A 56918-nucleotide genomic window follows, 5' to 3' on the forward strand; every position below is an offset into this window, starting at 1 on the left:
CGGTGAGCACGTCGTGGGCGCGGCTGACGAAACCGCCCTGCCCGAGCAGCAGGACCGGCGACTTGGCGCCTTCCAGCAGCGCCTTGGCTTCGGCGATGGACTGCGCATCGGCCCTCTGGTGCACCAGCCGGTAGCGGTCAGGCGCAAGCGCGGGTTTCTTCTCGAACTTGGCCTGCATCACGCCGAGCGGCAATTCGATGTACGTCGGTCCCGGCACGCCGCTGAGCGCCTGGCGGAAGGCCTCGTGGAAGATCTCGTCGGTTTGCTGCGGATATTCGATCACGCCGGTGTACTTCACCGTGTTCTCGAACAGCGGCGGCTGGCTCATGTACTGCATCTTGCCGCGCCGCACTTTCTGTTCGTAGAAGCGCTGGCGGTTGGCCATGATGAACACGGCCGGCACATTTTCCTTCATCATGAAGTTGGCGCCCGCCATAACATTGGCAACGCCCGGTCCCTTGTTCATGCACAGCACCGCCGGCTTGCCGGTCATGCGGAAATAGCCGTCCGCTGTCAGTGCGGCAGCCTGTTCATGGTGCGGCGAAACGATACGCATTCCGCGCCGTTCCGCTTCGATGAACATGCCAAAGAAGCTGGGATCCGGAATCCCGAAGAGCGTATCCACACCTTCCGCCTGCAGCAGGTCGAGAATATGGTCGTACATGGTCTGGGTCATCGGGACAGGCCTCTCACTAGCAACGTCGTTTCAAGGGCGGCGGCGGACTCACGGTCTCGCAAGCACCCCAAGGCGCACCGGACTGCCCCGATGTGCCTCAAAGCCTCGTAGCCCCGCCAGCCCGACTTGGCCTCCCCCGTTTCGACAACGCCCGGGTTTCAACGCCTCGGCGTTATCCTGCAGCCGAATCCGTGGAGTGGCTAACCTTCGAGCAGGGCCATGTCCTCGGCGGAGAGCACAAGGCGAGTGGCCTGCATGATTTCATCCAGTTGTGTCGGCGTGGTAGCGCTGGCGATCGGAGCGGTGACGGAGGGTCGCGCCATTGCCCAGGCAAGGGCGACCTGCGCCGGGCGGGCGCCGTGCCGTTCGGCAACCGCGTCCAGCCGTTCCAGCAGCGCCAGGCCCTCTTCATTGAGATATTGCGTGACCACCCGTCCGCGAGCCTTGCCCTCGGCATCCGCGGGCTTTCGGTACTTGCCGGTCAGGAATCCGCCTGCCAGCGCGTAGTACGTCACCACGCCGAGGTCGTACCGTATCGCAAGATCCTCGACGGCGCCTTCATAGTGTCCACGCTCTGCCAGGTTGTGGTGCGGCTGAATCACTTCGTATCGGGCACGCCCGTCACCGCCGGCCGATAGCGCGGCCGCGAGCTGATCGGCGGGATAGTTCGAGCAGCCGGCATGGCCGATCCTGCCCGCGTCGATCAGCCCCTGAAAGGCCTCGAGCGTCTCCTCTATGGGCGTTTTCGTATCGGGGGCGTGGGAGAGGTAGACGTCGATGCGATCGGTCTGCAGCCGCCGCAAGGACGCCTCGCAGGCGCGCGGCAGGTAGTCGCGCCCCAGTCCTTCCAGCCCCTCGCCCATCGGCAATCCGCCCTTGGTGATCAGGACGACGCGATCGCGCACGCCGCGATCCTTCATCCATTCGCCGATCATCGTCTCGGATTCGCCGCCGACCAGCCCCGGCGCATAGCGGTTGTAGACATCCGCGGTGTCGATGGCATTGAAGCCGGCGTCCAGAAACGCGTCCAGGATTGCAAACGAGGTCTCCCTGTCCGCCGTCCAGCCGAACACGTTTCCGCCAAGGACCAGCGGCGCAATCTCTATACCGGTGCTGCCCAAGTTGCGCATGCGCATGATGCTTCCTTCTCCCTTGTCCGTGTTTCGCGGTTGACCGCGTACGTGCAATCAAACAGGCTCGCATGCAAAGGAGAAATCAGGAGAGGACATGGAAGGATTTCCCGTGGTCACGAGGGACGCGTGCGACGAAACGCAGCGGCGCTTATGGGATGAACTGACCCTAGGCCCCCGCGGTTTCTACACCGGCGGTGCGGAAGCTCGTCGCCTGCCCGATCTCTACAATGCCTGGATGCAGTTTCCGGAATTCGGCGAGCAGATGCTGCGCCTCGGCGATGCGTTACGCTCCAACCACGAGTTGAGTGGCCGCCTGCGCGAAATCGTCGTGTTGACGACGTCCGCGCTGTTGGGCGCCCAGGTCGAGTTCGATTTCCACATCCCCTTCGCGCAAAACGAAGGTCTGACCGAGGCGGTGATCGACGCGCTACATTGCGGAGTAACGCCACCTTTCGACAATGTGGCCGATCGCGCCGTCTACCAGGCAAACGTCCAGCTCGTTCGCGAAGGGGCGATGACCGCGGATGTCCGAGATGCCGTACTGGATGCGATCGGCCACCGCGGGCTCATGCAACTCATCGCCGCCGTCATGCTGTACACGGTGACGGCCTGGACCACGAACATCGCACGCGTTCAGCTAGCCGACGACTTCTCCGCTGATCCGCAACGGTTGAAAGACTTCTTTGCAGGGAAACCCGAGACCTGATCGTGTCAACGGCTTCGGAGTTCACCCCTGGTCGATGGCCCGTACTCTATAGCTTCTACGCTTGCGGCGGGCAGATCGACAGACCTTTCGCCGGAAAGCGCAAGCTCCAGTGGAGCATGAAGCCCCTGCGCCATAGCGCAAGTGTAGCCGCCATCAACGCAAGGCCGCAGCCACTTTCAGTCAGTGCGATCGGCCACGCTATCCCGCTCGCGTTGGGCAAACCATGCAATGGCATCGCGAACAGTCTCTTCCAAGGGCCGGGGGTTCCAGCCAAGTTCGCGCTGGGCCTTGCCGTGGTCGAGTTCCCGGAACACGTCGGACAGATACATTGCGTCGGTGCTAACGAGAAAGTCTTTCCGGCCAAGCAATTTCATCGCTCGCTCGGCGACCCAGGCAATGCCGTATGCCAGCTTGTAGGGAACGAAGCGCGGCGGCTTGTTGCCGCACAACCTGGTCGCCATGGCATAGAGATCGCGGTTACGAACGTATTCGTTGGCAATGATGTAGCGCTCGCCGATCCGGCCGTGCTTTTCGGCCAGCAGGGCCGCCTGCGCCGCATCCCGGATATCGACCGTGGGTTGGCCGACATCGACACCGATCGGCATTGCGCCGCGCGCGACTTCCCACAAGGCGTGATTGTGCGGGGTAGGCTGAAAGTCTTCGGGGCCGTAGGTGTTGGCGATGCACAGGGCCACGCCGGGAAGCCCCTTGTCCCGGCAGTAGGCAAGGAGGCGGTTTTCGGCCTCGAGCCGGGCACGGATGTAAGGGGGCGCACGATCGAGCCAGTTGAACGGCATGTCTTCGGTGACGGGGCCGTCCGGGTTGATGGCCAGTGTCCCCATCGTGCTGGTGAAGACGAAACGCCGGATGCCGCATGCCAGCGCTGCGTCCATCGCGTTCACGAGGCCCTCCACGTTGTTGCGGAAGATCGGCGTCTGGTCTGTCAGCCAGAAACGCGGATCGACGACGCTGTAGAAAACCGTGCCGCAGCCATCCATCGCCGCGCGCAGCGAATCCGGATCGAGCACGTCGCCGTAGACGATCTCCACCGGCAGGTCTTTTATCGCTGCCTGGTTGCTGCTCCTGCGAAGCAGCACGCGCACCTTTCGGCCCTGTGCCGCCAGCTGGCGAACGATATGGCTGCCGACGAAACCGCTGCCGCCGGTGACCAAGGTGGTCTGGGTGTCCGTTTCCATTCTGGTGCCCCTGCCGTACGGCCGCCTCACCCACGAGGCGCCGCATACATCTGTCGCTTCATCGGTAGTGGGGGAAAACGGCTTCGCCAAGCGCCGGTGGGGCAGTAGCGCCCGACCGATTTCTCCACCTCTCTCATGCTGGAACGCACCCATGCCGGTCGCGTTGAAAACCGAAACAGGAGAGAAAATCGTGCTTTTGGAAAAGATCAAGACGCCCGGACTTTCGCAGCTTTCGTATCTCATCGGATCGGGCGGCAGGGCTGCAGTCATCGACCCGCGGCGCGATTGCGAGATCTACCTTGAAAAGGCGCGTGCAGCAGGGCTGGAAATCACGCATATCTTCGAAACGCACCGCAACGAGGATCTGGTGTCTGGTGCGGCAACGCTCTCGCGTGAAACCGGCGCCCGGGTCCTGCATGGCCCCAATTCTGCGGGCGATGTCGTCTATGCCGAGACCACACACGAAGGCGATTGCTTCGCAATCGGCCAGCTGGAGATCCGGGTGATCGAAACGCCCGGCCATACCGACGACCATCTGGCCTTTGCCTTGTTCGACAGTGCCTTTCCGCAGACCGCCGTTGGCGTCTTTACCGGCGATGCCCTGTTCGTGGGCGATGTCGGTCGCACCGACTTCTATCCCGATCGCAAGGAGGAAGTCGCCGGTCTGCTTTACGACTCCCTGCAAAAGATCCTCGCCCTCGGAGACCAGGCGATCGTCTATCCTGCCCACGGAGCGGGGTCTGTCTGCGGGGCCGGCATGGCCGAACGCGAGTTTTCGACATTGGGCCACGAGCGTCTCAACAATCCGCGGCTCAAGGTCACGGATCGCGATGCGTTCATTCGCGCAAAGCTGGAGGAGAACCACTACCAGCCGCCCTATTTCCGGCTCATGGAACGGGTCAACCTCGAAGGCGGGGCGCCGGCGCCGCGGGTGGGCATGCCACGGATGCTTTCGCTCGGCGATGTGAAGGACGCAAATGCAGACCACATCATCGATGTCCGCGAACCCATGGCCTTCGCCACCGGCCACCTGCCCGGCGCGATCAGTCTGCCGGTCGGCATGATTTCGGCCTTTGCCGGGTGGTTCATCGAAGAGGGTGACAGCCTGGTACTTGTCGGCTCTGACCACGAACAACTGGCGAGCGCAATGGAGCATCTCGTTCGCATCGCGCTCGACAATGTCGTGGGCGGCTACGTCGGCGTCGTACCCGCCGCCGCGCAGGGCGAGACGATGGAAAGCATTCCCATGGTTGGCACCGACACCGTCGAACAGAGAGTGTCGGGTAAGGCCAATGCCTGGACCCTGCTCGACGTGCGAGCCGCGGACGAGCGCGGCGAGGCAGCCATCGCAGGCTCCCGGCACATCTACGTGGGCGAGCTCAACAAGCGCTGGCGGGACCTGGACAAGGACGAAAGCTATACACTGATGTGTGCCAGCGGCATGCGAGCCACGGTCGCCGCCGGATGGCTGGCGAGCAAGGGCTTCGAGCATCTCGACATCTATCTCGGTTCGATGGGGGCATGGCAGGCGGCAGGGCACTGACGAAGGGTGCAATTTTTTCGAAAACGCGTGCTCGCTGCCGGGCGCCACCGGGAACATTACGGATGGCAGAGCCCCCGGCTGCCGGTGCACGGCATGCCCCACCACAAGCCGACGCGGCCTTCCCCGGCGTCGCGCCCCGGACCTTGTCCGGCAGATCGGTCGAAATGGGTCGCAATTTCGCACCGCATGGGTGAAACATGCGTGAAGCCGATTGGAGGGCGCACACGTGCACAAGTTCGTTTCGGACCAAGGTCTATGCGAACTGCTGCTGGAAAACGTTCCAGCAGCCATCGCCGTGTTCGACACCGACATGCGCTATGTCGCCTGCAGCCGGCAGTGGCTGTCGAACCGCGGCATCGAAGACCGCGACGTCATCGGACAATCGCACTACGAACTATTTCCCGGCATCGATGAACGCTGGCGCGCCATCCATCGCCGCGCCCTGTCCGGCGAGAGCGTTTCCAACGATGCGGAACCCATTCGTCGCGCGAACGGGACATTAGAGTGGGTCGAATGGGAAGCGAAACCTTGGCGAGACAACGACGGTAGTATCAAGGGCCTCCTCCTGGTCGAGCAGGTGCTGACCGACACCGTGGAAAACAAGCGGCGCATTCGATCACTTCGTTCAAAGCTCGACCTGCTGATCGACAGCGCCAGCCACCATGCGATCTGCATGCTCGATCCGGAAGGACGCGTCGTCATCTGGAACGCGGGCGCGGAGCGGCTCTACGGATGGAGCGAAAGCGAGGTCATCGGACAGCCTTACGACATGATGTTCGATACGGCGGACCGCGAAGCGGGGCTGCCCGGCCTTCAGATCGAGGAAGCCCGGCGAAGAGGCACGTTCTCTCGCCGGGCATGGCGCCTGCGCAAGGATGGCACGCGGTTTCTCGCCGATGGAATCGTCAACCGGATTACCGACGACAGCGGAAACATCATGGGATTCGGTCAGGTCGTGCGCGACATCACCGAGGAGACGGAGCATGCCCGTGCGCTCGCCACGAACGAGGCGCAGCTTCGTGCCATCCTCGAAACCGTACCGGACGCGATGATCACAATCGACGAAATGGGCATGATCCTGTCGTTCAGCGCAACCGCGGAGAGCCTGTTCGGCTACTCTTCGCAGGAGGTTATCGGCCGCAACGTGTCCATGCTCATGCCCGATGCGGACGCGGCTCGCCACAATGGCTATCTGGCCAGATACATGAGCACCGGCGAACGCCACGTCATCGGTAACTCGCGGCGCGTGCTGGGTCGTCGCAAGGACGGTACGATTTTCCCCCACGAACTCTATGTCGGGGAAGCCGACGGCGGAGGCCACCGCATCTTCACCGGGTTCCTGCGCGATCTCACCACGCGCGAAGAAGCCGAGGCCAAGTTGCGCGAATTGCAGACGGAGCTCATCGTCATGTCGCGCATCTCGGCGGTAGGGACGATGGCGACCGCGCTGGCCCACGAATTGAACCAGCCCCTGACGGCCATCACCAATTACACCCAGTCTGCCGCAGCCCTGATGCCTGCTGCCGAACAGGCCCCTCTCGACCTAGTACGCGAAGCCTTGGAAGAAACGGGTCGCGAGGCCATGCGAGCAGGTGCAATTGTCCGGCGGTTGCGGGATTTCGTCGCAAGCGGCGAACTTGACCGGATCAGCTTTTCCCCGCGTGAATTGGCAATGCAGACCGCGGATCTGGCGCTTGTCGGGGAAGCGACGCGGAACATCCATTGCACCATCTCGATTCCGCCAAACCTGTCCCCGGTGCTGGTCGACCGGGTCCAGGTGCAACAAGTCCTGCTCAACCTCATCCGCAATGCCATCGAGGCGCTGAAGGAAAACGGCACGATCGCTATCAGCGCCAACCAGGAAAGCAGCATGATGCGTTTCAGCATCATGGACAGCGGGCCGGGCGTCGCGCCGGGCAAGGAAGAAGACGTCTTCGAGCCCTTCGTCAGCAGCAAGGCCAGCGGCATGGGCATGGGGCTCCCGATCTGCCGCACCATAATCGAGGCGCACGGGGGGAAACTCTGGTGCGAGGCCCAGCCCGGGCAGGGCGGCATGTTCCATTTCACTGTCCCCGTGGCGGAAATCGACGATGACTGAATACCATGTCGATTTCCGCTCGTTGCGGTCGGTCAAGTACCCTTCCCTCTCCGTGCCCTATCTGATGGACAGGCACCGAATGCGCCCCGAAAAGAAGGAACCCCGCAAACCATGAGTCACACAGCATCTGCCATGGGACGTCGCTGGTCCTTCTCCGTCGGAACCGTGAAAGGAACCGCCGTCCGGATCCACGCGACCTTCTTCCTGCTTTTGCTGTGGGTCGGCGTAAGCGGCTGGCTGAGCGGCGGCCCATCGGCCGCGCTGCATATCGTCGTGCTCATCTGCCTGGTGTTCTTCTGCGTCGTCCTCCATGAATTCGGGCATATCTTCGCGGCTCGAAAGTTCGGCGTAAACACACCCGAGGTCGTGTTGCTGCCGATCGGCGGCGTTTCGCGCCTCGAACGTATCCCCGATGAACCGCGCGCCGAATTCGTCATTGCCATTGCCGGTCCGCTTGTGACGCTGGCAATCGCAATCGGCCTGCTGCTGGTACTGGGCAGGATGCCCTCGCCCAACGAAATCGAGCAAGGCGCCGGGGTGCAGGGGCTCGTGGCCCAACTCGCCTATATCAATCTGGTCCTGTTCCTCTTCAACCTGATCCCGGCATTCCCGATGGATGGGGGCCGCGTGCTTCGCGCCGGCCTCGCCAGCTGGCTGGGTCATTCGCAAGGCACCCGCGTCGCGGCCGGCATAGGGCAGGTCTGCGCGGTGCTGCTCGGGGTGGCGGGCCTCTTCTCGAACAACATAATCCTCGTGCTGATCGCAGTGTTCATCTATTTCGCCGCAGGCTCCGAAAACGGCATCGTGGCCCTGCGCGACATCACGGCGGGCAAGACCGCCCGGGAATCGATGATAGACAATTTCGTCCGTCTCCATTCCACCGATCCGGTCGCCACGGCGGCGAGCGCCCTCGTCCACGCCGATCAGCGCGAGTTTCCGGTCGTCGACGATCAGGGACGCATGTCCGGTTTCCTGACCCGAGACGGCATCATCCGTGCCCTGGCCGGACCGGGCCCGGACACGCCCATCGCGCGTGTCATGGAGGATATCCAGGAAGTGTCGCAATGGACGCGCATGGACGACATCATTCCGCTTCTGGCCAGCGGTACCAAGGCAGTCGGTGTCGCGGGCGATGACGGACGCTGCCTCGGGTACATCACCTGGGAAAACCTGATGGAAGAACTGCTCATTGCCCGGGCGTTGAAGCATCGCACCCCGGCTGGCTTCCCGGCCAGGGCCCAACCGGGGCACTGACCCCACAGGCCTGCCACCCTGCGCATTCGAATGTGCAAACGCGAGACTGAAAGGACGAGCCCATGACCAAGCCCCCCTCCTCCGTCCAGTGGTTCGAAGAGATCGGCATTGCCGATGTGCCCACCGTCGGCGGCAAGAACGCTTCGCTCGGCGAAATGGTGCGCGAACTTGGAAAGAACGGCGTGCGGGTTCCCAGCGGATTCGCCACCACGTCCGCCGCCTACCGCCACTTCATCGACGCCAGCGGCATCGAAAGCGACATCCGCGCCGAGATCCGAGCCTACAACGAACGCAAATCCACCCTGCACGAGGCTGGCACCGCGGTACGCGAGCACATTCTCTCCAGCCCGCTGCCCGATGCACTCGCCGACGAGATACGCGCAGCCTATGACGAACTGGCGCGCCGGCTCGATGTGGCCAACCCAGCCGTCGCCGTGCGCAGCAGTGCCACCGCCGAGGATCTGCCCGACGCCAGCTTCGCCGGCCAGCAGGAGACGTTCCTCAACGTGCGCGGCCACCGCGCCCTGCTCGATGCCTGCCGGCGCTGCTATGCCTCGCTGTTCACCGACCGCGCGATTTCCTATCGCGAAGCCAAGGACTTCGATCACTTCTCGGTCGCGCTCTCGATCGGCATCCAGCAGATGGTGCGCTCCGACCTGGCGGGATCGGGCGTGATCTTCACGCTCGACACCGAGACCGGCTTCCCCGATGTGGCGGTGATCAGTGCCGCCTGGGGCCTGGGCGAAACGGTCGTCCAGGGCATGGTCGATCCGGACAAGTACGTCGTGTTCAAGCCGCTGCTTGACACCGCCGGCGTCAAGCCGATCATCGAAAAGAGCCTGGGCGCCAAGGCCACCAAGATGATCTATGCCCAGGGCGGCAGCAAGCGCACCCGGCTGGTGGAAACGACACCCGCGGAACAGCGCGAATATGTGCTCGATGACGAGGACATCGTCGAACTCGGCCAGTGGGCCGCCACGGTCGAGAAGCACTATGGCCGGCCGATGGACATGGAATGGGCCAAGGATGGCGAAACCGGCCTGCTCTACCTCGTGCAGGCCCGCCCGGAAACGGTTCAATCTGGCGCCAGCCGCACCGCGTTTCGCAGCTACCGGCTCAAGGAAAAGGGCACGCCCATCGCCACCGGTGCCGCCGTGGGCAGCGCGATTGCGGCGGGCAAGGCCTGCGTCATCCGCGATGTCGCCGATATCGAGCGCTTTCCCGACGGTGCGATCCTCGTCACCGGCAATACCGATCCCGACTGGGTGCCGGTGATGAAGCGCGCGTCGGGCATCGTTACCGACCATGGCGGCAACACCAGCCACGCTGCCATCGTCAGCCGTGAACTGGGCGTCCCCGCCGTCGTCGGAACCGGCACCGGCACCCGCGACCTTCGCGACGGGCAGGAGATCACCCTGTCCTGCGCGGGCGGCGAGACCGGGACGATCTACGACGGAATGCTCGCCTTCGACAGCGAGGAGATCGACGTCGGCGCGCTGCCTGACACGCGCACCAAGGTGATGGTGAACATCGCCGATCCCGGCGCGGCGTTCCAGTGGTGGCGCCTGCCAGCCAAGGGGGTTGGCCTTGCCCGCATGGAATTCATCATCAACAACCTGATCAAGGTCCATCCGATGGCGCTGCTCCATCCCGAGCGCCTGAGCGACGAGGATGCCCGCACGATCGGCGCCCTCACCCACGGATATGAATCCCCGGCGGACTACTTCGTCGACAAGCTCGCCCGCGGGATCGCCCGACTGGCGACGCCCTATCACCCGCACCCCGCCATTGTCCGCCTCAGCGACTTCAAGACCAACGAATATGCCCACCTCCTCGGCGGCTCGACGTTCGAACCCGAAGAGGAAAACCCGATGATCGGCTTCCGCGGGGCATCGCGCTACTACAACGAGCGCTACCGCGAAGGCTTCGCGCTGGAATGTCGCGCGCTCAAGCGGGTGCGCGAGGAGCTGGGCTTCACCAATGTCGTGATCATGGTACCCTTCTGCCGGACCACGGCAGAGGCCGATCGCGTACTCGAAGTCATGGCAGAAAACGGCCTCAAGAGCGGCGAGAACGGGCTGCAGGTCTACATGATGTGCGAGATCCCTGCGAACGTTATCCTGGCCGAGGAATTCGCCAAGCGTTTCGACGGCTTCTCCATCGGCTCGAACGACCTGACCCAGCTCACGCTCGGCATCGACCGCGATTCCGATTTGCTGGCCGACCTGTTCGACGAGCGAAACGACGCGGTCAAACGCATGGTCGCGCAGGCCATCGACAAGGCCCACGAAGCCGGAATAAAGATCGGTATCTGCGGCCAGGCCCCGAGCAACTACCCCGACTTCGCGGCGTTCCTCGTGGAGGAAGGCATCGATACGATCTCGCTCAATCCGGACAGCTTCGTGGGCACCATCGGCTCCATCGCCGATGCCGAGAAACAGACAGCCAAAAGGCCATAATCGGCTGCAGAATCCCGTGCCGGACGGGCCGACGCAGGGTTTACGTGGCCGCGTCGTGCCCAAGTCGCGCCATGGCGACCTTTCGGGCATCCTCGGGCTTGATCTTGGCCGTACCGGTGAGGTTGAGATCTTCTTCGGTCGCGATCAGTATCCGCCGCGGTACCTTGTAGCTGGCTAGCCGCGTCTTCAGCCATGAGATCACCCCGGATTCATCGAGATCGCTCCCCACCTCGGGTACGATGAGACTGACCACCATCTCGCCCAGGGTGTCGTGCGGGACCCCGGTGGTCTTGCAGATCTTCACACCTGGAAAGGAGCCCAGTTCCCAGTCGACCTCGACGGGAGAGACATTGGCGCCTCCGGTCTTGATGATGTCGTTGATGCGGCCCTGGAATACGAACCGCCCCTTGTCGTCGATGAAGCCACCGTCACCGGATCTGTAGAAGCCCGCTTCATCGAGCGCTTCTTCGCTGGGTACGCCGATGTAACCCAGCATCAGCGTCGGCCCCTTCACGGCGAATTCACCAGTCTCCCCGCGCTTGAGCGTCCGGCCGGTTTCCGGGTCGACGACCTTGATGATGTTGCCCGGCAGCGGTGGACCGTTGTTGCCTTCCCACAGTGCCCGCGGAGTATCCACCGGATAGGATGTCGAGATCGTGAAGGTCTCGGTGGACCCATAGGAGGCGCGTGGATCGAGCCAGGTGGTCGTTATCGACTCCTGCCGGTGGCGCAGATTGCGTTCGACGTCGCAGTAATGGAAACTCGACAGGTCGGCATTATGCCAACCCGGTTCCGCCTCGAGTTGTGCCCACTGATGAGGCCAGCAGTAGGGCAGCGTAACCCGCTCCGCCTCCATCAACCGGATTGCCTCCGAAGGAACGAACGTGGGCTGAAGCACGAGCGCGCCCCCGCCTGCAAAGGTCCCGCCGATCGCGATGGCAAAGTTTCCCGACCAGAACAGGCCGTTGGCCGACCAGGTCCGCACCGGCGCATCGAATGCATAGATCCGCCGGTTGCGCCAACCTTGAATGCACACGGCGCGATGGGAATTGAGAATGCCCTTGGGCTTACCGGTGGAACCGGAGGAGAAGAACAACAGGGCGGGATCGCTGGGCCTTGCCGCCTCCCTCCGCTTTTCGATGATCCCGACCGGCACGCTCTCACCGCGTTGCAGGAAGCGCTCCCAGCTTTCGATGGCGCCGCAGTCGCGCGAACCCGATGCGGCGGGATCGACTTCGACGAGATGGCGCAGGAATGGAAAGTCGGAAGAGCCCAGCGCTCCAGGTGCGCCGCACGCGACGTTCGGCTCCAATTGTTCGAGAATGGCCGCGAAATCCTTCGCAATCACGTGTCGCTCGAATAGCAGCACGCCCGCACCGGAAGCACTCAGCAGGTAAGCCAGTTCATCGGGGGTGGAGAATGTGGACAGGCCAACCACCGTGCCGCCCGCCAGCGAAATGCCGAAACAGGCGGAAACCCACTCCAGCCGATTGGTCATGAGTATCCCGACCGGATCGCCCTTGCCCACGCCGCAAGCCACCAGCGCACGTGCCACTTCGCAAGCGCGTTCCTGCAAATCGAGGTAAGTCCAGCGCTCCACCTTTCCTGCACGATGATGCATGACGAGAGCCTCGCGCGCACCGTACTTCTCGGCGACTTCGCCAAGAAAGCCGGGTAGCGTCATGGCGCCCAATCCAGGCTCTTCGGCAAGCGGCGGGCCGTGGACCAGCGCGGGTTCGGTAACGGTCATCGCTGTTGCGCGCGCGGCATTCAATGCTTGAGGTTCGCGCGCAACTTCACGCCATGGCCGCGTCGGCGGCTTCCATGATCCAGCGGCCGGAATCCTTCGCCTGCTCGTAAATGTCGAGGTGCACGATCTTGTTCTGATCGTTAAAGACATAGAGCGCGATCACGTTCTTGCGGATGAAGTCTTCACCGCGATAGTGTCGCTCCTCGATCTCCTGGATCACCACCCGCCCGGCTTCGGTGATGCGGAACATGGTCATCTCGAAACGCGTGCCGCCGCCGACCCAATCGGTCATGAAGCGACAGTACTGGTCCCAGTCGAGCTCCTCCAGATAGGCACCAACGCGCTTGAACTCGTCCTTGGCGATATATTCGGTGAGCGGTTCCCAGTCGGCGGGCGAGGATATGCCCTGCGCAGCCAGCCCGGCCACAGCCTCGCTGTAGGCTTCGACCAGCTTCGTGAGCGGCCCCTTTTCACTGGTCGTCGCAGTCGCGGTGACTATTTCCATTCCGGCCTTCTCCCTTTGTCCGGCTGTAGCAGCACCCGTCAGCGCATGCCCTCGCCGCCTTCCACCCAGCTTGCCACGGAAGCATGATAATGCGCGAGTCGAACCTCCTGCCGCGTCAGCGTGAGGAACGGCTGCGCCTTGTTCCGCAATCCCCGCTGCTGGTTCTGCATCTGCACATAGTCCTGCTCGAGCGCGAGGAAGTAGGGAAAGTGCTCGCCTTCGGGCACGTCGGTGAGCGGCGTGCGGTTGGCCGCCCTTTCTTCCGGCGGGAACCATTGCAGGTTCTGGACGTGCCAGTAGCAGCGGTTCGGGTCCCCGCTCTCGTGCGGGAAGGCCATGATCAATGTGCCTTCACCGGCATGAATGGTGAGGAAGAAATTCGGGAACAGGATCCAGAAATGATTGTCGCTGAGCTGGTTGTCGGTGAGGCCGCTGACATCGAGCCCCTTGGTCTCCCAGCTCTCGCGCATCGCCCGTTGCAGCAGCGAGCGCAGCGGGACATCCCGCGCCGGCGGCATTTGCCCGTCCGCCTGGCGGCATTGTTCGAGCAATTCGTCGAAACGCGGAAGCGAATCGGCCACGGCCGGGAAGGTCGCAGGCAGGCTGTGAATGGCCGCCACCTGCTCCTCGAGACTGCTGTCTGCGAGGTTTGAAGCCCCGAACGGAGCCGTTGCCACGCTGTGATCGCCGCAGAAGCGGTAGCGTTCCTGGGACTCGTCCATGGCCGCGACCAGTTCGGGATGGACGCCCTGGATATGATACCCCTCCTGGAAGGCGTCCATGATGACCTTCCAGTTGCAGTCGATCGCTTCGCGCACGTTGAAACCGTAGGGGATCATCTCCTCGATCCGGTACGGCGCCATCAGGTCCACCGCTTCCCCGAGGAATTCCGAAAGCGGAGCGGCATTGCGATCCGGGTTGATGAAGACGAAACCTGCGAAGCTCTCAACCGGGATTTCCAGCAGCCCCAGCTCTTCCTTGGCGCCCACGAATTCCTCGAGCGTACCTTCGAAATCCGGCCGAGCCACAGCCAGCAGCTTGCCGTCGAGACCGTAGGACCAGTTGTGATAGGGGCAGGTAAACCGCGACGCGTGGCCCTTGCCCTGGCAGAACGCATTCCCCCGGTGACGGCAGGCGTTGACGAAGCCGCGAATGGCACCGTCGCGCCCACGCACCAGTATCCATGACTGGTCGAAAAGCCTGTATTCGAACCAGTCGCCAGCCTCGGGAATTTCGTCGCAGCGTCCGGCAACCTGCCAAATGCGAAGCCAAAGCGCCTCCCTTTCGCGCTCGGCATAGTCCAGCGACCAGTAGCGGTCGGTCGGTACGCGCATGCGGTAGCCGGAAAAATCGATATCGCCGATACGCGGTCCTTCGTCGACCAGCCTGCCGGGTTTCTCGTCCTGCATTGTCGCTCTCTCCCGCGGGGCCCGATGGACGGACTCGTTATCTCCGGTTGGCATTAAGCTGCCACATGGACTATTTATTCGCAAGCCACTCTCTGGCGACAGGCGGGGATGGCGGGACCGGACCGGCCCGAGCGTTTCGCGACGGGCGGTTTGTTGCTAGAGGAGCCGCATGAACGGGGCAAAACAGGCCACAATTGAGCGCGGAAAAACCGCTCCTTCGCGTAATGCGAGACCCCGAGGAAGGCCGACGAGCGAAGACGCCGCGGAGATCGAAAATGCGCTGCTGGATGCAGCTCTCGCCGAATTCATCCGCGAAGGCTATGGCGGCGCATCGATGCGCAGCATCGCCAAGGCGGCCCGTGTCGCCCGCACGACCCTGCAGGCGCGGTACAATTCCAAGGAAGCCCTGTTCAGGGCCATCATGACGCAGCAGATCGCGCGGATGTCGGCCGCAGCGTCGCTGGACACGGATGACGCCCCGGACCTGAAAGCAGGCCTGAAGGCCTATGCCAACCGCGCGTTGTCCTACAGCCTCGAAGGCGACTATCTCGACGTCAACCGGTTGATCTACGGGGCCTCCAGCCAGTTCCCCGAAGTGGCCCGGGCCGCCCTGGAGAGCACGCGGGTGGGCATCGAGCAGATCACCGCATTCATTGCCCGCTGCGCAGACGCCGATGGTATCCCCTGCCGCAACCCCCAGACACCTGCGGAATGCTTCATCCTGCTGCTGCGCGGATGGTACAGCCACGCCTTCCTGCGCGAGGAGTCCGTTACCGTCGCCGAGCGCGAGAACTGGACAGACGCGATGGTCGACCTCCTCGTCGCCGGTCGTACCAGCTGGTAGGTCGCACACGCTTTTCGCCAGACCGGTTTCGTCCGGACACGCTTGACTCGTCCTCGTCCCCACAGCTAGAAAATAGTCCATCTGGCATCTTTAATGCCGGGACGGGAGAGCATGCGATGATCCAGGTAACCGACCTGACCCCGACGATCGGCTCGCGCGTGAAGGGCACGGCACAGGACATCCTCGCGCCCGAAACGGCTGCACGGCTTCGCCAGCTGCTCGTTCAGCGCGGCGTGCTGGTCTTTCCCGAGCTGAACCTGACCGACGAGGACCAGGTCCGCCTTGCAAGCCTGATGGGCAATGTGCGGCCCGAGGGCGAGAAGGGCATCTTCAAGGTCACCCTCGACGGGCAGATCAACGCCAGGGCCGAATATCTCAAGGGCTCATGGCTGTGGCACATGGACGGCACACATGACGATGTCCCGGTCTTCGCCTCACTGCTCACGGGACGCCGGTTGTCGCAGGAGGGGGGCCAGACCGGCTTCGCCAATTCCTATGCCGCCTATGAGGCCTTGCCGGCCGAAATGAAGACCCGCCTGGAAGGCCTTAAGGTGGTGCACAGCTTCGAAACCTCGATGCAGCGCGCCGAGGTTTCGCCGACCGCTGCCAACATCGCCTACTGGCAAAGCGTGCCCGACAAAACGCACAGCCTTGTCTGGACTCACGAATCCGGACGCAAGTCGCTGGTGATCGGCTGTCACGCCTCGCATGTGGTCGGCATGGACCGCGCCGAGAGCGATGCCCTGCTGGCGGAACTGCTCGACTGGGTGACGCAGCCGCGGTTCACCTACTGGCACGAGTGGACCCCCGGCGACCTGCTGATCTGGGACAACACCGGCGTACTTCATCGCGCCCGCCCCTATCCACTCGACAGCGGCCGCGTCATGCACCGCACGACGCTGCTGGGAGAAGAGGCGTTCGCCTGACTACGCTCGACCGCGGCGCTGCAAGAACTTTTGATAGCCAGCTTCAATCAATGGGCGCGTCGCTGGCGATGCGCCGCGCACAGTCGAGGGCTGCTGCCGCTATCGGATCGAGCGGTGCACGATCCCCGACGATCACGCCAATGCGGCTGACCGGCACGTCCATCGAAATCGGGCGAATGCCCGCCCACCGCGCGCCTTCGATCAGGTCCAGGTATCGTTCGGGCATGACGGTCGCCAGTTCCCCCGAACGCACCATGGCAAGAAGCGCGATATAGCTGTCTGCCGTCGCCCGCGGTGTAACCGAGATCCCGTATGCAGACAGCAAGCCGTCGAGAATCCGCCGATTCTGCATGCCCTGATGCAGCAGGCAGAGCGGTTGCCTGGCCACCTCGTCCCAGACGATCTCGTTAGAGCCATGCTGATTATCGGCGTTCAGGGAAACAAAGACGTATCGTTCCGCGTAGAGCGGCACGCTGATTACATGAGAGGGGCTTTCGTGATCGAGATAGGTCACGCCGGCATCGATCTCGTAAGCCTCTATGGCCCTTACGATTTCGCGCGAGGTTTGCGAACGCACAGACAGCGTCATGCCGGGATGACGGCTCAACAGGGTCCTCGTGAACTGCCCGATGCATGGCATGGCCGCAGGAATGGCGCCCAACCGGAATTCGCCGTGAAGCGGGCCCTCGAGCGCCTCGACGGCGTGGACCATGCCTTCATGCGCGGCGAGCAACTGCTGGGCCCATGGCAACATGGCCCGCCCTTCTTCGGTCAATCCGATATAGCGCCTATCCCGCTCAACGAGACGTTTTCCCAACTGTTCCTCGAGCGCCACCAGCGCAGAAGACAGTGTCGGCTGCGTAACCCCGCAGGCTTCCGCGGCACGGGCAAAATGCTGCTCACGCGCCAGAGTCACGAAATAGCGCAGAGCGCGCAACTGCATGCCGAAGCTCCCACCCCGTTGATAGGTACCCTCTATCAAAAACGGCGGAGGTCGAAAACGCCTGTGGGAGCGGGCACGGACCGACCGGGCAAGTCCCGGCGACCAAGGCGAATTCCATCGCATAAGCAGGTCCAATGCAACCGATCAATAATTACGATTTCCCAATCGCAAATGCCTTCCGATAGGAATCCGACAAGTCCAGCAGCGCCTGTGCATGCGCTTGGGGCACATCGACCGGCGCTGCCTTTTCGAGCCCGGTCGGCCCTTGCTCGCAAGGCCTTCTCGCCATGTCGACCGGCGCTGCTCTGGCACGAATAGCAAAGTCTTGTTTGGGATGGGGTTCCGCGATGCCGTTGACTGGAATTGCTGAAATTGTCTTCGCGGTCGAAGACCTAGCGGCATGCACTGCCTATTTCGAGGACCTGGGCCTCTCGCGGCTGGAAGCCAGCGACACCCATGCGGTTTTCGAGGTGCTCAGCGGCCAGAAGGTAACGCTCTATCCGCTAGGCGATGCCCGTGTGCCAGCCAGCCAACTGCATGGATCCGGCGTACACGAGGCCATCTGGGCCGTGCCGGACCAAGCCGATCTCGAAGCTCTCGTGGCCGACCTGTCGAAAGATCACGAGATCACCCGCGACGACGACGGGACCGTCCATTTCGTGACGGCATTCGGTCAGGCGATCGGACTGCGGGTCTTCAAGCCCAGGCCCTTCGTTGCCACGCCGTCGCCGACCAATGGCCCCGGCATCATCAACCGCCTCAACCTGCCACGCAAATGGATGGACCGGGCCTATCCCAAGACCATCTCGCACGTCGTCTGGGGTTTCCTCGACATCGACGAGGCCAAGGTCTTCTACACGACGCGCCTCGGCTTCAAGCTGACCGATATTCAAAAGGGGATCGGCTGCTACATTCGTTGCGGCCGCTCAACCAATCATCACAACATCGCCCTTGCCAGCGCCGAGTTGCCCGAATTCGGGTTCACCGGCCGCTTCGAGTTTCACCACGTCAATTTCGGCGTGAGCGACATCGACGAGATCATGGCGGGCAAGAACTACCTGGAACGCCGCGGGCACGATACCTCGGGCATGGGCTTGGGCCGGCACCGCATCAGTTCGGAATTGTTCCTCTACATGAAGAGCCCGACCGGCGGCGAGGTCGAATACGGCGCCGATTGCGATCAGGTCGACGAACACTGGCGGCCCCGTGTCTGGGGTGCGTCGTTTGCAGCTTTCTATTGGGTCCACAATCAGCCCGAGTTCCTCAAGGCCAAGGAGCCCGAGTGGGACGTGACTTACGCGACGCCGGAATCGACCTGGCGCGTGTCCTGACAGCACCGCGTTGCCGCCCGACGCGGCAGGAAAGAATTTGACGGAGAATACCGATGGTTAAAGTGTGGGGTTTTGAGTTCTTTCTGGCGTCCGAAGGGCTGGCCGGGCAGGAACTCGTCGACTACTTCAATTTCTATGTCGACCTTTGGGTCCGCGCCGAAGAGCTGGGCTATGACGGCGTCCTGCTGAGCGAACACCACTTTGGCGGCGGCTACAGCCCCTCGCCCAACCTGCTGCTCCCGATGATCGCGGCCCGCACCAAGACGTTGCGTCTGGGCGTGATGGGCATGGTCGCCCCCTATCACAACGCATGGCGCCTGGCCGAAGAGGCCGGCATGCTCGACGTGATCTCCAACGGCCGCTTCGAGTTCGGCACTTCGGCCGGCATTCCGTCCGAATTCGCCAAGATCGGCCTCGAGCCTGCAGAAGCGCGCGCCCGCTACGAGGAAGCGCTGCAGATCATCGACAAGGCGATGAAGGAGCCGGTGATCTCGCACAAGGGCAAGTACTGGAACTTCGAGGACATGCCGATCATGCCGCGCCCGGTGCAGGAAGACATGCCGCGCTGGACCACCGTGATCAGCCAGGAATCCGCCCGCAAGGCCGCCCGTCGCGGCTCGAAGCTGGCCACAGGGTTCGTTCCCACCGAGGAAGTGAAGAAGGTCTTCGACGCCTATACCGAAGCAGCCGCCGAAGCCGGTCAGCCCACCGGTCCGGACCGCCTCGCCCTGCGCCGCCAGGTCCTGCTCGACGTGGGCGACGATCCGGATGCCAGCGAACATGCCGCGCAGTTCTCCGAAGGCTTCCGCCAGATGCTCGAGAACAACGACTGGCGCGTGAAGAAGCAGACCAGCGGCAAGGCGCTGGACACCCCCTCGGGCACCCACGGCTATGCGCTCGGCAACGAGGAATTCATTGCCGGCAAGCCCGCCGAGGTCGCCGAACAGATTCTCGAACAGTGCCACCAGTCGGGTGCCGGCCACTTCCAGGTCGTCTTCGCCGGGGCGCACACGCCGGCCGCCGTTGCCCGCGCCTGGGAAGTGTTCGGCAAGGAAGTCATTCCGCTGGTGCGCAAAGGCTGATCGCGGGTAGAACAGGGACCAGGAGAGACCATGTCGAACGATACATCCATCACCTATGCCGCACCGGGCGGCCGCGAGCTCAAGCTGGACCTCTACCGTCCGGAAGGAGACACGGTTCCCACGCGCACGGCGGTCATCATCGTGCACGGCGGCGGCTGGATGCTCGGCGAACGCGGCATGGTCGCTCCGCTGGCGAAGGAATTCGCGGCACAGGGCTTCCTTGCCGTGCCGGTCGAGTACCGGCTGGTGAAGGAAGCGCCCTGGCCTGCCCAGCGCGATGACGTGGTCGCCGCGGCCGAGTGGGTCGCTGCCAATGCCGGCGAACTCGGCATCCAGGCCGACCGCATCGTGCTTGCCGGATCGTCGGCCGGCGGACACCTCGCTCTGATGGCCGCCGCCACGCTGGGCGGCAAGGCGCGCATCGGCGCGGTGCTCTCGCTGTTCTCCGCCAGCGAACTGACGGTGGAACAGCCGGCACCCAAGGGCACCTTCGGCGCGCCGCAGCTTGTCGGACCGGATGCCTCGGCAGAGGTCCTCGCCGCGGCCAGCCCGCTGCATCAGGTCAATGCGGACTTCCCGCCGGTCTTCCTGCTGCACGGCGGCGCCGACTGGATGATCGACCCGCAGGCGAGTATCAATCTCTACCAGCGCCTTGTCGAACTGGGCGTGAAGGCCGAGATGCACATCGTCGCCGATGCCCTCCACGAATTCGTCGAGGAGCCGGGCCTGTGCGGCCCGATGGTCTCGGAGATGGCGCTGTTCCTCGACCGCGTGATGGTCGCTCCCGAACGCTGGGCGGCGGAAACGCAGGAACACAACCTTTTCGCGCAAGGGCCCGAAGCGGTCATGGCGCTGATGCAGAAGCTGCTGGCAGAACACTGAGCACGCCGCCGCATCGATTTGGGAGCAGAACATGAGCCTCAACGCGCTCGAGAAGGCCCTCTGGCAAGTCTATACCAACCACGACGACAACGCCCGCTACAAGGCGGACCCCGCCGCCTTCGCGCAGGGGTTCGATCTCGACGATGCCGAGCGCAAGATGCTGGTCGACGGCGATGCGCTGGCGCAGATCGCCCACGGCGCCAACTCGATGCTGGTGATGATGGTGTGGCAGTCGGTCTACGGCCTTGCCGAATTCCACAAGTACTTTGCGATGGTGAACGGCCCGGACATGCAGGCCGCCCTGGCGGCGCGCAAGGGCTGACGGCTGCGCTGACGCGAACAGGAGTTTCAAGACATGGCACAACTGGTTGGCGGTTTCCTGATGCCGCACCTCCCCACCATTCCCAGCGGCCAGCTGCTGGAAGACGGTGAGCTCAAGGACCGCGTTTACGGCGCTTTCGACAAGATAACGCAGCGCCTGAAGGATCTCGAAGTCGATACCGTCATCATCATCGGCGACGACCACTACGAGAGCTTCGGCCCGCACTGCATCCCCACATGCCTTGTCGTCACCGGCGACATCAACGTTTCGGACCACGTCGAACTGCTGGGCATGCCCAAGGGCCTGATCCCGAACAACCCCGAGCTGGCGCAGCACATCGTGCAGACCGGGCATGACGAAGGCATCGACTGGGCCTTTGCCAAGTACCTCGGCGTCGATCACTCGATCGCGGTGCCCTACACGATGACGGCCAAGAAGATCCCCGGCGTGAAGGTGGTCCCGGTCTATCTCAACGACGTGATCATGCCCGTGATCCGCAGCAGCCGCGCAGCCGAACTCGGCCGCTCGATCCGCCGCGCGATCGACAGCTTCCCCGGCGACGAGCGGGTCGCGATCTTCGGCACCGGCGGCATCAGCCACTGGGTCGGCGGCCCCGGCATGGGCAACATCAACGAGGAATTCGACCGCAAGATCATGAAGATGGTCGAAGAAGGCGATCTCGAAGGGCTGATCGCCCTGCCCGACCGCGAAGTCTTCGAACAGGCCGGCAACGGCGCCATCGAGATCAAGAACTGGATCTGCGCCATGGCCGCCGTGCCCGAGGCGCAGGGCCTGACCATCGCCTACGAGCCGGTTCCGGCATGGATCACCGGCTGCGGGTTCTCGGAACTCAAGCTGGCTGCCTGAACACGCCGGGCGGGAGAGGAAAATTGAAGGCCATGACCGTGGAACGCGGCAACAAATCGCAAGCAAAGCCGAAACCGCCGGTCCCTGCCTCGAACCTGGCCACGCCTGCCGAGATCATCGAGGAAGCCCGCAACGGGCGCATGTTCATCCTCGTCGACGACGAGGACCGCGAGAACGAGGGCGACCTCATCATTCCCGCGCAGATGGCGACGCCCGATGCGATCAACTTCATGGCCACCCATGGCCGCGGGCTGATCTGCCTCGCCGTGACCCAGCAGCGCGCGGCGGAGCTGGGCCTCGAGCCGATGGCGGAGGACAACCGCTGCGCCAACAGCACCGCCTTCACCGTCTCGATCGAGGCGCGCCACGGCGTGACCACCGGCATTTCCGCCGGCGACCGGGCGCGCACGATCTCGGTGGCGATCTCCTCCACGAACGGCCGAGAGGACATCGTCACGCCGGGCCATGTCTTCCCGCTCGTCGCCCGCGACGGCGGCGTGCTGGTGCGCACCGGCCATACCGAGGCGGCGGTCGACGTGCCGCGCATGGCGGGCCTCTATCCGGCGGGCGTGATCTGCGAGATCATGAACGAGGACGGCACCATGGCCCGCCTCGACGACCTCATCCCCTTCGCCGAGAAGCACAATCTCAAGATCGGCACGATCCGCGACCTCATCGCCCACCGCTGGGAAAACGAGCACCTCGTCGAGCGCGTGGCCGAACGTCCGTTCCATTCCGACTACGGCGGCGACTGGAACATCCTGATCTACCGCAACCGCATCGACGGCACCGAGACCGCCGTGTTCCAGAAAGGCCGCGTGCGGCCCGGCGAACCGACGCTGGTGCGCATGCACGCGGTCTCGATCCTGTCCGACATGGTCGGCGAGCCGGGGCCGCGCAAGCGCCTGCTCCAGCGCGCGATGGAGGACATCGGCGCGCACGGCAGCGGCGTGATCGTGCTGTTCACGCACACCGGCCAGCGCACGCTCAAGGCCGCGCTCGAGCATGAGCAGGACATGGACCACAGCCGCGCTTTCGGCATCGGCGCGCAGATCCTCGCCGACCTCGGCGTCAGCGACATGATCCTGCTGAGCAATTCGCACCACCAGATCGTCGGGCTCGACGGGTTCGGCCTGTCGATCGTCGAAGAACGCCAGATCTCGGCCTAAGCCCCCCTTCAAGAAGGACACATCCCCATGGCGAACGACACCCGCCGCATTCCCCTGCTCCCCGAATCCGAGTGGACCGAGAAGGCGCGGGACCTGTTCGCCGTGCTCGAAGGCCCCGAAGCGCGCGAGCGCGGGCCGCGCTACGACATCATCCTGCAGCTGGCGCAGAACCCGGAACTGACGATCCCGTTCCTCGAATACAACAAGCACCTGATGTTCCACTCCTCGCTCAGCCACCGCGTGCGCGAGCTGGTGACGCTGGCCGTCGCCTGGAGCTGCAAGTCGGAATACGAATGGCTCAGCCACGTGCGCGACGGGCTGCGCGTGGGCCTGACCGACGAGGACATCGAGGCGGTCAAGCTGGGCGCGGCCTCCCCCCACTGGGACGACTTCCACCGCGACCTCATGCTGCTCGTCGACGAGATGCGCGACAGCTACGACATCTCCGACGCCCTCTGGACCCGCCTCAGCGCCCACTTCAACCCGCGCGAGATGATGGACCTGATCTTCACGATCGGGAACTACATCATGTTCTCGTCCGTGCTGAACGGCATCCGCGCGAAACCCGAGGCGGGCGCAGAGGGTGAGGCGCTGGCGGAGAAGTATGGGCGGCCGTGAGGGTCTACCTGGTCACGGTTGAATAGCTGCTGTTGAGAATACTACAGCTTTGCGCCGATTTCGGCCATTACAGGCCAAAAAATAGCTCCCCAATCCGCGGCGCAGTTGGTGAGGCACATCAAGTTAGCAAAGCGGGAGCTCCTCCTTAGATTTTATCTACGATATTGCAATATATAAACAAATGCCATTGGCAATAAACACATTCTTATAAGCGTTCTTATCGCAGAAGATGTACGACTCGGCTTAAGGTGCCAGCGAAAATGCCAACCCGAAGTTGGGCTGCCTGATAGGGAATCGAATGTTGAAGCTGAACGTCATGCCAATGCCCAATGGTTAGGCTAGTCATCGCCCATATGACCGATACCGCCAAAAATGCCCGCTGGAAGGCGAGGCATCATACGATCTATGCCAGCATAAGGATCAGGCATCTCAACCCGCTCGCTGTCACTCTTTTCCGCCGTGAGCGTTCGCCAGTATTCCTTGAAAAACTGATTGCATGTCATGTCAGCAAGTTCAATACGATGCTCATTCAGAATGCCTTGAAATTGAAAAGCCTTCTGCAGCTCGTCATCAATAACGGCCTTGTCGCTCTTTGATATGCCAAAAGCCGTCGCCACAACTTCTGTATGATCTTGAACTTGCTGAGCCAGAAGCTCGACGTTCTGACGATGGAATGCGAAACCAAGGAAGATTACGCGGTCCGCGCCAGCCATTGTAGCGCGCATAGCCGCCAATTCTTCGCCTTCTTCGACGCGCTCGGTAAACGTCCGAACTTGTTGAGCCACATCGGCAAGTTGCTGTGGGGAGCCTTGCCCGAAACCCACACTAGGCCCATCGCCTTTCTGCCATGGAAGCCGTCCGGCAACTCCATAAGGCCGATGTATCGTTAAGCCCTGCATTATTTCGCGGATCGCATCCGCTTGCAAGCCATAGTATGACGCCAATGAAAATGGCAGGTAGTGCTCTAAGCACCTATCATAATTGAAGTTTACTATTTCAAGGTCATCAAAAATGCTACCAACTTCGCTTTTGCGGACGTTTTCAGTTAAAAGCTTAGTCAAGCTGCTATACCAAGCATCTGAAAATTTAGACAGGTCGATGGCATCCGGCATATTTTGGACCCGCTTGAACGCTGGGCTTGCCGCCTCAGCTTTCAAAATTGCCTGAACAATGCCAAGCTTACCCACAAGTTCAACCTTTGGGTCTTCCAGTGCATCTATAACATTATCAATCGAAATGGCTTGTGATGCTGACTCTCCTAGCTGCCAAGCGGCGTGAAGATGTTCATTGACCTTTGTGACTTCTCTGCCTTCATTCAATATGATTTTCAGAGCTTCTAAGATTGCCGGATCGCCACTCTTCTGAGTGTAATGATCAAACTTAATGTCAGTCAGCTTCACAATCTGCTTCAGAAGTTCCGACCCCATGGGCAAACCGACTTCGACACTCGCGCCAGCGCCGATAACTAAGACCGTCTTTGCCCTGAACATATTTCCGCCTTCCGGAGCGTGCTTGGCCTACAATGCCGGCCCCATTTTAGGAACAGATGCTTGTACAGCCGCAAAGAACTCATCAACATGAGCATCAGTTAGTTTCAGAGTGTCATAAGCTGGCGCAGCCCCCCAGCCTTTAACCATATCCTCATCAAACATATCGGGACGAAGCGCATATAGCTGGCTGGCAGATGCACCTTCGCTGTGCTTAGCACAGTTTGCCGCTAAGCGAAGTTGGTTTAGACCACCTTCCATTGGCGTCCACCCAAAGCCTTTGAGCCAAGAAAATCCCTTAGTTTGGTCATACTTCTTTTTTGGCAACTGCGCGCCAACCCGCTGTTCTACGAAATGGTGCAAAGTGATGACGAAGGCGTTGCGGATCAATGCCAAAACCTGTTCAACGTCATACATCTGTTCACCAAGACGTTCGCCGTAGTCATAAACCAAATTGCCATCCTCATCCTCTTCGGACCAAGTGGCTTCGCCAGCGTCAACCTTTGCTTGGTGTCTTGCCGCGGCTTCATTGATGCCTGAAACTTCTTTGTCGCTAGCATCACGGCTAGCTTTGTATGCCCGTTCAATTTCACGGATGCCGAAGTGAAAGCGCCAAGCCCACGCTTGCCCCCGCTTCGATGGCTTGATTGCCATACCCAGCCCTAACGGTTCAGTCGGTGTTGAACGAAGGAGTCATGTTCACACACCCTGACTTCGTCTAGATAACGGGCTTCCGCTTCCGCTAAGCTGGCAAAATTCCAAGTTTCCGGCGTTCTCAAAGTAGCAACATGGTAGCCGCGATCGACAATCGTACCGTTGTTGCGGAGGGCAATCTCCGTCAGTGTCACGCCATGCGCAGAATGTATAAGCCTTCTCTCGGATGCCATTCTAAACCCGTCCCCAGATTGCGAATCTTCTGCTTGACGCTAGCAGATTCAGACGGAATCCAAATCGGTTTCAAGGCTGGCATTCCCACTGGCGTGATCTGGACTCGGCGGATCAATCATCCGCCACAATTGCTCGCGTCCGCTAAACCACATCACCGATGCTAAACTGGACAGTCTGCAAACGGCCCATGGGCGCCCTTGATGCTGGCCCACCCCGTCAGGCTAGGTCACTGCGTTCCCACGCCTTCCGCCCCTCCCGCAAACGGGCGGGCATAGCGGTATTTCCCCTCCCACTCGCGGGAGGGGCAGCGAGACTTGCAGAGCCGCAGGCGATGCTAGTCGCAGCGGGGTGGGCCAGGGCCACGGCAGCACCCGGTTCAAAGCAGCCAACGCCACGATTTTCCTACATCCCCAAAGCCTGTTACGTTCGCTCCGGCTCTTTCAAATCGTAGGGAATATGCAGCGCTTCACCCGTTCCAGGGCATGCCGCGCGCGTGTGTTTTATCAACCAAACCCCACCCGCCGCAGGAGGCCCGGGCGGATGGGGATTAAATTGTTGTCATGTGGGAAGGAGCGGAGGCACCTTACCCCAGCCCGCCCATCACGATGTACTTGATCTCGAGGTAATCGTCGGCGCCGTACTTGGAGCCCTCGCGGCCCAGCCCCGAGGCCTTGACGCCGCCGAACGGGGCGACTTCGGTCGAGATGAAGCCCTCGTTGACGCCGACCATGCCAAATTCCAGCGCTTCGGAAACGCGGAAGATGCGGCCCACGTCGCGGGCGTAGAAGTACGAGGCGAGGCCGTAGGGCGTGTCGTTGGCGAGCGCGATCGCCTCTTCCTCGGTCTTGAAGCGGAACAGCGGGGCGACCGGGCCGAACGTCTCGTCCGAGAAGATCAGCGCGTCGCCCGGCACGTCCTTGAGTACGGTCGGCTCGAAGAAGTTGCCGCCGAGCGCGTGGCGCTTGCCGCCCGAGACGACCGACGCGCCCTTGGCGACGGCATCGGCGATGTGCTCCTCGACCTTCAGAACCGCGTTCTGGTCGATCATGGGCCCGAGGATCACGCCCTCTTCCTGCCCGTCGCCGATCTTGAGCTTGGCGGTCTCCTCGGCCAGGCGGCGTGCGAAAGTCTCGTAGATGCCGTCCTGCACCAGCATGCGGTTGGCGGCGACGCAGGCCTGCCCGCAGTTCCGGTACTTGGCGATCAGCGCGCCCTGCACCGCCTCTTCCACGTCGGCATCGTCGAACACGATGAACGGCGCGTTTCCGCCCAGTTCCATCGAGGTCTTCTTGATCGTCGGCGCGCACTGTTCGAGCAGCATGGCACCGATCTCTGTCGAGCCGGTGAAGGAGAGCTTGCGCACTTTCGGGTTGCTGGTCAGCTCGCCGCCGATCTGCCCGGCAGAGCCGGTGACGATGTTGCACACGCCTTTCGGCAGCCCGGCCCGCTCGGCCAGCACGCCCAGCGCCAGCGCCGAGAACGGCGTCTGCGACGCGGGCTTGATCACGCCGGTGCAGCCCACCGCCCAGCCCGGCCCGGCCTTGCGGGTAATCATCGCGGCAGGGAAGTTCCACGGCGTGATCGCGGCGAAGACGCCGATCGGGGCCTTCTCGACCAGCAGGCGGCGGCCTTCGAGGTTCTGCGGGATGATGTCGCCGTAGATGCGCTTGGCTTCCTCGGAGAACCACTCGATGAAGCCGGCGGCGTAGTTGATCTCGCCCTTGGCTTCCGAAATCGGCTTGCCCTGCTCTGCGGTCATGATCAGCGCCAGATCGTCGATATGGGCGTGCATCAGGTCGTAGAGGTTGCGCAGGATCCGCGAGCGTTCCTTGGGCAGCACCTTGCGCCAGCTGGCTAGCGCCCGGTCCGCCGCCTCGATCGCGCGGCTCGTCTCGGCCGTGCCCGCCTTGGGCACGCGGCCGACGAGTTCACCCGTCGCCGGGTTGCGCACGTCCATAGTCTCGCCGCTGTCGGCCGGGACCCATTCGCCGTCGATCAGGATCGCCTCGCGGAAGAGGTCCGGGTCCTTGAGCTTGCTGGCTAGGGTGGAGTCGGTCATGTCGGTATTCCTCAAGCGGGGCGTCAGGCGGGGTTGCGGCCGAGGAAGAAATCCTCGTCGGGGTCGCTGGTGGGGGTGAGCCCGGCGAGTTCCAGGCCCTTGCGCAGCGGCGCCATGTCCTTGGCATAGACCCGCGCGGTCGGCCCGCGCATCGGCCCGCCGTTATACCCCTGCAGCCAGCCGTGATACTTCCACATCATGCGATTGATCATGCCGTTGGAAGTCATCGGCACGCTGCCCACCGCCTTGCGCGCGGCATCGATGCGATACCATTCGGCGGTCGCCTCATCGAACTTGCCCGCACGGATCAGCTTGTGCACGTCGGGGAGCCACGATCCGAAATAGGCCGAATAGTTGGTGCCGCAGAACGGCACGTCGATCACCTGCGCCAGCGGCACGAAATCGTATTCGATCGGCAGCGAGATCACGACTTCCTTGTGGAACGCGCGGTGCACCTCGATCGCGGCCATGATGTGCGGCATGCCGCCCTCGGCCTTGATCGCGACGATGTTGGGGCAATCGTCGAGCAGGCGGCGCAGCATCGGCACGGGAATGTCGGAAGGGTGCAGCCGCTGGAATCCCCACGAAGGCACCGGAAACAGCATGACGCCCAGGTTCGTCGCGTCGCACAGGGTCTTGGTGTAGGTGTACACGTCCTCGAGCGACTTCGGGTAGAAGTACGGCGGGTAGCACAGCAGCACCAGCTCCGCGCCCGCGGCCTCCGCCACCTTCATGCCCTCGATGCTCTCTTCGAGCGAGTTGAACGCGGCGTGGTGCACCGTGATCATGCGGCCCGCGGCCTGATCGACCATGAGCTCGCACATGCGCTGGTACTCGGCCATGCTCATGTTCACTTCGGAACAGGCGAGGCTGCCGATGAAACCGTGCTCGATCGCCTTCTCGACGTCGTGGCGAATGGCTTTCTCGTTGAGCGCGGTGAAGTCCGACGTCATCGTCGGGACGGTGACGTTGGCGACGCCGACGAGCTTCTCGCGCGCCCAGTCGCGCGCGTCGCTCTTGCTGTATTCTGCCATGTCTGCCTCTATCGATTAGGAGTGCCAGCTCAGACGAGCTTGGTCGAAAATGCGATGGGAAGTTCGGTCGCGAGGCCCGCGGTTCGGGCGCGGTCGAGCACCATGCCCGCCACGACGACATCCTGAAGACCGCCGCCGACCGACTTGAACAGCGGGAAGCGTGCGCGCGCGATCCGGTCGTCGAGATCGCCGGCGATGAGTTTTCCGATGGAGTGGCAGCGGCCGGCGACCTTGTGGCCCGCCTCTCGTGCAGCGATCATGTCGCCGGTTTCCTCGACGACTTCGTGCACCATGTCGCATACGATCACGTCGCTCTGGGCGATGACCGATACATCGATCTCGCGCTGGGAAGGCACCGTCGAACCGATCGAGACCGTTACCGCACCGGGTGATATCCAGTCGCCGTAGAGGATCGGCTTCTCCCCGTGCGAACGGGCGGCAGCGAGGACCACGCCGGCTTCGTGGACAGCGGCCTCGGGTGCATCGGCAGCCACGCAGGGGACGCCCAGCTCAGCGGTCAGCTGCGCCGCCAATGCCTCGCGCTTGTCCGGAGTCGGACTGAAGATGGCGATCTCGTCGAAGTCGCGCACTGCTGCAAAGGCCCGCGTGTGCATCATCGCCTCGAGCCCGCTGCCGAGCACGGCCAGCTTGCCCGGGCGCACCGCCGCCATGCGATCGAGTGCAGCAGCCGAGGTCGCCGCCGTGCGGTAGCCCGTCACTTTCTCGCCATCGACGAAGCCGGCAATGCGGCTTGTCTGCCGATCATAAAGGACGATCACATACTGTACGCCGGGATCGGCCGCCTCCGTCGCCATGCCCATCAGCTTGGCCCCGAAATAGCGGCACCCCGAAGGTGCGGCAGGAAGACAACGCAGCCATGCGTCACCACCCGAAGCGATCGTGCGCGGCGGTGTGGCCGACGGTTCCTCCGGCGCCCCATAGGCGCGCCGCAACGCGGAAATGGCAGCCTTCCAGTCGAACACCGTCGCTGCCGCATCGGACGATACGAACACCGGCACCCCTGTTGACCGTGTCGACAACAAACCCGCTCTCCCAGCTCAATTCAGCCCCTTCAGGGCAAGTATTGGTTGGCTAAGGGAGAGCCCGGGGCTTGTCGAATTGCGATAGTTTATGGATCACATAAGGCCAAATGATTAGACCCCCTGACGGCCCGGCGGCATTGCAGCAGGTGGAAAGGCCTGCCCTCTGCAGCGGTTGACGGGCGCGCCTCCATGCACCGGAAATCGGGCGAAAGAGGATGGGAGAGAAACAAGCGATGGAAAGCGGAAAACTTCTGAACGGCGCCGTCGCCACGTTACGGACGCTGTTCGGGGCCTGGAACCTGTTTTTCGGGTTCGTGTTTTTCTTCAACTTCCCGATCGCACAACCGATGGGCCATGGCCCGATGACGCCCTACCTCAACCAGACTCTGATCGACACGCATCTGTTCCATGTCGTCAAGGTCATCGAGATCGTGGTCGGTCTGCTGCTGATCTTCAACCGTGCGGTACCGCTTGCGCTGTGCGTCTATTTCCCGATCACTGTCGTGATCTTCATCGTCAACATGTTCCTCGAGCAGTTCGCGGCCGGCCCCTACATCGCCGTGATCTACATCGCCGTGCACCTGTTCCTGTTCTGGGCCTACCGCCGCTACTACCTGCCGATGCTGGCGTGGCGTGCCTACCCCGACGGCCTGGCCGGGTGAACGTCGCCCTGATCGGCGCGACCGGCAGGGCGGGCGGCGAAGTTCTCGCCGAGCTTCTGCGACGCGGCCATGAGGTCACGGCCCTGGCCCGCACTGCGTGCAGCGCCCGGCTCCCCGCCGGCGTGGAAGCGCACGACGCCGACATTACCGACCCGAAGACGCTGTCCCCCCGGCTGCGCGGCCACGATGCCGTCATCAGCGCCGCCTGGTTTCATCCCGGCAGCAGCGAGCCGCTCGTGGAAGCCGTCGTCCAGTCAGGTGTGCGCCGCGCGCTGTTCATGGGCGGCGCAAGTTCGCTGCTGGACGAAGAAGGCCGCATGCTGGTCGACGTGCTCGATATGCCGTGCGACTGGATGCCCACGATCCGCGAGGGTGTTCACCTGCTCCACGTCCTGCGCACGACAAACGATCTGGACTGGACATTCATTTCGCCGCCACTCGAGATCGAGGCCGGGCCAAGGCGCGGCACGTACTGCACCGATCCCGATCATCTCGTCACCGATGCCGAAGGGCGCAGCGCGATATCCTTCGCCGACTATGCGATCGCCATGGTCGATGCCCTGGAAAATGGGAGCGCCATCCGCGGTCGTTTCGCCGTCGGGTACTGAAGGTCGTGCGGCTCAGCCGGCCAGTGGCGCGAGCTGGGCGTAGGCGCTGCGGAAAAACAGCAAGGGATCGCGTTCGGCATCCGCCTCCAGCGTAAGGACCCGGCCAAGGACGATCCAGTGATCGCCCGCCTCAACCACCGAATGGATTTGGCACTCGATGCTGGCGAGCACGCCTTCAAGCACGGGCAGGCCATGCTCAGAAATCCGGTAGTCCACACCCGCGAACTTGTCGCCGCCGCGCGTAGCGAAAGCCCGGCACACCGCTTCCTGATCATGCGACAGAAGGTTTACGCAGAAGCGTCCAGCCTGCTCGATCTTCGGCCAGGTGCTCGAGCCCTTGTCGGGGCAGAAGGCCACTAGCATCGGATCGAGGGATACGGACGTGAACGAGGTCACAGCCATGCCGACCGGCTCTTCGCCTTCGCCTAACGCAGTGACAACAGCGATACCCGTGGCATAGTGCCCCAGCACCCGGCGATAGAGCGCAGGATCGATAGCGGCCGTATCCATGATCAGGTCAGGTTGCCCATCTTGAGACACCCGGGATCGAACGGGGCGAACGGCTCGCCGCTGATCATCTTCTGGACGAAGTTCGGATCGTTGAGCAGCGAACGGCCGATTGCGAGCAGATCGAACTGCCCCTGCTCGAAACGCTCCATGACCTCGTCGACATTGTCGATGACCTTCGGCGGCACCAGGGCGGACTGGTACTTGTCGCGATAGACGCCAGTACCGCCGAGCATGACCGTCGGCTTGCCGGTGATTTCCTTGGTCAGCGCGGCAAGGTTGAGCGGCGAGTCCTCGAACACCGTGTCCGTGAAAGCGCGCGCGCTTGCCTCGAAGATATCGACGCTGGCATCCGAGAGCGCGCCGAGGATATCCTCTAGGATCTTGCGCGTCGGGAAGAGCTGCGCATCGAGATTGTGGTGCGTCCACTGCGAGAAGCGGAACGAGATCGGCATGTCTTCGCCGATCGCCTTGCGCACTTCGCGCACGATCTCTGTGGCGAAGCGCATACGACCGAGATGATCGCCGCCCCACTTGTCGGTGCGGCGGTTGGTTTCGGCGCGCATGAAGTTGTCGATCAGGTAGCCGTGCCCGCCATGCAGCGCGATGCCATCGAAGCCGACAGACTTCGCGCCTGCCGCAGCGCTTGCGAAGGCCGCGATCACCGAGAGGATCTCCTCCTCGGTCATGGCCTTTTCCGGACAGTTCATCGCGGCCTGAGCCTCTTCGGGAAGCTGCGCGATTTCTTCCGGCGAGCCGAACACACCGCTCGGGCTCGAAATGTGGATGTTGGACCAGCTCTCACCCTTGCCGGGCGAACGCTGGACACCAAGGTGCATCAGCTGCGGGAAGATCTTGCCGCCTGCCGCGTGGACGGCGGCGACGACATTACGCCAGCCCTCCAGCGGAGCATCGCCGAACATCAGCGGCCAGGGATTGGGCTTGTCGCTTCCGCCTTCGAGCCCGAACTTGCCCATCGTTCCCTTGTCATCGACGAACACGGACTCGGTGATGATCGTCCCGACACCGCCCGCGGCGCGGCGCTCATAGTAGGACGCCACGTCCTCACCCGGCACGCCGTTGGGGGAGGCCCCGCGTGTCATCGGGGACATCATGATGCGGTTGGGCAGGGTCACGCCGCGAACCGTGAGAGGCTGCAGCAGCGGTTCGATCCGCGATGGCGTGGTCATGGATTATCTCCTCCCCTTCCCTGTCTGTCGCAAATCGTAGACAGGCCGCGTAGCGGGGTAAAATCGCGACTTCTTATCCGACCCATCGGGCCCGGTTATGGCGCCGGGCCCGACCGGGCGTCAGGCCGCGATGGCCTCTTCGCCATCCAGCTTGGTGCGGCGCAATTCGCGCACCGAGCTGGGGTCATAGGGCACGGCGCGGTGCAGAGTTCCGGTGTTGTCCCACATCACCAGGTCGCCCACCGTCCAGTTATGCGCATAGTGGAAGGGTTCGCTGGTCGCGAATTCGCGCAGCCGATTGAGCAGCTTGGCGCTTTCGCGATAGTCCATGCCGACGACGTGCCGGGCCGTGCAGCCCAGGACGAGCGACTTGCGGCCGGACTTGTGCGTCCAGACCAGCGGCAGTTCCGCTTCACCCGAATTCATGAACATTTCCAGCTTTTCGGAAGAAGGCTCGGGATCGTAGTAGAGCAGCGAATTCCACGCCGAATGCATCACCGTCAGGCCTTCAAGGCTCTGCTTTTCCTCATCCGCGAGCGCATCGTAAGCGGCATAGGTATTGGCGAATTCGGTGCACCCGCCTTCCGGAGGCATGACCTTGGCGCCCAGCAGGGAAGCATAGATCGGCATGTCCTGCATCGTTCCGTCGAGGTGCCAGTAGATCGAGCCCTTGAGGTATTCGACCGCCGAAGACTTGGCGGGATCGAGCGAGATGGTGGTCAGCTCCTCACCGGTGCGCTCATGGCCGATCGTGCCCATGGTGCTGGTGAACGCCATCTGCTCCTCATCCGTGAGATGGATCTGGGGGAAGACGAGCACGCCGCGCTGCTCCAGCAAATCCCGAATCTGCTGCGCATATTCGCCAGTCAGCAGCGCATCCTTCGGCGTAAGCACTTCCGCCCCGATCAGCGGCTTGATGTTGCGGTAGTCCAGTTTCGTGTCAGCCATGATTCCTGTCCCATATGCCTTCGCCTCGAAGTGCCGATTATCCGCGTTTATGTCAATAAAGAATCAAAATCTCGTTATTTTTGATATTAGACGCAAAAGCAGGAAGCGCATCCTGCCACGAGAACGAGCTTGCACATCGGCTATGCAGCTTGTGAGAGAGCGCGGTCAGTCCGCGGACAATTGCCTTGCGATCGTGTCCGCAGCCACTTGCATGTCGTGAGCCAGAGCTTCGCCTTCGTTCGGCGGCATTTCTGCGGAAATGCCCATCGCTACCAGCGAGTGGGTCATGGCGCCGTTGAGCGACAGAAGCGGTACGGCATAGGCCGTGATCCCGTTCTTGAACCGATCTCGGTCCACCGCCCACCCCCGGTTTCGCGCCACCTCGACCTCGGCAAGCCAGTCTTCGAAAGGCATAGGCCGGTCCCACTGGATGCGCGAAAACTTCGCACGCAGTTCCGGCGTCGACAGGTGTGTGTACGCGGCCACAAGCCGGCCGGTAGCACTCGTCAGGTGATAGAATTCGCTACCCACGCTGGCATGGAGTTGAAGCGGCTGATCGGGCCGGGCGACGGACAGCACCAGCAGCGTCTCGCGTGGGGTGATCTCGGTACCCATGATGGTCAGGCCCCACTTCGCCGCCAGGCCGTCGAGCAGCGGCTTGGCCAGAGAGGCGAAACCGACATTGGCCAGCGCCGCACGGGCCAGTCCGACCATACCGCTGCCCAGGGTATATCGCTTGGTGTCCGGATCCTGCCGCACAAGGTTTTCCGCAACCAGTGCGCGCAGAATGTGGAGGCCGGTGCTGGGAACCAGGCCAAGCTCGTCGGCTATCGCCTTCACTCCGAGCCCGTTTGCATGCTGTCCGAGCAGGCGCAGGATAGCGACAGCGCGAGTCACCGCCGGGACCGGCCTGATGCGCGGCGCCCTTTTGCCCGGCTGATCCGGCTTATCGTCTGTCAAGGAACCCCCCGCTGCTTCAGCATATTGCGGCATTACTAGGGTGCCGTTCGCCCAGCCACAAGCGCACGAGCGTCAGGGCGGACCTTTTCGTCCGCCCTGCGACAATAGGTCAGAGCGTGGGCGCCTTGACCTCGCCACCAAGCGCCAGCAGCCCCCAGGTCGAGAAGTTCATGTCCTGGTTGAACTGGATGTGCGTAGCCCCTGCCCGGTTGTCGCGGAATACGCGCTGAAGCGGATTGGAATCGTAGATCCCGTGCGCGCCCCCAAGCGCGGCCAACAGGTCGATCGCCTCGGTGCAGAGCGATACGGCATAACTCACATTGCGCTTCGCCCGCAGCTTGCGCTCGAGGTCGGGCACTTGGTTGGCCTCGGCGTACGCCTGGGCTTCCGCCATCTCGCCCCGCACCAGCATCTGCGCCGTGTCGATCCGCGTCCCGGCCGCAGCTGCGCGCAACTGGACCGCCTGCACCTCGCGCAGCTTTGCCCCGGTATAGCCTGAACTCTTCTTCTTGACGGTATCTACGGTCAGTTCCAGCGCCGCACGCGCGTTGCCGACGAGGGTCGATGCAATGATGTGCCCCGAAAACCCCGACATGGCCACGCGGTAGAGCGCAGACGTGTTCGTGCGGGTCCCCGGCGCGCTGCTGCCGCCACGAAGATCCATGACATTGAGGGCACGATGGCTTGGAACAAAGACGTCGTCGACTTCGACGGTCATGCTGCCGGTCGAACGCATGCCGAGCACCTGCCAGTCGTCGACGATCGTGTAATCCGCCTTGGGAATGACGACGAGATACTGTTCGCCCTCGTCTTCACCTTCGACCACGGTCATACCGAGCATGTTCCAGGTCGCGACGTTAACGCCGCTAGAGAAATTCCAGCGCCCGGAGAGGCGATAGCCGCCTTCCACTGCCCGCGCCTTGCCGCAGGCCGTCGCCACGCCGGATGCGATCAAGGCCTCGGGATCCTCTCCCCAGACGTCCTGCTGTGCGGCTTCATCCCACAGGCCCATCATCCAGTGATGGATAAGCAAATTGACCCCGGCCCATGAAGTGGAAGCGCACCCGCGACCAAGTTCGTAGGCAACGTCGAAGCAGGCCTCGAAGGGCAGCTCCATCCCGCCCCAGCGCTTGGGCTGCAATGCCCGCAGGACGCCGGTGCTGTGAAGCTCGGCCAGTGTTTCGGGCAGAATGATACGCGCTTCTTCCGCGCGAGCCGCGCGCTCGCGCAATACAGGGACGAGGTCGCGCGCTCTTCTCACGGTTTCCTCGTAGGAAACGTCCGCGAACGACGGCGCCCGCTTTGCAGTGTCGACAGTCGCCATGTCACTGCTCCCTGTTGGCCGCGGCACAGCGACATTTGTCGTACTGATGCAACTCGATCATGTTGCCTGCCGGATCGCGAACGAACAGCTGTTCGGTTTGCGGCCCGGCGACGCCGACCAGAGACCAGAAATGGACCCCCAGGCGCTCGAGTTCGGCCTTGGCAGCGGCAACATCCTCCACTGCCAGGGCAACGTGAACATCGACCGGGTCTTCCCCGGGGACCTTCGCGAGCGGAGAGGGAAATTCTCCGCCCATCAGGTGAATCTGCCCAACATTGCCGACATTGATCCAAAGACCCGGAATGCTCGGTACGTTCGGGCGGCCCGAGTCATGCTTCAGGCCCAGCACGTCGCTGTAGAACGCCTGGAACGCATCAAGCCCGTGCCCTCCTGCATCGATCCGCACGGCGTGGTGGTGAATTCCCATGACCTTGATTGCCATCGCTCAGACCCTCTCGACTTTGCGTTGCCTGGAAGGCCGCCATCTCGGCGACTCATCCGGTTCCCCGTAACCGTGAAGCCATTGCCACATTTTTGTCAATATGGTTTTTTATTTGTATATATACAAATATAGGATGGCATTATAGCCGCTTATATCTAGCTCAATTGTCTATATACAACTTTAAGTTGTTGTTGACAATTTATGGTTCCTAGGAGATTGACCCGTTGTCATTCCCGATTCCGGCGCAGGAAGGCTGCGCGTGCGTTTGCGACCGTGGCCTCGATCGCAACCACTGCTTCGCCCCACCGGAATACGGACAAGAGAGAGGTGGACCCGTGATGGCAGCTGACAAAATCCCCGTTTATGAAGCTCTTGCCGGCGACATTCGTGATCTCGGCATAGAGTGCGTCTTTGGTCTCATGAGCGACGATACTGCCCAGTTCGTGACCACGCTCGACGCCTATGGCGTGCGCTTCTTCGGGGCCCGTCACGAGAACAACGCGGTCTGCATGGCCGAAGGCTACGCCGCGGCCAGCGGCAAGTTGGGTATCGTGATCCTCGGACGCGGACCGGCAACCGCGAACGGCATGCACGGCATGGGCTATGCCAAGCGCGCCGGAACGCCGGTGCTGATGATCATGGGCGCCGATCCGGTCGGCACCCGCCCCGCCAACGGCGTCGGTCCCGACCGCAAGAGCTTCAATGCCGAGGATGCCCTGAAGGCTGCCGGTATCCCCGTCGTCGTCGCCGACGATCCCGCCACCGCGCGCCGCACGCTCGTGAAAGCCATGGCCGATGCCGAGCGCGGTGGTCATGCCTTGCTGCTGCCGACCAATGTCCAGCTCGCCAGGATCGATCCCGAAGCGACCGCACCGCAAGAAGCAGTCAGTGCGAAGCCCGCGTCCGCGCCGGCGCGCGATACGGCGATCGCCACGGCCGTCGCGGTGCTCGAAAAGGCAAGCAGGCCGCTGTTCCTGGTAGGACGGGGCGCCTACGACACCGGCGCCAAGGACGCGATCATAGCGCTAGCGGACCACGTCGGGGCCGCGCTCGTGACGACGATGAAGGCCAAGGACATGTTCACCGGCCATCCGTTCAACTGCGGTGTCCTCGGCTCGTTTTCCAATGTCGGCGGCCGCAGGCTGATCGAACAGGCCGACTGTGTCGTGTCTTTCGGCGCCAGCCTCAACCAGCAGACCACCAGCTACGCCACCGCCCTGCCCGCGGACATCCCCGTCATCCACGTCGATTCCGTGCGCGAGAACGTTGGCCGCTGGTTCACTGCCGACGTCGGCGTGGTCGGTGACGCCCGTCTCGTCGCCGAACAATTGCTCGCAGCCCTGCCTGTCCGTCCGGACGATGCCAAGGCGATGCGCAGCGAAGAGAATGCGCGCTGGCTGGCCGAGTTCGATATGAAGGACGACTTCCAGCCCATGAACACGCCGCGCACGATGGACGTTCGGTCGGCCGCGCTGGTGCTGGACGAGATCCTGCCGAAAGACCGCAATCTCGTGTTCGATTCCGGCAACAACCTGATGGCGTCCTCCTACATCACCGTTCCCGGGCCTGCCCAGTTCAAGCTGACGACCGACTTCGCCTCGATCGGCATGGGCTTCGGCACCGCGATGGGCTTTGCCGTGGGCGCGCCGGAACGCCAGACCGTATTCGTGCTCGGCGACGGCAGCTTCCTGATGACGCTGGGCGAACTCGAAACGGTCGCGCGCGAGGGCATTCCGCTCATCATCATCCTCATGAACGACTGCGCCTATGGCGCCGAATTGCACTTTCTCAAGGAACGGGAAGCGCCGGTAAATCTCTCGGTCTTCCCCGATATCGACTACGCGCCGGTAGCCGAGGCCTTCGGTTTCGAGACGGCCACCGTGCGCACGCTCGATGAACTGCGCGAACTTGCACCGTTGTTTGAAGATCCGGACGGACCCGTGTTCGTCGAATGCAAGATCAATGCATCGGTGGTCGCCCCCTTCCTGCTCGAAACGGCTTCTGTCGCCGGGAAGTGAGGAAGCCGGGCAGGCAGGCAATCTCTCCACGCCTGCCTGCCCGGTCTTTTTGGACATGCGCTCAGGCGTCTCGGGCATTCCGAAAAGGACAGCAGCGCTCGTCAGCGGGCGTGCAGCCCCTCGTTCCCCTGCGGCAGCCGGAAGCGCAGGGCGTTTTGATAGTAGGCCACCGTCTTGTAATGCCCGATGAGCAGGACCAGTTCGATCAGCTGCCTCTCGTCCAGCGTGAGCGAGAGCGTCGACCACGTGGCGTCGTCGATCATGGAATCCGCGTGAAGCTGCTCCGTCGCTTGAAGCAGGGCACTTTCGTGGGCGCTCCATTCCGCAGCGTCCGGCCCCTCGATAATGCGGGCGATCTCGGCCTCGGTCAGCCCGCATGCCTTGCCGATCACGACATGGCCGCCCCATTCGAAAGGGGCGCCTGACACCCACGCCAGTCGCAGAACGGCGATTTCCCTGTCCCGGGCCGAAAGCGTCGCTTCGGTCATGAACGTCTGGGCGAACATCAGGTGCCCCCCGAAAAGACCGTGATGGCGCGCCATGATCTCCACCCACTCGGTATCGCCCCCGCCCTTGATCTGGCGTACCTGAGCGGGTGGCTGCGCCCGGTCGATGAGTTGCTGCTGCTCTACAGTGCGCTCTTCAGCGGGCAGCGGGGCAATTCGCGGCCCCGCGCCGAGTACCGCTGCTTCGCGAGCCGCAATTGCGGCCTTGTCGTCCAAAGGTTTGTAAGCCTGCATCGCCCCCTCCTGTCAGCCGGCCGGATCGATGACGGTGGAGCGATAGAGCGTTTCATAAACGCGAGACTGGAAGTACCACCGCCCGTCTAGCCTGACGTAGTGGTCTTCAAAGCACCCACAGAGGATCTTCTGACCCCCCGCCTTCGGGAACATGAACTCCTGGCTGTAGGCCTTACCGGTCGCGCGATCTCCGTCGATCGCGATGTCGCTCACGATGGAAGACATCGCCACGAACGCGAACTTCTCTACGATATTGCCGAAGATCGCGACAATCTGCTCGCGCCCCGTAACCGGCTTGTCGAACATGTCGATCATCCAGGACCCGTCCTCCGCCCAGGTTCCTCCCCATAAAGCGAGGTCCTTGCGCAAGACGCCGGCAACCGATCGATTGACCAGGTCGGTAATCGCAAGGCGGTCTTCCAGCTGCGGTAAGGTCATGCCGTATCTCCTGTAGTGGCAGTACGTTTCATTCGAAGGTTTGCGCGCACAAAAGGAAGAGGCGCAGGGAAGGTCTTGCGGCCTGCCCCACGCCCCGATTATCCTGTCTCTTGCGAGGAATTGCGGCGCCGGTCAGAGCTTGAACGACACGCGTACCTGCACTGTGCGGCCCGGATCGGGCGAACAGGTCAGTTCCTCAACACCGGCCGGGTTGGGGATCGTGGGATAGAGTGTGTCGCCCCGCCCGGTCACGCTCGCTGCCAGACGACCTGTCGAGTCCGTGTAGTTGCCGTTGGTGCAATTGCCAGTGATGACCTTGTTGGTCAGGTTGCTCCCGATCAGGGCGAGCTCCCAGCGATCGTCCTCCCCCCGCAGCGCTATGTTGGCGTTGAGCTTGAAGTAGCCGGACTGATACATGTCCTCGCGTCCGGCGATATTGGTGAGATACCGCGAGCTGTAGGTGCCGCCGACACCCATCGCGAGCGTCTTTCCGCCGGCCAGCGGCAGATCGTAGTCGATATTGCCGTTGAGCTGCCACCTCGGCGCACGGACCAGCGGATGCCCCGAAAGATCCTGGCTGACATAACCGCCGGCACCGGCGTTCGCAGTTGGTTCGGGCTCGAGGTTACAGCCCTGGTCCACGGTCTGCCCGCCCCAGCACGGAGCGTTGGTGAAGTTCGTGAAGCGCGAGATGTTCCAGCTCGCGGCCCCCGAAATGGTGAGCCCATCAATCGCTGCCGGATGGTAGGCGGCGTCGAAATCGATACCGTAGGACTTCGCACCGGCTGCGTTACGGGTGTAGATGATGATGTTACCCGAGGGCGAAATCTCGTTGGAGCCGACCTGCAGGCCCTTGTAGCGGTAGTAGTAGCCCGCAATGTTCACATTGAGGCTGCCACCGGCAAGCACGGACTTCACGCCGACTTCGCCGCCCCGCACCCGCTCGTCGTGGAACGAAGCGTCTTCGCCAGGATTGAACAGGCCCGATGTGATGAACGACCCGGACTTGTAGGCCTGCCGTACCGAAGCGAAGATCGTCAGATCAGGCGTCGGCGTATAAGTCAGCGAGACTTCCGGAGACAGGTTCGCAGCATTGATCTTGGGAACCGCCAGCGGAACGAGCCCCAGCGGTGGGAACTCGGTGACCTGCTTGTGCCAGCGGGTCTCGTCGGTCCAGCGTGCGCCCACGCCGAGTTCGAGGTCCGGCACGATCTTGTAGAGCACCTGACCGAAGACCGAATAGACGGTCGAATCCACCGTATGGTACCCCTGCGAGAGCTTCGGCGGGAAAGCCGGGAAGCCGTGCGGATTAGCGAGGATCTGCGGGAACAGTGCCGGATTGTAGGCAGGGTTCGTCGGATTCGTGGCAATGTCGAGGGCGCCGAGGAAACCCAGCAATTCACCCAGCCGCTGATTGGCTGGCAGGTCGACATGCGAAACCTGCTTCGCATCCTGGTAGAAGGCGCCGAGCAGGAAATTGAAAGGCCCAGCAAAATCCGAAGTCAGGCGCAATTCCTGGGTGAAGTCCTTGCGCTGGTAACCGCCCTGCACAACGAAGGCCGGACCTGCAAAGCTCGAGACACCGCCGTTGGTCATGTAGCGCTGCTTGAGATCGAGATAACCCGTCAGCGAGCTGATGGTGATCTCGGGCGCGGCATTGTAGTTGATTTCCAGCGTCCCGAAGGTCTGCTTGATATGACCGAACGGGACCCCGTCGTTGAACACGCCAGGGAAAGCCGCGGGGTCGAGCGCCACGGTCGAGGTGTAGCGGTCAAGCTTGCAATCGTCGGTCGGCGAGAGGAAGCGCACGCCCGCGCGATTGGCCGGCGCCGTCCCGTCCGGACAGGACGCGAGCTGGGTATCGAAACCGGCACCATACGACTTCTGGTTGCCGTGGTTGATCTTGAAGCGAACCGAGAGATTGTCAGTCGGATCGAACAGGACGGTGCCGCGAAGCAGCACGTTGCGGGTGTGCGGAACACGGCTCGTCGTCGGATCGGCGGCACCGAGCGAACCCAGCGGTCCGTAAAGCGCTGCGAACGGCGCCAGAGCCGGGTTCAGATCGGCCAGCGTACCGAGATCGCCTGCAGCCCCGACATTCTTGAAATAGCCATCGCCCTTCGAATACTGCCCGGCCAGACGCACCTTGAGAGTATCCGTCAAAGGACCGGAAACGATCAGCTCGCCCTTGTATTCACGCGCTTCGAATTCGTAACCAGCACGGCCAATCACTTCGAATTCGTCCGTCGGGTCGGCCGAACGGATGGTAATGACGCCGGCCGGGCTCGCCTTGCCGAAGAACAGCGCTTGCGGGCCCTTTAGCACTTCCAGGTGGGCCATGTCGAAAAAGCCCATGGCATAGGAAAGGCCCTGCGAGAATTGCATGCCGTCGATGTTGAGCGAGACGGACTGGTCGATCGCAGCGTTGTTGGTCGAAGTACCGATGCCGCGAAGCGAAACCTGATTACCGAATGAGGAAACAGAAGAGCCGAGCTGCAAACCCGGAACCAGGGTCGCAATCCCGCTCAGATCCGCGGTCGCAGTCTGTGCCAGTTCGTCACCGCTGATGACCGACGCCACAACCGGAACCTTGAGGATGGATTCTGCGCGGCGACGGGCCATGACGATGATTTCATTTGTGGCGACTGGCTTGCTGGCTTCATCCTGAGCTGGCGCATCTTGTGCGATGGCCGGGCTTGCAAACCCGATACAACAGGAAGCCACACCGCCGAGCAGAATGCTCTTCGTCGAAAAGTTCATATATACCCTCCCTCAACCCGAAGGTCGTATCTCTCAAGCGTTAAGCCGTTCTCTTTTGATCGGCCGCTGGACGCTCTAATTGCTCCCAAATCCGCCGAACCGCTTTCCTGCCGGACTCGACGGCTAACCGGGAATTAGGCCGAGCGCAGACGCGATCACCGTGATCCCGCAACATAATCGTTTGAGCGATGCGGGAGGTAAAATCGTAAATTTTGATCCTTGGCATCGCGCAGAGTTATGCGCCTTGCGCACGCGGCCTTGCGCCCTCCGATGGTGCGAAAGGCGAGAGGCACGCGGGAGTTCGCGTCAGGCTGCTATCGGTTCTTCGCCTTCAAGCTTCGTGCGATGCATTTCCCTCCCGGAATTAAGCGGATAGGGCGTCGCTCGGTGCAAAGTTCCGGTGTTGTCCCACATGACCATGTCACCGGCCGACCACTTGTGGCTGTAGTGGAACGGTTCGCTGGTCGCCCACTCCCTCAGGCGGTTGAGCAGAAGCGTACTGTCCTTGCGGTCCATCCCCACCACCTGCGTCGCCGTGCACCCGAGCACCAGCGACTTGCGCCCCGACTTGTGCGTCCAGACCAGCGGTAGTTCGATCTCCCCGAAGCTCGCGAACAGGTCGAGCTGCTCCTGGCTCGGCTCCGGCGTGTGGTACAGCAGCGGCGCCCAGTTGGAATGGATCACCCGCAGGTCGGCAAAGCGCTGCTTGTCCTCGTCCGACAGCGCATCGTAGGCCGCGTAGGTATTGCAGAACTCGGTGTCTCCGCCGCTCGGCGGCAGCACCTTGGCGCTGAGCAGCGAGGCCAGGATCGGCTTGGCCTGGATCACGCCGTCGAAGTGCCAGTAGAACGCGCCCTTGAGATATTCGACGCCGGTCGACTTTTCCGGGTCGAGCGAGACGGTGAAGACTTCCTCCCCGGTGCGCTCGCGCGCGGTGGAGCCGAGCGTGCGCGTGAAGGCGACCTGCTCCTCGTCGGTGAAAGCGATCCCCGGGAACACGATCACCCCGCGCTGTTCCAGCAGGTCGCGGATTTCAGCGGAGTAGCGGCCGGTCAGCAACTCTTCCTTGCTGTTCAGCACTTCGCTGGCGATGTTCGGCTTGATGTCGCGGGTCTTGAGGCCCGCTTCGGTCACGGTTGCCATGTGCAATTCCTCTCTTGTGGTACGTCGGTTCGCCAGCGGCCTCAGGCCGCGCCCCGCACGTACTTGTCGATTTCGCGATGGAACTTGACCACCAGCCCCTCCTCGGAGCCGACAGTGGCGTATTTCAGCCGCGTGTTGCGCACGCCCAGCTGCGTGCGCGGCATCGCTTCGTAGTCCTGCTGCAGCACCAGGAAATATTCGTAACTGCCCGGAGGATCGACTTCGAGGAGCGGCGTGCGCGCCTGCTCGCGCATTGTCTCCGGCACCCATGCCAGGCGCACGACTTCCCAGACGCACTTGTTGGGATCGCCGCTGGGGTGCGGCGTCGAAACGATCATCGTGCCCTCGCCCACCCGGACCGAGAAGAAGAAGTTGGGAAACAGCAGCCAGCCATAGTGGTAGGTCATCTGCTCGTCGCTGAGCCCGCTCACGTCGAGCCCCTTGCGCGTGAACTGCTCCCGCGTGGCGCGTTCGAGCAGGGTGTGGACGGTGACGCCTTCGGGGAAGACGATCTCGCCCGCCTCGTTGCGGACCGAATCCACCATTTCCTCGAACAGCGGCATGATCTCCGCCGCCCCGTGATAGGTGGCGGGCAGCTTGTCCTTGAGAGCGGCCACCGACTGTTCAGGCGAAAGCCCGCGCACGTCCGCCGCCTCGAACGGCGAGACGCTCAGGTGATGATCGCCGAAGTAGTTGAATTCGCTCTTCTTCGCGTCGAGCTGGATGACATCGGCCATCTGCGGGTGGACGCCCTGAATGTGATAGCCTTCCTGGAAGGCATCGACCACGATCTTCCAGTTGCATTCCAGCTCCTCGCGCACGTTCATGCCCACGGGAACCATCTCGTCGACATGGTAGGGCGCAAGGCACTCCATCACGTCCTGCCCGATGTATTCGGCCAGCGGCCTGGCGTCGGGATCGGGGTTGATGAAGATGAAGCCCGCCCAGGTATCGACCGAAACCGGCAAAAGCCCCAGACCGTCCTTGTCGACCTCTCCGACCAGATCCTGGCGGGCGATACCGCGCAGCTTGCCGGTGAGTTCGAAGGACCAGTTGTGGAACGGGCAGTGCAGCACCGGGCTGTTGCCCTTGCCGCCCACGCACAGCTTGTTGCCGCGGTGGGTGCAGGCGTTGACGAATCCACGCAGGACGCCGTCCTTGCCGCGAATGATGATGTAGGACTGGTCGAAGATCTTGTGCTCCTTCCAGTCGCCCGGCTTGGGAAGTTCATCGGCCCGGCCGGCATATTGCCAGACCTTCATCCAGATGTTCTCGCGCTCGCTTTCCTGGAATTCGGGCGAATAGTATCGGTCGGTCGAAACCCGCATCAGGGCTTCGTCATAAGTCCGGTCGCCATATCGGAAGCTCTGTTCCTTGCGCTTTTCGTCGATGTATTCCCAATTGGGTGACGTTGCCATCAGCCTCTCCAAACTGCGCGCGACTCTGGCGAACACGTCCGCAGGCCTGCGGGCCAGCGCCAAGTCGATCATGCTTGTTCCAATGCGATGGAAATACTCGAAAGGGGCGGCTCAGCGCCATTCGAAACGCCATGCGCCATCGAGTTTGCGTCACGAAAACGCAAGTTGATCAGGAAACTGCAAGTACGCCGTCAGTTCGCAGTGGCAGCATGGTCCGCCAGCGCCTTGCGGCGGTACTGAGAGGGCGATTGCCCGGTCATGCGCCGAAACATGTTGGAAAAATGACCGGGGCTCGAAAAGCCGAGCCGTTCGGCAATCGCCGCGCAGTTCAACGCACCGGTGGCGAGCATCTCGCTTGCCGTCGCGATGCGCTGACGGGCGATGTATTTCTGGATTTGCCAGCCGGTCGAAACCTTGAACGCGCGGGCCAGATGCCCCTCGCTCACGCCGCACATCTCGGCCAGTTCGCCAAGCGAGGGATAGCCGGTCTCTGGCGCGGCCTTGATCCGCTCCTCTATGCGCAGCAGTTGCCAGGGCGCGAGCGCGAGAACGATGCCCTGTCGGCCCGCCTTGCGTTCGACATGCGCGATCACCCGGGCAATTTCGACAAGCATGACGTTCGTCAGGCTTTCGATGAGGAACTCATGCGCAGGGCCGGGATGATCGAGCTCCGCATGCAGTTCCTGCATCAGGATTTCGAGCCGCTTGTTGCGCAAAAGCGCCAGCGCGGCAGTTTGGCGGGAGAGCCGTTCAGCCGAAAGGCCGGTGCGCGCCTCGACGAAATCCGGATCGAAGAAGCAGGTCAGAACCCGCAGCGGTTTGCCGATGGGTTCGAGCGGCACGGTACTGCCCGCAGGCAGGAAACCGACAGCATGCACGCGCGGCAGCAAGTCGAACGCGGACATGTTGCCCAGCCGCAAGGGCGAATGATCGCGCGACAGGCGCTGGAACAGTGCGTGGGTCGGATGCGCCGGACTGGTGTCGGTAACGCTCCAGGTTATCGTCGCCAGTTCCACCCTGACGTGGGGCAGGACCAATTCCTTTTCGAGCTCGTGCCGCATGGCTGCCTGTCCTGCCTCGCATTCTCCCATAGACGCCGACGTTCCGGCCGGCCGTACCCTCAGCGCTTCAGCAGCGAGCGCATCGTCCTGACCATCTTCTGCGTATAGGGCGGTTCCATCGCCATGAGGTCGATCCTCGCCGGACGCGCGACCGAACGCGCGTTGGAGAAGGTCTTGAACCCCGCAAAACCACCATAGCGCCCCATGCCGCTGTGGCCAACGCCTCCGAACGGCAGGTCCTGCGTCAGCGCATGGAGCAGAACGTCGTCGAACGTCACGCCACCCGACCAGGTGTTGCGCAGCATGAAGTCCTGCTCGTCGCGCGTACCGCCGAAAAAGTAGAGCGCCAGCGGCCGCTCGCCCGCGCGGATCTGCTGCGCAACGTCTTCCAGCGTGTCGTAGGGGACGATCGGAAGGACAGGACCGAACATCTCCTGCTGCATCGCCTGGCTGTCCATCGGCGGATCGACCAGCAGGACGAACGGGAACGCCGGGTCATTGGCAAGGTTCACCGTACCTTCGGCGCCGAGCACTTCCACGCCCGCACCGCGTGCCGCAGCATCCTCGACTACGCCGGCAAGGCGCATACGCTGCTTTTCAAGGAAGACGTACGAAACGTCCGGGTTGTTCGCGTAATCGGGGAAGTACTGCGCAAACTTGTCCTTCACCGCCGCCACGAAGCGGTCGAGCTGGCTCCGGTGCACGCGTACATAGTCGAGCCCGATGCAGGCCTGCCCGGCGTTCGCCAGCTTGACCGAAACGATCTTGCCCGCCAGCTTCTCCACGTCCGCACCGGGCGCGAGGACGACCGGCCCCTTCCCGCCCAGCTCCAGCGTTACCGGGGTGAGATTGTCCGCCGCCGCGCGCATCACGTGCTTGGCGACAGGCGCGCCGCCAGTGAAGATCAGGTGATCGAAGGGCATCGCGGAGAAGGCGCTGGCGACTTCCACGCCGCCTTCGACCACGGCGACTTCCTCGGGATCGAAGACCTGTGCGGTGATCTCGGCCATCAGGGCGGAGGTATGCGGGGTCAGTTCCGAAGGTTTGATCAGCGCGCGGTTGCCCGCTGCCAGAACGCCCGCGAGAGGCGCATAGCCGAGCGCGAAAGGCAGGTTCCACGGCGCCATGACGCCCACCACGCCAAGCGGCTGATAGAACACCTGCGCCTTGGCGCCGAGCACGTTGAACGGAAAATCGGCCTTGCGCTTTTCCGGCTGCATCCACTTCCCGACGTGCTTGAGCGCGTACTTGAGGTGGTTGACCGGATAGAGCAGGTCAGCCGCGATCGTGGTCAGTTCGGGGCGCTTGCCGAAATCCTCGGCAGTCGCCTCGATGATCCGTTGCTGGTTGGCGATCGTGACATCCAGAGCGCGCGCGATCCGGTCCTTGCGCGTGGCAAGGCTCGGATAGGGCTCGCGCTCGACGGCGGCCCGCTGGCCGGCGAAAAGCGCGTCCAGCGAGGCCGCCCCGGTCACGAGATGACCCTGCCGCCGTTCACGCCGATGGTCTGGCCGGTGACGTAGCCGGTCTTCTCCGAAGCAAGCCAGACGGCGGCATTGGCAATGTCCTCGGCCTCGCCTAGACGACGCACCGGCATCATCGCCGCGGCCTGTTCGGGCGTCATCGGCATGAGGTGCTTGGTCTCCTCGTACATCACGGTGCCCGCAATCGAGGCGGGCGGGATGTTATTGACGGTGATGCCGAGCGGCCCGAGTTCGAGCGCGAGCGTCTTGGTGAACGAGATCAGCCCGCCCTTCGATGAGGAATAGTGCGCCATGCGCGCTGTGCCCGACTGGGCGCTCGACGAGGAGATGTTGATGATGCGGCCCCAGTTCGCCGCCTTCATGTCCGGCAGCACGGTCTGGGTGACAATGAAAGGCCCGCGCAGGTTGATCGCCATCGTGCGGTCCCAGACCTCGTCGGTCAGTTCCTCGAACGGGATCCAGCCTGCAACGCCGGCATTGTTGACGAGCACGGTGACCGGACCGAACGCGTCGCGCAGCTTCGCGACGGCCGCCTCGACCTGCATGCGGTCGGAAACGTCGGCCGCCAGCGCGACCGCCTTGCCACCCTTCGCGGCAATTTCGTCGACCACCTTCTGGGCAGCTTCGAGTTTCAGGTCGAGCACGCCGACGGCCATGCCCTCGTCCGCGAACTGGCGGCAGATTTCCGCACCGATGCCGGCAGCCGCGCCGGTAACCAAAGCTACTTTCTGAGTCATTGCTTCTCTCCTCGCCGCCGGCCGGTGCCCGCGAACGTTTGGTGTCAGTTGATTGCGCGCGCTCAGGGCGCGTCGATGAAGACTTCGCCGTCCTTCACTTCGACCGGAAAGGTCGCGATCGCCTCGACGCAGGGGAAATGCGTAGGCTCGCCGGTGCGCACGCTGAACATGCCGCCGTGCATCGGACATTCGATCTGGTCGCCTTCGAGATAGCCGTCGGAGAGCATGGCCACGGCGTGGCTGCACACGTTCGACGTGGCGAAGAACTCGCCGTCGACATTGTAGACGACAACCGGTGGCAGATCGGGGCTCTCAATCCCCAGCATCTCACCCGGCGGCAATTCGACGACTTTGCAGACTTTTACTAAGGTCATGGCATCCCGTTTGTTTTTCGCAGTTCGTTGTTACGGAAGGCGCCGCGCGATCACGCCGTGTCCTCCAGAATGAGTTGAGCGGCCCGCCAGCCGATCACCATCGTGGCCGCGTTGGTGTTGCCGGAAACGAGCGTGGGCATCACCGAGGCATCGACGACGCGCAGCCCCTCCACCCCGCGCACCCGCAGACGCGGATCGAGCACGGCGTCCTCGTCCGAGCCCATCCGGCAGGTGCCGGCGGCATGGAACACGGAACTGCCGGTGCGCTTGATCACCGCCATCAGTTCGTCGTCGGACTGGGCATCGGGGCCCGGCACGTCCTCGGACGCGATGAAGCTCGCCAGCGGCTCGGTCCGCACCAGATCGCGGATGTAACGCACCGTTGCCAGAGCGACGCGGCGGTCTTCCTCCTCGGTCAGGTAATTCGCCTGGATTTCGGGCTGCTCGGCCGGGTCGGCACTGCGGATCATCACGCTGCCCCGGCTCTCGGGCCGCATCTGGAAACCGTGGATCTGGATGCCGTGCCACTTGTCGAAAGCGAACTTGGCATCGTCCCCCTGCTCCAGCGAGATCGGCGCGTAGACGATCTGCGCATCGGGCCGGTCGAGGTCGGGCCGCGTGCGGATGAAGCCGGCCACTTCGTGCGAGCTGCAGGCCATCAGCCCCTTCTTGGTGAAGACGTACTTGAGCACGTGCTTGAGCAGGCGCAGTCCGCCGAATTCGAAGTTGTCGCTCATCGGCTGGTTGAGACGGCACTGGACGATACCCATCCAGTGTTCGCGCAGGTTCCGGCCGACCCCGGGGACCGCCGCCACGACCGGCAGGCCGAGGCCCTGCAGATGCGCCGGATCGCCGATCCCCGAAAGTTGCAGGAGCTGCGGCGACTGGATCGAACCGGCCGAAAGGATCACTTCCCGTCCGGCGCGAAATTCCACCGCAGCGCCCTTCTCGCGCCCGGCAACTCCAACGGCGCGAGTACCTTCGAACAGCACCTTCTCGACGAATACGCCCGTCTTCACGGTCAGGTTGGGCCGGCCCATCGCCGGGTGCAGGAAAGCGCTGGCGGCGCTCACGCGCACGCCGTCGCGGATCGTGCACATGGTATAGCCGATGCCGTCCTGCTCCAGCCCGTTGACGTCCTCGCGGCGCGGGAGCCCCTTGGCGACCCCGGCTTCGATCACCGCCTCATTGAGCGGCGTCTCCGTCGGGAAACGCGAGATCTTCAGCAGTCCACCCACGCCCCGCACGCCGTCATCGCCGAGCGGGTTGTCTTCCATCTCCCGGTAGCATTCGCCGATGGTCGACCAGCCCCAGCCGGTCGCGCCCTGTGCTTCCCAGCTGTCGTAATCCTGCGGCTGGCCGCGCACGTAGAGCGTGCCATTGACCGAGCTCGACCCGCCAAGGGTCATGCCTTTGGGCCAGTTCTCCGCCCGGATCGAACCGTCCTGCGCGGCCTCCGTCCGGAAATGCCGGGCGTGCGAGGTGTTCTGCAGCAACGCCCCGAAGCCCTTGGGCATGCGGATCAGGAACGACTTGTCCGCCGGCCCCGCCTCCAGCAGGAGCACCTTGTGCTTGCCGGAGCGCGTCAGGCGGTCCGCCAGCACGCATCCCGCCGAACCGGCGCCGACGATGATGTAGTCGTAGGTTTGCAAGATCGCTCTCCGCCTGTCGCGCCGGTCAGAACGGATAGACGATGTACTGCGGCAGGACCGTCGTGTCGTAGAGCGCCTTCTTCGAGACGAAGCGCGCTTCCTCGCCGACGATCTCAACCACGTCCTCGTAGACGCCCGCCGCCAGGATCTGCGTGCGGTTCGGATCGAATGTATATTCGATCGAGAAGTGGCTGCGAACCTTCCAGAGGTCGCCGTCCCTCTCGCACAAAACGCGCTGGACGAAATGGCGCGTGCGGTAGTCCTGGAACGTACCCACCCAGATCTTGGTGATGAAGGTGATGCGATCCTCGATGCGGGCCCGGCAATCGTCGAACATCAGCGCGATCGGCCAGCCGTTCGCTTCGTTCTCCGCCGACCGGCAGATGTACGTGGCATCCTCGCGCTGGCTGAAGCAGTCCGCCCAGCCCGCGATGTCCTTGCCGTCGAGCGCGGTGATATAGCGGTTCTGGAGCGCATCCACCTTGGCGAGGACGTCGATATCGGTTGCAACCATGGTGCTCACTGGGCCTCTCCTTCGATGGGAAAGCCCATGATCTGGCGATAGTCGTGCCAGCGTGGGATATTGGGCGTTTCGTCGTTCTGATAGAACTCGGTCGGGATCGTCTTCAGGTCCTTGAGGCCCTTCTGCATGATCGCGGTGCCGCGGGCGTTCGAGGCGATCTGGATGCGCGCGAAGATCGCGGCGTCTTCCATGCTGATCATCCCGCAAGGGCCGAGCAGGTTCGACGCCTGCCGCACGCGGTGCTTCTCGAGTTCCTCGCTGTCGGTGTTCTTGGCGAAATAGGCGTAGTGGATCTCGGTGCAGTCCACCGAGCGGGCCACGCAGAAGCGCACCGAGAACACGTCGAGGTGCTTGACCATGATCGTCGCCGGGAAAATGCCGGTGACATAGGAATCCCAGGCGGAATCCTTGAACTCGATCAGCGAGGGGTCCTTGAGCGTCCCGCCCGAAGCCTGACCGGGGCTCAGCTCCGAAGCGACGCCCGCCGTGAACGGGGTGTAAAACTGCTTGCCCTTGCCGGCCTGCCAGCCGAGCAGCCGGAAGCCGGTGTGGAGCAGCGGCGCGTGATAGCCGTCGTTGTCCATCACGACCTTCCAGTTGCAGGCGTAACGGACCTTCTGATAGCCGAGCAGCTTGAGCCCGCCTTCATGGCCGAGCGTCTTCTCGATGTTCTCGCGGCCGACATCCAGATAGGCGTCGATGTCCGGCGGATTGTCGTCGAGGCAGACCAGGATCAGGCCGGCGACGATCTCCATGTTGACCTGCTTGAGGCCGTATTCGCTCTTCTTGAACTTGGGCGAGAAGTCTTCCGAACCGGGGCAGCCGAGAAGGCTGCCGTCGTTCTTGAAAGTCCAGCGGTGGTAGGGGCAGACGAAGCCCTTGGAATGGCCGCAGGTCGCCGTCTCCACCTGGTTCTGACGGTGGCTGCAGGCGTTGATGAACACGCGCACCTGCCCGTCGTCGCCGCGCGCAATCAGCAGCGGCACGCGGCCGAGGTCGAACGTCTTGAAGTCGCCCGGATTGGGGATCTCGGCCTCATGGCCGACGGTGTGCCAATAGGGACCGTAGAAAATCGTTTCCAGCTCGGCCTCGAAGATGTCGGGCCGGACGAAGACCTCGGCCGGCACGTCGCCGACATCAGCGGGCCAGACAAGAGCCGGCGTGGGCGCCTTGCTCGCGTAGTTCATTGGTTTACCTCTCCTCTCGTCCCATGGGCCTGCCGGCCGTCAGGGCACAAATCCCAGGACTTCACCGATGCGGATGCCTCTCCGCCCGGTCTCGACGATTTCGCCAGTGACGTGCCCCGCTTCGTGCGAGGCCAGGAACGCGATGACACCTGCCTGTTCGGCAGCCGTCGCGCGCTCTGCGATGAGTTCCTCGTTCTGCACGAGCTTGACGAACTGCCCCCACCATTCGCGCTCCTGCTCGTCGAACGGGCGGCTTTCGCGAGGCGTCTTGCGCTCCGGCGCGGCGGTGCCGCCGGGGCTGAGACAATTCACCCGGATGTTCAGCGGCGCGAGTTCGACTGCCAGGCACTCGGTAAGCGCAACCACCGCGCCTTTGCAGGCCGAATAGGGGATGCGGTAGATCCCGCCCGCCGCCGCATTCGAGCCGACATTGACAATCGCACCGCCGCCGCTGGCCCGCATCGGTTCGATGACCGCGCGGCTGCACCAAAGGGCCGGCCAGAAAGAACGGTCGACTTCCGCCCGGATTTCCTCTTCCGAGTAATGCCAGTAGGGCTTGGCCCAGATCGTTCCGCCGACGTTGTTAACCAGCACGTCGAGCCGGCCGAAATTATCGGTCGCCGCAGTCATTGCCGCGCGGGCACCTTCCATGGTGCCCAGATCCCCCACGGCAGCGACGGCGCGGGCGCCCTCGGCCTCGATCGCCGCGACGGCCTCGGCGGCAGGGCCGGCCGCAAGATCGGCGACGACCACGCTCGCGCCTTCGCGCGCCAGGCGTAGCGCCGCCTCGTAGCCGATACCCTGGGCGGCACCGGTCACGACCGCGACCTTGTCTTCGAACCGACGGCGGAGAGACGTGGCGTTCATGAAGTGCGGCGCCCCTTGCGCCGGGGCTTGTCCTCGGCCGCTGCCGCCTGGTCGGGGCCGACCATTCCGACTTTCTCGAAATACTGCGCCCATTCGTCGATCGAGGCGGAAATGTGCTGCTCGACCAGAGTGGCGGCGAGATCGCCGTCCCGGGCAAGGACGGCATCGACGATCGCCGTATGCTCGGCATGCGGATCGCGTCCCCGAGAGGCTGAACGGGCGACCTCGAGGAAGAGATGCCGATAGCGCTCGTACTGCTGGTACGCCATCGACAGGAAGTAACGCAGCCACTCCGAAGGCGATGCAGAGATGAGCGCAAGGTGGAAGGCGCGGTGGCGCTCTTCCCAGAGTTCCAGGACCTCCGGATTTTCGGGGTCGTTGGCGAACGCCGTCGTCGTCTTGCCGAGAAGGTGGAAGGCAGTCACGACCCCGGCTTCCCAATCTTCGTCGCCACATTCCACGGCCTGCCGGATAGCTTCCTTTTCCAGCAGTACCCGGATGCGGTTGAGGTCCAGCAGTTCCTGCGGCGAAATGCTCCTCACGCGGAAACCGCGCTGTCCTTCGGCCACGACTAGCCGATCGGCCATGAGCATCGTCAGCGCCTCGCGAAGAGTGCCGCTGCTCACATCGTAGTCGTGCTTGAGATGTTCGACGCGCAGCTTTTCATGCGGGGTCAATCGCCCCCGGATGATGTCGTTCTTCAGTTCGTTGTAGGTTCTGGCAATCAGTGTGCCGTCCCTCGCATTCCCGGTCATCAGCCCGCGTCCTTTCGACATGGTGTCCTCACAAGAAGAACAGGAGGTTCTTGTTGCGCGAGACACGTTCGTCGAGGTCGACGCGTCGCGCAAGCAGGCGCAGCGCGCCCGCCTCGTCCCGGTGCAGGGTATCTTCTCGCCCGAAGACGACCTGCTCGTGCTCGTAGAGCCTGCGGAACCTGGAGACGATGCCATAGGAGAGGACGCGCAGTTGCCCTTCCTGTTCACCGTGGAATGCCGAAACGTTTGCGACCACGCGGCGTAAACGCTGTAGCGGGTCGAGCATCGTCTGCAGGCCGGATTCGAACTGCCGCACGCGCATGGACAGCACGTCGAAGTTGTCGTCGTAGATGAACAGGGTGCCGCTTTCGGCAGGGCGCCGGTCGCGCCGGAAGCGCTCCTCGTGCACGACCACCTGGTAGCGGACCGCAGGGTCCACCATCGTGTCGAGCCATTCGCGCATGCCATGGCCATCCAGCAAGCGCGCTTCGCTGTACAGGAACTGCTCGACTTCGTGATGAAGCTCGAGACTTACGGGGCGGTCGTTCGACATAGTCCGGTCCTTGATCCGAAAGGCGCTACTTGCGCAGCGTCGCCTGCTTCCAGTTGGCGGTGGTCGCCTCGAGCTCGGTCCAGTCGTCCGAGGAGAGGCAATCGGCGTAGGCGCGGTAGAAGCCGCGCTGGGCCATCTCGCTCATGAACGGACCGATGACGCCCGGAAGCGCCGGGTCCTCGCGCTCCTGCCCCAGCCCCATCTGCAGGTTGAGATCCCCCTGCCGCGTCACGAAGCCCCGGTTGGGCCGGGTCGCGTACTCGAAGTTGTCGAGATCGTCGCCTTCCAGCATGCCTGCCGGGCCGAAGGTCCGGTGCGAGGCGACGGCCAGCCTGCGCTTGAGATCGTCCGGCATCTCCTTTTCGGCGATCGGCCAAGTCATGACCTCGATCTTGTCCGGCCCGAGAGGGTGCCAGACCTTGAACACCATGATCCCGAAAAGATACGAGATGTTGGGAAAAATGCTGGCATCCCAGTTGTTTGTATAGAGACGGGCAATGTCCGGCCCCTTGCTCTGGGCCAGCAGCGCTGCGCGCTTTTCCATCCACGGCGCCAGCTCGGGGCATTCGTGCAGCAAAAGCGCCGGCCCGAAATTGTTGATGATCCCCAGCCCGTGCCCGTAGCGCGACGTCATCTGAAAGCTTTTCTCGTCGCCGATGAACGACGCCTGCGGCGGTACCTCTCCCATCATCGCCGCCAGGACCGGCGCATGCGTCCATCCGACATGATAGGCATCGCCGATGAAGTTTTCCGTCGGCGACTTCCAGTTGGCGTTGAGGATCGTGCGCGACGGCGGCCCCAACAGCTCGACGCCGCCGGGGACGTCGGCCCAGATATCGAAATACCAGGCCGCATCGCCGAGGTAGTCGGGAAGCGAGGGAGCAGCGGCATCCATACAGCCGAAAATGAAGCCGTGGTAGGAATCGACCAGCGGCACCTCGCGCAGGCCCAGCTTGCACTTGTCGAAATCGGGCCCGTAGATCGCCTCTTCGACCGGAACGGCCGACAACCCGCCATCCACGCCGAACGCCCAGCCGTGATAGGAGCAGGACATACCCTTGGAATTGCCCGATTCCGACGGGCAGAGGCGCATGCCGCGATGGGTGCACACGTTCAGGAAAGCCTTGATGGACTTGTCGCGCTGGCGCCAGACGATCACTTCGTCCTCGCCCATCTTGGTGACGACGAAGTCCCCGACATTGGGGATCAGGCTTTCATGCGTGAGGAACAGCCAGCAACGGGCGAAGATGCGCTCGAGTTCGAGCTTGTAGATGTCGGGGTCCCCGAAAATGCGGCGGTTTTGCGTCGCGTTGTCGACGTCGACGAAGTCCCTGATATCAATCATGGGCAAATCTCCGCGAGATGTTCGTCGAGGAAGTCCAGACGGTCGTTGCCCCACCAGAGCTCATCACCGACGATCATGATCGGGGCTCCGAAGACGCCCCTTGCCTGGGCCTTTTCATTGCTTTCGGCATAGCGCTTCGCCGCTTCATCCGAGGCCGTGAAGGCGAGGAAGTCGTCGCCGTTCCAGCCCATCTCGGCAGCGACGGCGCGCAGGACCTCCTCCTTGCCATGGAGCCCGCCTGAGCCGAACGTCGCCCGCCACATCGCAGTGACATAGGCCTCTGCCTGCCCCCTATCGATGGCATAGAAGGTGCCCTTGTTGGCCGGTTCGGAATTGGGGGCGCCTTCCTGCGAGAACGCGAGGGACGTGCCGTAACGCTTTCCCCACCGCTGGAAATCGGCAATCGCATATTTCAGCTTGGAGGGGATGGCCGCGGTCGGCGGTGCGGTGTTGCCCGCGGCCAGTTTTGCCGCGTTGAGATCAATCGGATGGTAGGCGATTTCGCACCCATGCTTGCGCGCGATCTCCGGCAGGCGGTGATGCGCGAAGAACGCATAGGGACTGACAAAGTCGAAATAGAAATCGATCGTCGGCATCGTCCTCTCCTCAGGCCGCCGTCTTGAGTTCGGCAAAGCCCATGCCGGTGATCCACGCCTGCATGGCCTCGTAAGCGATGACGTCCGCCTTCGCGCCGGGCATCGCGCCCATCGCGCAGATCCAGTTCTTGATTTCGAGGCAGCCGTTGCCGCCCTCGGCCTCGACCATCTCGTCGGGCATAGCGATCAGGCCATCGACATCGCCCGCCACGCACATGTCGAGAATTCGCTGGTCGAGTTCGGCATTGACCCGGCCCATGCCGGTGCTGCCGACCCAGTGGCTGATCCCGCCGGTGCCATAAACCACCACCCGTTCGTCACCCTCCCACGATTCGATGGCGCGGCGAATGCTCTGGCCCACCTGGAAGGCGCGGCGGCTGGGCAGCAGGGGATCGACCCCGG

The 56918-nt window shown here is 62.9% G+C and carries 53 protein-coding genes (2 of these 53 cut by a window edge); 17 read left to right on the forward strand and 36 right to left on the reverse strand.

Going from position 1 to position 56918, the window contains the following annotated elements:
* Both LK12_RS00415 and LK12_RS00420 read right to left on the reverse strand, forming a co-directional pair.
* Positions 1 to 676: the 5' portion of a thiamine pyrophosphate-binding protein gene (locus LK12_RS00415; RefSeq protein ID WP_052223045.1), read on the reverse strand. Its footprint begins 1109 nt before the window's first position; 676 of the gene's 1785 nt are visible here — the first part of the coding sequence; the start codon lies at positions 674 to 676; its stop codon lies beyond the left edge, outside the window.
* A 200-nt stretch (positions 677 to 876) separates the two neighbouring features.
* The gene (locus LK12_RS00420) at positions 877 to 1812 is read right to left on the reverse strand and encodes an aldo/keto reductase (protein WP_039278059.1); all 936 of its coding nucleotides are present in this window, start codon (positions 1810 to 1812) and stop codon (positions 877 to 879) included.
* A 91-nt stretch (positions 1813 to 1903) separates the two neighbouring features.
* Between LK12_RS00420 and LK12_RS00425 the strand changes: the two genes are divergently transcribed.
* Complete coding sequence (locus tag LK12_RS00425) at positions 1904 to 2515, forward strand: carboxymuconolactone decarboxylase family protein (RefSeq protein WP_039278060.1); 612 nt, start codon at positions 1904 to 1906, stop codon at positions 2513 to 2515.
* 176 nt (positions 2516 to 2691) lie between these two features.
* Here LK12_RS00425 and LK12_RS00430 read toward each other — a convergent pair whose 3' ends face one another.
* Positions 2692 to 3711 (reverse strand): NAD-dependent epimerase/dehydratase family protein, encoded by a 1020-nt coding sequence (locus LK12_RS00430; RefSeq protein ID WP_039278062.1) that lies wholly within the window; start codon positions 3709 to 3711, stop codon positions 2692 to 2694.
* 190 nt (positions 3712 to 3901) lie between these two features.
* Between LK12_RS00430 and LK12_RS00435 the strand changes: the two genes are divergently transcribed.
* The 4 genes from LK12_RS00435 (at position 3902) to ppsA (ending at position 11065) form a co-directional block, all read left to right on the forward strand.
* Positions 3902 to 5254, forward strand: a complete 1353-nt coding sequence (locus tag LK12_RS00435) for an MBL fold metallo-hydrolase (RefSeq protein WP_039279946.1) — start codon at positions 3902 to 3904, stop codon at positions 5252 to 5254.
* 226 nt (positions 5255 to 5480) lie between these two features.
* A complete protein-coding gene (locus LK12_RS00440) occupies positions 5481 to 7352 on the forward strand; it encodes a PAS domain-containing sensor histidine kinase (RefSeq protein ID WP_197063420.1) in 1872 nt (623 codons plus the stop codon).
* 111 nt (positions 7353 to 7463) lie between these two features.
* A complete protein-coding gene (locus LK12_RS00445) occupies positions 7464 to 8606 on the forward strand; it encodes a site-2 protease family protein (protein ID WP_082010272.1) in 1143 nt (380 codons plus the stop codon).
* A 62-nt stretch (positions 8607 to 8668) separates the two neighbouring features.
* On the forward strand, positions 8669 to 11065 hold the full coding sequence (gene ppsA / locus LK12_RS00450; RefSeq protein ID WP_039278065.1) for a phosphoenolpyruvate synthase: 2397 nt from the start codon (positions 8669 to 8671) through the stop codon (positions 11063 to 11065).
* Positions 11066 to 11105: 40 nt separating this feature from the next.
* On the opposite strand, the gene LK12_RS00455 is transcribed toward ppsA, so the two are convergent.
* Genes LK12_RS00455 through LK12_RS00465 form a run of 3 tightly spaced genes read right to left on the reverse strand, consistent with a single transcriptional unit; the run spans position 11106 to position 14729 of the window.
* Entirely contained in the window at positions 11106 to 12815 is a 1710-nt protein-coding gene (locus LK12_RS00455; RefSeq protein WP_039278066.1) for a class I adenylate-forming enzyme family protein, read from the reverse strand.
* 46 nt (positions 12816 to 12861) lie between these two features.
* Entirely contained in the window at positions 12862 to 13320 is a 459-nt protein-coding gene (locus LK12_RS23615; RefSeq protein ID WP_052223046.1) for a hypothetical protein, read from the reverse strand.
* Between the two features lie 38 nt (positions 13321 to 13358).
* Positions 13359 to 14729: an aromatic ring-hydroxylating oxygenase subunit alpha gene (locus tag LK12_RS00465; RefSeq protein WP_039278068.1), complete on the reverse strand. Its 1371-nt coding sequence runs from the start codon at positions 14727 to 14729 to the stop codon at positions 13359 to 13361.
* 169 nt (positions 14730 to 14898) lie between these two features.
* Here LK12_RS00465 and LK12_RS23620 point away from each other — a divergent pair, with 169 nt between their 5' ends.
* Together LK12_RS23620 and LK12_RS00475 are read left to right on the forward strand one after the other, a co-directional pair.
* Positions 14899 to 15573, forward strand: a complete 675-nt coding sequence (locus LK12_RS23620) for a TetR/AcrR family transcriptional regulator (protein WP_052223047.1) — start codon at positions 14899 to 14901, stop codon at positions 15571 to 15573.
* A 116-nt stretch (positions 15574 to 15689) separates the two neighbouring features.
* On the forward strand, positions 15690 to 16499 hold the full coding sequence (locus LK12_RS00475) for a TauD/TfdA dioxygenase family protein (protein WP_039278069.1): 810 nt from the start codon (positions 15690 to 15692) through the stop codon (positions 16497 to 16499).
* Positions 16500 to 16542: 43 nt separating this feature from the next.
* On the opposite strand, the gene LK12_RS00480 is transcribed toward LK12_RS00475, so the two are convergent.
* Positions 16543 to 17442: a LysR family transcriptional regulator gene (locus LK12_RS00480; protein WP_039278071.1), complete on the reverse strand. Its 900-nt coding sequence runs from the start codon at positions 17440 to 17442 to the stop codon at positions 16543 to 16545.
* A gap of 347 nt (positions 17443 to 17789) precedes the next feature.
* Here LK12_RS00480 and LK12_RS00485 point away from each other — a divergent pair, with 347 nt between their 5' ends.
* From LK12_RS00485 to LK12_RS23625, 7 genes are read left to right on the forward strand one after another with little or no spacing between them, the layout of a single operon-like run.
* On the forward strand, positions 17790 to 18773 hold the full coding sequence (locus LK12_RS00485; RefSeq protein ID WP_039278072.1) for a VOC family protein: 984 nt from the start codon (positions 17790 to 17792) through the stop codon (positions 18771 to 18773).
* A gap of 53 nt (positions 18774 to 18826) precedes the next feature.
* Positions 18827 to 19855: an LLM class flavin-dependent oxidoreductase gene (locus tag LK12_RS00490; protein ID WP_052223048.1), complete on the forward strand. Its 1029-nt coding sequence runs from the start codon at positions 18827 to 18829 to the stop codon at positions 19853 to 19855.
* Positions 19856 to 19885: 30 nt separating this feature from the next.
* Positions 19886 to 20737, forward strand: coding sequence for an alpha/beta hydrolase (locus LK12_RS00495; protein ID WP_052223049.1), 852 nt, complete (start codon positions 19886 to 19888; stop codon positions 20735 to 20737).
* Positions 20738 to 20768: 31 nt separating this feature from the next.
* A complete protein-coding gene (locus LK12_RS00500; RefSeq protein ID WP_039278074.1) occupies positions 20769 to 21059 on the forward strand; it encodes a hypothetical protein in 291 nt (96 codons plus the stop codon).
* 33 nt (positions 21060 to 21092) lie between these two features.
* Entirely contained in the window at positions 21093 to 21926 is an 834-nt protein-coding gene (locus LK12_RS00505) for a DODA-type extradiol aromatic ring-opening family dioxygenase (protein WP_039278076.1), read from the forward strand.
* Positions 21927 to 21958: 32 nt separating this feature from the next.
* Positions 21959 to 23095, forward strand: a complete 1137-nt coding sequence (gene ribB / locus LK12_RS00510) for a 3,4-dihydroxy-2-butanone-4-phosphate synthase (RefSeq protein WP_082010274.1) — start codon at positions 21959 to 21961, stop codon at positions 23093 to 23095.
* A gap of 27 nt (positions 23096 to 23122) precedes the next feature.
* Positions 23123 to 23713 carry a carboxymuconolactone decarboxylase family protein gene (locus LK12_RS23625; RefSeq protein WP_052223050.1) on the forward strand — a complete coding sequence of 197 codons (591 nt, stop codon included), beginning with the start codon at positions 23123 to 23125 and terminating at the stop codon, positions 23711 to 23713.
* 338 nt (positions 23714 to 24051) lie between these two features.
* On the opposite strand, the gene LK12_RS00520 is transcribed toward LK12_RS23625, so the two are convergent.
* From LK12_RS00520 to LK12_RS00540, 5 genes are all read right to left on the reverse strand, one after another.
* Positions 24052 to 25203 carry a hypothetical protein gene (locus LK12_RS00520; RefSeq protein WP_039278078.1) on the reverse strand — a complete coding sequence of 384 codons (1152 nt, stop codon included), beginning with the start codon at positions 25201 to 25203 and terminating at the stop codon, positions 24052 to 24054.
* A 27-nt stretch (positions 25204 to 25230) separates the two neighbouring features.
* The gene (locus LK12_RS24475) at positions 25231 to 25854 is read right to left on the reverse strand and encodes a hypothetical protein (RefSeq protein ID WP_156135338.1); all 624 of its coding nucleotides are present in this window, start codon (positions 25852 to 25854) and stop codon (positions 25231 to 25233) included.
* A gap of 817 nt (positions 25855 to 26671) precedes the next feature.
* Complete coding sequence (locus tag LK12_RS00530; RefSeq protein WP_039278085.1) at positions 26672 to 28147, reverse strand: NAD-dependent succinate-semialdehyde dehydrogenase; 1476 nt, start codon at positions 28145 to 28147, stop codon at positions 26672 to 26674.
* Between the two features lie 23 nt (positions 28148 to 28170).
* Positions 28171 to 29181 carry a dihydrodipicolinate synthase family protein gene (locus LK12_RS00535; RefSeq protein ID WP_039278088.1) on the reverse strand — a complete coding sequence of 337 codons (1011 nt, stop codon included), beginning with the start codon at positions 29179 to 29181 and terminating at the stop codon, positions 28171 to 28173.
* Between the two features lie 29 nt (positions 29182 to 29210).
* On the reverse strand, positions 29211 to 30221 hold the full coding sequence (locus LK12_RS00540) for an ornithine cyclodeaminase family protein (protein WP_052223051.1): 1011 nt from the start codon (positions 30219 to 30221) through the stop codon (positions 29211 to 29213).
* A 218-nt stretch (positions 30222 to 30439) separates the two neighbouring features.
* Between LK12_RS00540 and LK12_RS23630 the strand changes: the two genes are divergently transcribed.
* A complete protein-coding gene (locus LK12_RS23630) occupies positions 30440 to 30886 on the forward strand; it encodes a hypothetical protein (protein ID WP_156135339.1) in 447 nt (148 codons plus the stop codon).
* A complete protein-coding gene (locus LK12_RS00550; protein ID WP_039278094.1) occupies positions 30883 to 31494 on the forward strand; it encodes an NAD(P)-dependent oxidoreductase in 612 nt (203 codons plus the stop codon). The genes LK12_RS23630 and LK12_RS00550 overlap by 4 nt, the downstream gene beginning before the upstream one ends.
* 12 nt (positions 31495 to 31506) lie before the next feature.
* Here the strand turns inward: LK12_RS00550 and LK12_RS00555 are convergent, their stop codons facing one another.
* The 6 genes from LK12_RS00555 to LK12_RS00580 form a co-directional block, all read right to left on the reverse strand.
* Entirely contained in the window at positions 31507 to 32004 is a 498-nt protein-coding gene (locus LK12_RS00555; RefSeq protein WP_039278096.1) for a flavin reductase family protein, read from the reverse strand.
* Positions 32005 to 32006: 2 nt separating this feature from the next.
* Positions 32007 to 33191 carry an oxidoreductase gene (locus LK12_RS00560; protein ID WP_039278098.1) on the reverse strand — a complete coding sequence of 395 codons (1185 nt, stop codon included), beginning with the start codon at positions 33189 to 33191 and terminating at the stop codon, positions 32007 to 32009.
* A gap of 120 nt (positions 33192 to 33311) precedes the next feature.
* On the reverse strand, positions 33312 to 34139 hold the full coding sequence (locus tag LK12_RS00565; RefSeq protein WP_039278101.1) for a TauD/TfdA dioxygenase family protein: 828 nt from the start codon (positions 34137 to 34139) through the stop codon (positions 33312 to 33314).
* 165 nt (positions 34140 to 34304) lie between these two features.
* Positions 34305 to 35132: an IclR family transcriptional regulator gene (locus LK12_RS00570; RefSeq protein WP_082010275.1), complete on the reverse strand. Its 828-nt coding sequence runs from the start codon at positions 35130 to 35132 to the stop codon at positions 34305 to 34307.
* Positions 35133 to 35208: 76 nt separating this feature from the next.
* A complete protein-coding gene (locus LK12_RS00575) occupies positions 35209 to 36423 on the reverse strand; it encodes an acyl-CoA dehydrogenase family protein (protein ID WP_039278103.1) in 1215 nt (404 codons plus the stop codon).
* A gap of 1 nt (position 36424) precedes the next feature.
* Entirely contained in the window at positions 36425 to 36865 is a 441-nt protein-coding gene (locus tag LK12_RS00580; protein WP_039278106.1) for a VOC family protein, read from the reverse strand.
* Between the two features lie 338 nt (positions 36866 to 37203).
* Between LK12_RS00580 and LK12_RS00585 the strand changes: the two genes are divergently transcribed.
* Positions 37204 to 38883 carry a thiamine pyrophosphate-binding protein gene (locus tag LK12_RS00585; RefSeq protein WP_039278109.1) on the forward strand — a complete coding sequence of 560 codons (1680 nt, stop codon included), beginning with the start codon at positions 37204 to 37206 and terminating at the stop codon, positions 38881 to 38883.
* Between the two features lie 101 nt (positions 38884 to 38984).
* Here LK12_RS00585 and LK12_RS00590 read toward each other — a convergent pair whose 3' ends face one another.
* The 18 genes from LK12_RS00590 to LK12_RS00675 form a co-directional block, all read right to left on the reverse strand.
* The gene (locus LK12_RS00590; RefSeq protein WP_052223053.1) at positions 38985 to 39623 is read right to left on the reverse strand and encodes a carboxymuconolactone decarboxylase family protein; all 639 of its coding nucleotides are present in this window, start codon (positions 39621 to 39623) and stop codon (positions 38985 to 38987) included.
* Positions 39624 to 39635: 12 nt separating this feature from the next.
* Positions 39636 to 40061 (reverse strand): nuclear transport factor 2 family protein, encoded by a 426-nt coding sequence (locus tag LK12_RS00595; RefSeq protein ID WP_039278112.1) that lies wholly within the window; start codon positions 40059 to 40061, stop codon positions 39636 to 39638.
* A gap of 132 nt (positions 40062 to 40193) precedes the next feature.
* The gene (locus tag LK12_RS00600; protein ID WP_039278115.1) at positions 40194 to 42821 is read right to left on the reverse strand and encodes a TonB-dependent receptor; all 2628 of its coding nucleotides are present in this window, start codon (positions 42819 to 42821) and stop codon (positions 40194 to 40196) included.
* A 306-nt stretch (positions 42822 to 43127) separates the two neighbouring features.
* A complete protein-coding gene (locus LK12_RS00605; protein WP_052223054.1) occupies positions 43128 to 43964 on the reverse strand; it encodes a TauD/TfdA dioxygenase family protein in 837 nt (278 codons plus the stop codon).
* A 41-nt stretch (positions 43965 to 44005) separates the two neighbouring features.
* Positions 44006 to 45382, reverse strand: coding sequence for an aromatic ring-hydroxylating oxygenase subunit alpha (locus tag LK12_RS00610; protein WP_039279972.1), 1377 nt, complete (start codon positions 45380 to 45382; stop codon positions 44006 to 44008).
* A 191-nt stretch (positions 45383 to 45573) separates the two neighbouring features.
* Positions 45574 to 46443, reverse strand: coding sequence for a helix-turn-helix transcriptional regulator (locus tag LK12_RS00615; protein WP_039278116.1), 870 nt, complete (start codon positions 46441 to 46443; stop codon positions 45574 to 45576).
* Positions 46444 to 46502: 59 nt separating this feature from the next.
* Positions 46503 to 47918 carry an aldehyde dehydrogenase family protein gene (locus LK12_RS00620; RefSeq protein WP_039278118.1) on the reverse strand — a complete coding sequence of 472 codons (1416 nt, stop codon included), beginning with the start codon at positions 47916 to 47918 and terminating at the stop codon, positions 46503 to 46505.
* Positions 47915 to 48664, reverse strand: a complete 750-nt coding sequence (locus LK12_RS00625) for an SDR family NAD(P)-dependent oxidoreductase (RefSeq protein ID WP_039278121.1) — start codon at positions 48662 to 48664, stop codon at positions 47915 to 47917. Before LK12_RS00625 ends, LK12_RS00620 begins: the two co-directional genes overlap by 4 nt.
* 62 nt (positions 48665 to 48726) lie before the next feature.
* Positions 48727 to 49038, reverse strand: a complete 312-nt coding sequence (locus tag LK12_RS00630) for a non-heme iron oxygenase ferredoxin subunit (protein ID WP_039278123.1) — start codon at positions 49036 to 49038, stop codon at positions 48727 to 48729.
* 50 nt (positions 49039 to 49088) lie between these two features.
* Positions 49089 to 50690 carry a GMC family oxidoreductase gene (locus tag LK12_RS00635; protein ID WP_039278124.1) on the reverse strand — a complete coding sequence of 534 codons (1602 nt, stop codon included), beginning with the start codon at positions 50688 to 50690 and terminating at the stop codon, positions 49089 to 49091.
* Between the two features lie 25 nt (positions 50691 to 50715).
* Positions 50716 to 51204, reverse strand: coding sequence for an aromatic-ring-hydroxylating dioxygenase subunit beta (locus tag LK12_RS00640; protein ID WP_039279974.1), 489 nt, complete (start codon positions 51202 to 51204; stop codon positions 50716 to 50718).
* Positions 51205 to 51209: 5 nt separating this feature from the next.
* Positions 51210 to 52400: an aromatic ring-hydroxylating oxygenase subunit alpha gene (locus LK12_RS00645; protein ID WP_039278126.1), complete on the reverse strand. Its 1191-nt coding sequence runs from the start codon at positions 52398 to 52400 to the stop codon at positions 51210 to 51212.
* A 39-nt stretch (positions 52401 to 52439) separates the two neighbouring features.
* Complete coding sequence (locus LK12_RS00650; protein WP_039278129.1) at positions 52440 to 53267, reverse strand: SDR family NAD(P)-dependent oxidoreductase; 828 nt, start codon at positions 53265 to 53267, stop codon at positions 52440 to 52442.
* Entirely contained in the window at positions 53264 to 54022 is a 759-nt protein-coding gene (locus LK12_RS00655) for an FCD domain-containing protein (protein ID WP_197063422.1), read from the reverse strand. Before LK12_RS00655 ends, LK12_RS00650 begins: the two co-directional genes overlap by 4 nt.
* Before the next feature lie 28 nt (positions 54023 to 54050).
* On the reverse strand, positions 54051 to 54575 hold the full coding sequence (locus LK12_RS00660) for an aromatic-ring-hydroxylating dioxygenase subunit beta (RefSeq protein WP_039278130.1): 525 nt from the start codon (positions 54573 to 54575) through the stop codon (positions 54051 to 54053).
* A 25-nt stretch (positions 54576 to 54600) separates the two neighbouring features.
* The gene (locus tag LK12_RS00665) at positions 54601 to 55920 is read right to left on the reverse strand and encodes an aromatic ring-hydroxylating oxygenase subunit alpha (protein WP_039278132.1); all 1320 of its coding nucleotides are present in this window, start codon (positions 55918 to 55920) and stop codon (positions 54601 to 54603) included.
* Positions 55917 to 56516 (reverse strand): 2-hydroxychromene-2-carboxylate isomerase, encoded by a 600-nt coding sequence (locus tag LK12_RS00670; RefSeq protein WP_039278134.1) that lies wholly within the window; start codon positions 56514 to 56516, stop codon positions 55917 to 55919. The genes LK12_RS00665 and LK12_RS00670 overlap by 4 nt, the downstream gene beginning before the upstream one ends.
* Positions 56517 to 56526: 10 nt before the next feature.
* Positions 56527 to 56918: the final stretch of a DODA-type extradiol aromatic ring-opening family dioxygenase gene (locus LK12_RS00675; RefSeq protein WP_039278136.1), read on the reverse strand. The gene runs 439 nt beyond the window's last position; the window shows 392 of its 831 coding nt (coding positions 440-831); the start codon falls outside the window, past its right edge — the gene reads right to left on this strand; its stop codon occupies positions 56527 to 56529.

This window comes from Novosphingobium malaysiense (assembly GCF_000802225.1).
GTDB lineage: Bacteria > Pseudomonadota > Alphaproteobacteria > Sphingomonadales > Sphingomonadaceae > Novosphingobium > Novosphingobium malaysiense.

Excerpts from the sequence above, each read along its gene's own strand:
- LK12_RS00610 (WP_039279972.1), bottom strand. The coding sequence starts at position 45,382 with ATGGCAACGTCACCCAATTGGGAATACATCGACGAAAAGCGCAAGGAA.
- LK12_RS00650 (WP_039278129.1), bottom strand. The coding sequence starts at position 53,267 with ATGAACGCCACGTCTCTCCGCCGTCGGTTCGAAGACAAGGTCGCGGTC.
- LK12_RS00570 (WP_082010275.1), bottom strand. The coding sequence starts at position 35,132 with ATGCCGCAATATGCTGAAGCAGCGGGGGGTTCCTTGACAGACGATAAG.
- LK12_RS00430 (WP_039278062.1), bottom strand. The coding sequence starts at position 3,711 with ATGGAAACGGACACCCAGACCACCTTGGTCACCGGCGGCAGCGGTTTC.
- LK12_RS00625 (WP_039278121.1), bottom strand. The coding sequence starts at position 48,664 with ATGACTCAGAAAGTAGCTTTGGTTACCGGCGCGGCTGCCGGCATCGGT.
- LK12_RS00640 (WP_039279974.1), bottom strand. The coding sequence starts at position 51,204 with ATGGTTGCAACCGATATCGACGTCCTCGCCAAGGTGGATGCGCTCCAG.
- LK12_RS00465 (WP_039278068.1), bottom strand. The coding sequence starts at position 14,729 with ATGCAGGACGAGAAACCCGGCAGGCTGGTCGACGAAGGACCGCGTATC.
- LK12_RS00445 (WP_082010272.1), top strand. The coding sequence starts at position 7,464 with ATGAGTCACACAGCATCTGCCATGGGACGTCGCTGGTCCTTCTCCGTC.
- LK12_RS00575 (WP_039278103.1), bottom strand. The coding sequence starts at position 36,423 with ATGGCGACTGTCGACACTGCAAAGCGGGCGCCGTCGTTCGCGGACGTT.
- LK12_RS00565 (WP_039278101.1), bottom strand. The coding sequence starts at position 34,139 with ATGGCTGACACGAAACTGGACTACCGCAACATCAAGCCGCTGATCGGG.
- LK12_RS00480 (WP_039278071.1), bottom strand. The coding sequence starts at position 17,442 with ATGCAGTTGCGCGCTCTGCGCTATTTCGTGACTCTGGCGCGTGAGCAG.
- LK12_RS00580 (WP_039278106.1), bottom strand. The coding sequence starts at position 36,865 with ATGGCAATCAAGGTCATGGGAATTCACCACCACGCCGTGCGGATCGAT.
- LK12_RS00645 (WP_039278126.1), bottom strand. The coding sequence starts at position 52,400 with ATGAACTACGCGAGCAAGGCGCCCACGCCGGCTCTTGTCTGGCCCGCT.
- LK12_RS23615 (WP_052223046.1), bottom strand. The coding sequence starts at position 13,320 with ATGGAAATAGTCACCGCGACTGCGACGACCAGTGAAAAGGGGCCGCTC.
- LK12_RS00530 (WP_039278085.1), bottom strand. The coding sequence starts at position 28,147 with ATGACCGACTCCACCCTAGCCAGCAAGCTCAAGGACCCGGACCTCTTC.
- LK12_RS00505 (WP_039278076.1), top strand. The coding sequence starts at position 21,093 with ATGGCACAACTGGTTGGCGGTTTCCTGATGCCGCACCTCCCCACCATT.
- LK12_RS00660 (WP_039278130.1), bottom strand. The coding sequence starts at position 54,575 with ATGTCGAACGACCGCCCCGTAAGTCTCGAGCTTCATCACGAAGTCGAG.
- LK12_RS00500 (WP_039278074.1), top strand. The coding sequence starts at position 20,769 with ATGAGCCTCAACGCGCTCGAGAAGGCCCTCTGGCAAGTCTATACCAAC.
- LK12_RS00615 (WP_039278116.1), bottom strand. The coding sequence starts at position 46,443 with ATGCGGCACGAGCTCGAAAAGGAATTGGTCCTGCCCCACGTCAGGGTG.
- LK12_RS00560 (WP_039278098.1), bottom strand. The coding sequence starts at position 33,191 with ATGACCACGCCATCGCGGATCGAACCGCTGCTGCAGCCTCTCACGGTT.
- LK12_RS00595 (WP_039278112.1), bottom strand. The coding sequence starts at position 40,061 with ATGACCTTACCGCAGCTGGAAGACCGCCTTGCGATTACCGACCTGGTC.
- LK12_RS00630 (WP_039278123.1), bottom strand. The coding sequence starts at position 49,038 with ATGACCTTAGTAAAAGTCTGCAAAGTCGTCGAATTGCCGCCGGGTGAG.
- LK12_RS00495 (WP_052223049.1), top strand. The coding sequence starts at position 19,886 with ATGTCGAACGATACATCCATCACCTATGCCGCACCGGGCGGCCGCGAG.
- LK12_RS00490 (WP_052223048.1), top strand. The coding sequence starts at position 18,827 with ATGGTTAAAGTGTGGGGTTTTGAGTTCTTTCTGGCGTCCGAAGGGCTG.
- LK12_RS00420 (WP_039278059.1), bottom strand. The coding sequence starts at position 1,812 with ATGCGCATGCGCAACTTGGGCAGCACCGGTATAGAGATTGCGCCGCTG.
- ppsA (WP_039278065.1), top strand. The coding sequence starts at position 8,669 with ATGACCAAGCCCCCCTCCTCCGTCCAGTGGTTCGAAGAGATCGGCATT.
- LK12_RS00535 (WP_039278088.1), bottom strand. The coding sequence starts at position 29,181 with ATGGCAGAATACAGCAAGAGCGACGCGCGCGACTGGGCGCGCGAGAAG.
- LK12_RS00670 (WP_039278134.1), bottom strand. The coding sequence starts at position 56,516 with ATGCCGACGATCGATTTCTATTTCGACTTTGTCAGTCCCTATGCGTTC.
- LK12_RS23630 (WP_156135339.1), top strand. The coding sequence starts at position 30,440 with ATGGGAGAGAAACAAGCGATGGAAAGCGGAAAACTTCTGAACGGCGCC.
- LK12_RS24475 (WP_156135338.1), bottom strand. The coding sequence starts at position 25,854 with ATGGCAATCAAGCCATCGAAGCGGGGGCAAGCGTGGGCTTGGCGCTTT.
- LK12_RS00605 (WP_052223054.1), bottom strand. The coding sequence starts at position 43,964 with ATGGCAACCGTGACCGAAGCGGGCCTCAAGACCCGCGACATCAAGCCG.
- LK12_RS00485 (WP_039278072.1), top strand. The coding sequence starts at position 17,790 with ATGCCGTTGACTGGAATTGCTGAAATTGTCTTCGCGGTCGAAGACCTA.
- LK12_RS00585 (WP_039278109.1), top strand. The coding sequence starts at position 37,204 with ATGGCAGCTGACAAAATCCCCGTTTATGAAGCTCTTGCCGGCGACATT.
- LK12_RS00475 (WP_039278069.1), top strand. The coding sequence starts at position 15,690 with ATGATCCAGGTAACCGACCTGACCCCGACGATCGGCTCGCGCGTGAAG.
- LK12_RS00455 (WP_039278066.1), bottom strand. The coding sequence starts at position 12,815 with ATGACCGTTACCGAACCCGCGCTGGTCCACGGCCCGCCGCTTGCCGAA.
- LK12_RS00665 (WP_039278132.1), bottom strand. The coding sequence starts at position 55,920 with ATGATTGATATCAGGGACTTCGTCGACGTCGACAACGCGACGCAAAAC.
- LK12_RS23625 (WP_052223050.1), top strand. The coding sequence starts at position 23,123 with ATGGCGAACGACACCCGCCGCATTCCCCTGCTCCCCGAATCCGAGTGG.
- LK12_RS00520 (WP_039278078.1), bottom strand. The coding sequence starts at position 25,203 with ATGTTCAGGGCAAAGACGGTCTTAGTTATCGGCGCTGGCGCGAGTGTC.
- LK12_RS23620 (WP_052223047.1), top strand. The coding sequence starts at position 14,899 with ATGAACGGGGCAAAACAGGCCACAATTGAGCGCGGAAAAACCGCTCCT.
- LK12_RS00655 (WP_197063422.1), bottom strand. The coding sequence starts at position 54,022 with ATGACCGGGAATGCGAGGGACGGCACACTGATTGCCAGAACCTACAAC.
- LK12_RS00600 (WP_039278115.1), bottom strand. The coding sequence starts at position 42,821 with ATGAACTTTTCGACGAAGAGCATTCTGCTCGGCGGTGTGGCTTCCTGT.
- LK12_RS00425 (WP_039278060.1), top strand. The coding sequence starts at position 1,904 with ATGGAAGGATTTCCCGTGGTCACGAGGGACGCGTGCGACGAAACGCAG.
- ribB (WP_082010274.1), top strand. The coding sequence starts at position 21,959 with ATGACCGTGGAACGCGGCAACAAATCGCAAGCAAAGCCGAAACCGCCG.
- LK12_RS00555 (WP_039278096.1), bottom strand. The coding sequence starts at position 32,004 with ATGGATACGGCCGCTATCGATCCTGCGCTCTATCGCCGGGTGCTGGGG.
- LK12_RS00590 (WP_052223053.1), bottom strand. The coding sequence starts at position 39,623 with ATGCAGGCTTACAAACCTTTGGACGACAAGGCCGCAATTGCGGCTCGC.